The sequence below is a fragment of the Lacticaseibacillus daqingensis genome, assembly GCF_003946115.1.
Taxonomy (GTDB): Bacteria; Bacillota; Bacilli; order Lactobacillales; family Lactobacillaceae; genus Lacticaseibacillus; species Lacticaseibacillus daqingensis.
This window is the reverse complement of sequence record NZ_RHOH01000002.1, coordinates 397,458-455,128: the sequence shown is the minus strand read 5'-3', so window position 1 is coordinate 455,128 and position 57,671 is coordinate 397,458. Positions and strand designations below refer to the sequence as shown.

45 protein-coding genes, 1 other RNA gene, 1 pseudogene and 1 riboswitch (2 of these 48 cut by a window edge) are annotated in these 57,671 nt (G+C 60.3%); of the genes and pseudogenes, 38 read left to right on the top strand and 9 right to left on the bottom strand.

Annotated features, from left to right (window positions below):
- From EKM88_RS04285 to EKM88_RS04240, 10 genes are all read left to right on the top strand, one after another.
- Window positions 1-236, top strand: the 3' portion of a protein-coding gene (locus EKM88_RS04285; RefSeq protein WP_164511988.1) for a TetR/AcrR family transcriptional regulator. The gene continues 331 nt to the left of window position 1, outside the view; the window shows 236 of its 567 coding nt (coding positions 332-567); the start codon falls outside the window, past its left edge; its stop codon occupies window positions 234-236.
- Window positions 233-802: an LOG family protein gene (locus tag EKM88_RS04280; protein WP_125703468.1), complete on the top strand. Its 570-nt coding sequence runs from the start codon at window positions 233-235 to the stop codon at window positions 800-802. The genes EKM88_RS04285 and EKM88_RS04280 overlap by 4 nt, the downstream gene beginning before the upstream one ends.
- A 134-nt stretch (window positions 803-936) precedes the next feature.
- On the top strand, window positions 937-1,848 hold the full coding sequence (locus tag EKM88_RS04275; RefSeq protein ID WP_125703466.1) for a GNAT family N-acetyltransferase: 912 nt from the start codon (window positions 937-939) through the stop codon (window positions 1,846-1,848).
- Between the two features lie 93 nt (window positions 1,849-1,941).
- Complete coding sequence (locus tag EKM88_RS04270; protein ID WP_125703464.1) at window positions 1,942-2,610, top strand: Fic family protein; 669 nt, start codon at window positions 1,942-1,944, stop codon at window positions 2,608-2,610.
- 463 nt (window positions 2,611-3,073) lie between these two features.
- The gene (gene glyQ, locus EKM88_RS04265) at window positions 3,074-3,976 is read left to right on the top strand and encodes a glycine--tRNA ligase subunit alpha (protein WP_125703462.1); all 903 of its coding nucleotides are present in this window, start codon (window positions 3,074-3,076) and stop codon (window positions 3,974-3,976) included.
- Window positions 3,976-6,045, top strand: coding sequence for a glycine--tRNA ligase subunit beta (glyS, locus tag EKM88_RS04260; RefSeq protein WP_125703460.1), 2,070 nt, complete (start codon window positions 3,976-3,978; stop codon window positions 6,043-6,045). The genes glyQ and glyS overlap by 1 nt, the downstream gene beginning before the upstream one ends.
- A gap of 150 nt (window positions 6,046-6,195) precedes the next feature.
- Window positions 6,196-8,022 (top strand): DNA primase, encoded by a 1,827-nt coding sequence (gene dnaG / locus EKM88_RS04255; protein ID WP_125703657.1) that lies wholly within the window; start codon window positions 6,196-6,198, stop codon window positions 8,020-8,022.
- 42 nt (window positions 8,023-8,064) lie between these two features.
- Window positions 8,065-9,168 carry an RNA polymerase sigma factor RpoD gene (rpoD, locus tag EKM88_RS04250; RefSeq protein ID WP_125703458.1) on the top strand — a complete coding sequence of 368 codons (1,104 nt, stop codon included), beginning with the start codon at window positions 8,065-8,067 and terminating at the stop codon, window positions 9,166-9,168.
- Between the two features lie 147 nt (window positions 9,169-9,315).
- The gene (locus EKM88_RS04245; RefSeq protein ID WP_125703456.1) at window positions 9,316-10,017 is read left to right on the top strand and encodes a tRNA (adenine(22)-N(1))-methyltransferase; all 702 of its coding nucleotides are present in this window, start codon (window positions 9,316-9,318) and stop codon (window positions 10,015-10,017) included.
- 19 nt (window positions 10,018-10,036) lie between these two features.
- Entirely contained in the window at window positions 10,037-10,831 is a 795-nt protein-coding gene (locus tag EKM88_RS04240; protein WP_125703455.1) for a Nif3-like dinuclear metal center hexameric protein, read from the top strand.
- 55 nt (window positions 10,832-10,886) lie between these two features.
- Here the strand turns inward: EKM88_RS04240 and EKM88_RS04235 are convergent, their stop codons facing one another.
- Window positions 10,887-11,216: a DUF6176 family protein gene (locus EKM88_RS04235; RefSeq protein WP_125703453.1), complete on the bottom strand. Its 330-nt coding sequence runs from the start codon at window positions 11,214-11,216 to the stop codon at window positions 10,887-10,889.
- A gap of 11 nt (window positions 11,217-11,227) precedes the next feature.
- A complete protein-coding gene (locus EKM88_RS04230) occupies window positions 11,228-12,643 on the bottom strand; it encodes a C69 family dipeptidase (protein ID WP_125703451.1) in 1,416 nt (471 codons plus the stop codon).
- Between the two features lie 202 nt (window positions 12,644-12,845).
- On the opposite strand from EKM88_RS04230, the gene EKM88_RS04225 reads away from it, so the two are divergent.
- The 7 genes from EKM88_RS04225 to EKM88_RS04195 all read left to right on the top strand — a co-directional run bounded on the left by EKM88_RS04225 (window position 12,846) and on the right by EKM88_RS04195 (window position 18,007).
- Entirely contained in the window at window positions 12,846-13,757 is a 912-nt protein-coding gene (locus EKM88_RS04225; protein WP_125703449.1) for a YitT family protein, read from the top strand.
- Window positions 13,758-13,877: 120 nt separating this feature from the next.
- Window positions 13,878-14,108 carry a hypothetical protein gene (locus EKM88_RS04220; protein ID WP_125703447.1) on the top strand — a complete coding sequence of 77 codons (231 nt, stop codon included), beginning with the start codon at window positions 13,878-13,880 and terminating at the stop codon, window positions 14,106-14,108.
- A 192-nt stretch (window positions 14,109-14,300) separates the two neighbouring features.
- Complete coding sequence (locus tag EKM88_RS04215) at window positions 14,301-14,489, top strand: 2-hydroxymuconate tautomerase (RefSeq protein WP_125703445.1); 189 nt, start codon at window positions 14,301-14,303, stop codon at window positions 14,487-14,489.
- A 12-nt stretch (window positions 14,490-14,501) separates the two neighbouring features.
- Window positions 14,502-14,846: a metal-sulfur cluster assembly factor gene (locus EKM88_RS04210; RefSeq protein ID WP_125703443.1), complete on the top strand. Its 345-nt coding sequence runs from the start codon at window positions 14,502-14,504 to the stop codon at window positions 14,844-14,846.
- Window positions 14,847-14,961: 115 nt separating this feature from the next.
- Complete coding sequence (locus EKM88_RS04205; RefSeq protein WP_125703441.1) at window positions 14,962-15,693, top strand: SAM-dependent methyltransferase; 732 nt, start codon at window positions 14,962-14,964, stop codon at window positions 15,691-15,693.
- A 17-nt stretch (window positions 15,694-15,710) separates the two neighbouring features.
- Entirely contained in the window at window positions 15,711-16,670 is a 960-nt protein-coding gene (locus tag EKM88_RS04200) for a hypothetical protein (RefSeq protein WP_125703439.1), read from the top strand.
- Window positions 16,667-18,007, top strand: a complete 1,341-nt coding sequence (locus EKM88_RS04195) for an RsmB/NOP family class I SAM-dependent RNA methyltransferase (protein ID WP_125703437.1) — start codon at window positions 16,667-16,669, stop codon at window positions 18,005-18,007. The genes EKM88_RS04200 and EKM88_RS04195 overlap by 4 nt, the downstream gene beginning before the upstream one ends.
- 60 nt (window positions 18,008-18,067) lie before the next feature.
- On the opposite strand, the gene fni is transcribed toward EKM88_RS04195, so the two are convergent.
- The 3 genes from fni to mvk are packed head-to-tail and all read right to left on the bottom strand — an operon-like array spanning window position 18,068 to window position 21,002.
- Window positions 18,068-19,099 (bottom strand): type 2 isopentenyl-diphosphate Delta-isomerase, encoded by a 1,032-nt coding sequence (fni, locus tag EKM88_RS04190; protein WP_125703435.1) that lies wholly within the window; start codon window positions 19,097-19,099, stop codon window positions 18,068-18,070.
- A complete protein-coding gene (gene mvaD, locus EKM88_RS04185) occupies window positions 19,099-20,058 on the bottom strand; it encodes a diphosphomevalonate decarboxylase (protein WP_125703433.1) in 960 nt (319 codons plus the stop codon). Before mvaD ends, fni begins: the two co-directional genes overlap by 1 nt.
- A complete protein-coding gene (mvk, locus tag EKM88_RS04180; RefSeq protein WP_125703431.1) occupies window positions 20,055-21,002 on the bottom strand; it encodes a mevalonate kinase in 948 nt (315 codons plus the stop codon). Before mvk ends, mvaD begins: the two co-directional genes overlap by 4 nt.
- 114 nt (window positions 21,003-21,116) lie before the next feature.
- Between mvk and EKM88_RS04175 the strand changes: the two genes are divergently transcribed.
- From EKM88_RS04175 to EKM88_RS04135, 9 genes are all read left to right on the top strand, one after another.
- Entirely contained in the window at window positions 21,117-24,638 is a 3,522-nt protein-coding gene (locus tag EKM88_RS04175; protein ID WP_125703429.1) for a PD-(D/E)XK nuclease family protein, read from the top strand.
- On the top strand, window positions 24,622-28,269 hold the full coding sequence (addA, locus tag EKM88_RS04170; RefSeq protein ID WP_125703427.1) for a helicase-exonuclease AddAB subunit AddA: 3,648 nt from the start codon (window positions 24,622-24,624) through the stop codon (window positions 28,267-28,269). Before EKM88_RS04175 ends, addA begins: the two co-directional genes overlap by 17 nt.
- Window positions 28,270-28,307: 38 nt before the next feature.
- Window positions 28,308-31,103, top strand: coding sequence for a helicase C-terminal domain-containing protein (locus EKM88_RS04165; protein WP_125703425.1), 2,796 nt, complete (start codon window positions 28,308-28,310; stop codon window positions 31,101-31,103).
- Window positions 31,096-31,587: a cell wall elongation regulator TseB-like domain-containing protein gene (locus EKM88_RS04160; RefSeq protein WP_125703423.1), complete on the top strand. Its 492-nt coding sequence runs from the start codon at window positions 31,096-31,098 to the stop codon at window positions 31,585-31,587. Before EKM88_RS04165 ends, EKM88_RS04160 begins: the two co-directional genes overlap by 8 nt.
- 23 nt (window positions 31,588-31,610) lie before the next feature.
- Window positions 31,611-32,789 carry a pyridoxal phosphate-dependent aminotransferase gene (locus EKM88_RS04155; RefSeq protein WP_125703421.1) on the top strand — a complete coding sequence of 393 codons (1,179 nt, stop codon included), beginning with the start codon at window positions 31,611-31,613 and terminating at the stop codon, window positions 32,787-32,789.
- A gap of 48 nt (window positions 32,790-32,837) precedes the next feature.
- Window positions 32,838-34,136: an asparagine--tRNA ligase gene (gene asnS, locus EKM88_RS04150; protein WP_125703419.1), complete on the top strand. Its 1,299-nt coding sequence runs from the start codon at window positions 32,838-32,840 to the stop codon at window positions 34,134-34,136.
- 83 nt (window positions 34,137-34,219) lie between these two features.
- Window positions 34,220-34,828, top strand: a complete 609-nt coding sequence (locus EKM88_RS04145; protein ID WP_125703417.1) for a DnaD domain-containing protein — start codon at window positions 34,220-34,222, stop codon at window positions 34,826-34,828.
- Between the two features lie 15 nt (window positions 34,829-34,843).
- Window positions 34,844-35,515, top strand: coding sequence for an endonuclease III domain-containing protein (locus tag EKM88_RS04140; protein ID WP_125703415.1), 672 nt, complete (start codon window positions 34,844-34,846; stop codon window positions 35,513-35,515).
- Window positions 35,508-35,960, top strand: a complete 453-nt coding sequence (locus EKM88_RS04135; protein ID WP_125703413.1) for a deoxycytidylate deaminase — start codon at window positions 35,508-35,510, stop codon at window positions 35,958-35,960. The genes EKM88_RS04140 and EKM88_RS04135 overlap by 8 nt, the downstream gene beginning before the upstream one ends.
- A gap of 65 nt (window positions 35,961-36,025) precedes the next feature.
- On the opposite strand, the gene EKM88_RS04130 is transcribed toward EKM88_RS04135, so the two are convergent.
- Together EKM88_RS04130 and recU are read right to left on the bottom strand one after the other, a co-directional pair.
- Window positions 36,026-38,341 carry a transglycosylase domain-containing protein gene (locus EKM88_RS04130; protein ID WP_125703411.1) on the bottom strand — a complete coding sequence of 772 codons (2,316 nt, stop codon included), beginning with the start codon at window positions 38,339-38,341 and terminating at the stop codon, window positions 36,026-36,028.
- Window positions 38,341-38,952: a Holliday junction resolvase RecU gene (gene recU, locus EKM88_RS04125; protein WP_125703409.1), complete on the bottom strand. Its 612-nt coding sequence runs from the start codon at window positions 38,950-38,952 to the stop codon at window positions 38,341-38,343. The genes EKM88_RS04130 and recU overlap by 1 nt, the downstream gene beginning before the upstream one ends.
- Window positions 38,953-39,020: 68 nt before the next feature.
- Between recU and EKM88_RS04120 the strand changes: the two genes are divergently transcribed.
- From EKM88_RS04120 to EKM88_RS04075, 11 genes and pseudogenes are all read left to right on the top strand, one after another.
- The gene (locus EKM88_RS04120) at window positions 39,021-39,593 is read left to right on the top strand and encodes a DUF1273 domain-containing protein (RefSeq protein WP_125703407.1); all 573 of its coding nucleotides are present in this window, start codon (window positions 39,021-39,023) and stop codon (window positions 39,591-39,593) included.
- Between the two features lie 103 nt (window positions 39,594-39,696).
- Window positions 39,697-40,086, top strand: coding sequence for a cell division regulator GpsB (gene gpsB, locus EKM88_RS04115; RefSeq protein ID WP_125703405.1), 390 nt, complete (start codon window positions 39,697-39,699; stop codon window positions 40,084-40,086).
- 19 nt (window positions 40,087-40,105) lie between these two features.
- Window positions 40,106-40,469: RNase P RNA component class B (gene rnpB, locus EKM88_RS04110), an RNA gene on the top strand.
- A gap of 110 nt (window positions 40,470-40,579) precedes the next feature.
- Window positions 40,580-41,704 (top strand): THUMP domain-containing class I SAM-dependent RNA methyltransferase, encoded by a 1,125-nt coding sequence (locus tag EKM88_RS04105; protein WP_125703403.1) that lies wholly within the window; start codon window positions 40,580-40,582, stop codon window positions 41,702-41,704.
- A 387-nt stretch (window positions 41,705-42,091) separates the two neighbouring features.
- Window positions 42,092-42,250 (top strand): annotated as a pseudogene (locus EKM88_RS13665) (KxYKxGKxW signal peptide domain-containing protein); the annotation flags it as partial.
- 795 nt (window positions 42,251-43,045) lie between these two features.
- Window positions 43,046-48,754, top strand: a complete 5,709-nt coding sequence (locus EKM88_RS04100) for a mucin-binding protein (protein ID WP_225418433.1) — start codon at window positions 43,046-43,048, stop codon at window positions 48,752-48,754.
- A gap of 134 nt (window positions 48,755-48,888) precedes the next feature.
- Window positions 48,889-49,066: riboswitch (Lysine riboswitch) on the top strand.
- A 99-nt stretch (window positions 49,067-49,165) separates the two neighbouring features.
- The gene (lysA, locus tag EKM88_RS04095; protein WP_125703401.1) at window positions 49,166-50,461 is read left to right on the top strand and encodes a diaminopimelate decarboxylase; all 1,296 of its coding nucleotides are present in this window, start codon (window positions 49,166-49,168) and stop codon (window positions 50,459-50,461) included.
- Window positions 50,462-50,465: 4 nt separating this feature from the next.
- Window positions 50,466-51,746 (top strand): dicarboxylate/amino acid:cation symporter, encoded by a 1,281-nt coding sequence (locus EKM88_RS04090; RefSeq protein WP_125703399.1) that lies wholly within the window; start codon window positions 50,466-50,468, stop codon window positions 51,744-51,746.
- Window positions 51,747-51,926: 180 nt separating this feature from the next.
- Window positions 51,927-52,859, top strand: coding sequence for an NAD(P)-dependent oxidoreductase (locus EKM88_RS04085; RefSeq protein ID WP_125703396.1), 933 nt, complete (start codon window positions 51,927-51,929; stop codon window positions 52,857-52,859).
- Window positions 52,860-52,926: 67 nt separating this feature from the next.
- A complete protein-coding gene (locus EKM88_RS04080; RefSeq protein ID WP_125703394.1) occupies window positions 52,927-53,154 on the top strand; it encodes a hypothetical protein in 228 nt (75 codons plus the stop codon).
- A 188-nt stretch (window positions 53,155-53,342) separates the two neighbouring features.
- Window positions 53,343-55,247 (top strand): M13-type metalloendopeptidase, encoded by a 1,905-nt coding sequence (locus EKM88_RS04075; RefSeq protein ID WP_125703392.1) that lies wholly within the window; start codon window positions 53,343-53,345, stop codon window positions 55,245-55,247.
- Window positions 55,248-55,298: 51 nt separating this feature from the next.
- Here EKM88_RS04075 and nrdH read toward each other — a convergent pair whose 3' ends face one another.
- Both nrdH and cls read right to left on the bottom strand, forming a co-directional pair.
- Entirely contained in the window at window positions 55,299-55,529 is a 231-nt protein-coding gene (gene nrdH / locus EKM88_RS04070; protein WP_125703390.1) for a glutaredoxin-like protein NrdH, read from the bottom strand.
- 199 nt (window positions 55,530-55,728) lie between these two features.
- Window positions 55,729-57,192, bottom strand: a complete 1,464-nt coding sequence (cls, locus tag EKM88_RS04065; RefSeq protein WP_125703389.1) for a cardiolipin synthase — start codon at window positions 57,190-57,192, stop codon at window positions 55,729-55,731.
- A 99-nt stretch (window positions 57,193-57,291) separates the two neighbouring features.
- On the opposite strand from cls, the gene EKM88_RS04060 reads away from it, so the two are divergent.
- Window positions 57,292-57,671, top strand: the 5' portion of a protein-coding gene (locus tag EKM88_RS04060) for a nitroreductase family protein (RefSeq protein WP_125703387.1). 223 nt of this gene lie beyond the right edge of the window; 380 of the gene's 603 nt are visible here — the first part of the coding sequence; its start codon is at window positions 57,292-57,294; its stop codon lies off the right edge, out of view.

Here is a 57,671-nt window from a genome sequence, read left to right as displayed (position 1 = left end):
CGGATCAAGTCACCCAGCCGGTGGAAGCGGCGCTCGTGCGCCTGTTAATGCAATTGACCGGGCGCAACCCGCTCGACCATGCCGACAGGGTGGCCATCACCTTTGCCGCCGCGGGTTTGGTGGGCACTACCCGGGCTTGGCTTGCTGGCACGCTGGCCGTGCCGGAAGTCGCACTGGTGACCGAGTTGGATGCACAACTGCAGGCGTTGACGATCGTAACGGGAGGACAGGCATGAAAAATTTAGCCGTATTTTGTGGTGCCAGCAGTGGTGCGGACCCAGTTTACACGCAGGCTGCCATCACGCTGGGGCAGTGGCTGGTCACAAACGACTGGGCGTTGGTCTACGGCGGCAGTGGGGTCGGCCTGATGGGGGCGCTTGGGCGAACCGTTTTGCAAGCAGGCGGCACGGTCCACGGGATCATGCCCGAGAATCTGTCCGCGCGCGGCGCAACCTTGGCCGGCCTGGCCATCACCGTTGTGCCCGACATGGCCGTGCGCAAGCAACAGATGCTGACGCTGTCGGATGGGTGTTTGGCTCTGCCCGGCGGCCCTGGCACCCTGGAGGAGATCGCCACCGCGTTTTCGTGGGCGCGCATCGGCGACTACGCCAAGCCGTGCGTCTTTTACAACGTCAACGGGTACTGGGACCCACTGGCGGCCATGTTTGACCGGATGGTCGACGCAGGCTTTTTGACGGCTGAGCATCGTAGCAAGCTCCTGTTCAGCGACGATCTTGATGCCGTGTCCGCCTTCATGACCCGCTACACGCCGCCAACGGTTCGCACCTACACGACACATTAGTGTTGCAGGCAGAGGGACTCGCCACCGCTTTGGCTTTCTGCGCCGCCAAGCTAAGCGGTGTGGCGCGTTCAGATTCCAGCAACCACCCCAACAAATTGAAGTCACATCACGAAGACAGAAAGCGTGACAGACCGATGCAAATCGAAATGACAACGGTGCTCACCGACGCGCAAAAGCGCGCCGTCGCGGCGCTGAGTGCGCGGGTCCACGCGCACGATGGCACGTTTAAGCAGATCTACCTCAGTAACCAACTCAACGCGGTCCCAACTATGGGAACGTTCTTCATGACCTACGCCGATGCGGCGCTGGTGGGCTTTCTCATGAACTACGCGGATGGGCCGGCGGATGAAGCGGCGGAGTTAAGCGTGATCGTCGATCCCACTTACCGGCGGCAGGGGCTTGCCACTGCGCTGATCGCGGCCGCCCGCGCGGAGTTGGCCCGGTTCGGGTACCGGCAAGCGACATTCGTGACCGAGCGCGCGTTTTTGCAGGCGAATCCGACCTTTTTGACTCAAACGGGCCTGACAGCGGATCCGGACTCAGAGTTTCAGATGAGCTGTCCGCGCCCGCCTGCCACCGAGTACGTCTTGCCCGCGCCTTACGACTTGCGCCTGATGGTCGCCGCTGATTTGCCCACGCTCGTGCAACAGCAGGTCGCTGCGTTCCGTGATACGGACGTGGCGGCCACCACGCGGTACCTGCAAGCCGGTTTGGCGGACCCCAACATTCGGCAGTACGTCTTGGTCGATGCCGCCGGGGCGATCCTGGGCAGTAGCGCAGTTGACACCACGGATCAGTATTACTTCTTCGGCCTGTTCATCGTCGCAACGGCGCGGGGCCGCGGCTATGGCACCATGATGGTTCGGGCCATGATAGAAGCACTCCGCCAGTTGCAGCCGCGGCCCATGCAATTGGCCGTTGCCAGTGATAATCCGGTCGCCCACCACGTGTACCTGAAGGTCGGCTTTCGGGAAGAGACCGAAGTGATTTACCTTGATGCGCCTAAACCTGCTGGCCTGACGATCGAAACGCACGACTGCTGGTGACACGCTTGTTGTTCATGACGCCTAACGGTAAAATGTGGCATGAGTTGACGAATCAAATGATCGGAAAACCCAACCGCGAAAGGAGCCCCAGATTTGGAATACCCGGACAAGTACCATCTCTCGCAAGATCAGAATCGCCGCTTGACGCGAAGCAACTTCGATTTACTGGTTCATACTACGGCCAGGTTCGAAGGAATTAACACAACGCTCCCACAGACCAGAACGATTATGGAAGGGCTGGGCGTCAATGGCGTCTCCATCGACGACATGAATACGATCGTGCAGCTAAAGCGTGGTTGGGATTACATCACCAAAGAAGACCAGCCACTTTCTCTTCAAATTCAAAAAAACATCAATGCGATTGTCGCCAAATACGACGCACTGATTCCTGGTGCATTACGCACTGGCCAAGGGGGTGTCGACATTGGGGCAGCCGATGACTATATTCCACCGATGATCAGCGAGGTGACTGAGCAGGGCTTCCTCGCTACCATGATGGCCAGCCAGAGATCAACGACCGAAAAGGCGATGCGAATCATGTACCATGATATGCGGTCACAAATTTTCTGGGATGGCAACAAACGGTCCGCGACGCTGTCTGCAAACAAGGTGATGATTGACGGTGGCGCGGGCCTGATCAACGTCCCACTCCCGAAGTGGGGAGAATGGAACGAGTTGATTTCGGCCTACTATCAATCGGGTGATGTGGGCGACCTCTTGGCTTGGACGTACGCGAATGCGATTCAAGGGGTCTCGCTTTAACGCGATTGTGGCAACACCAATGAAGCCGACTGGCACTGCTGAGTCGGCGCAAAAGGCGATGTGCTGCTTGACCAATAGGCTGATTGCTTAATAGACGGAAGCAATGGCGCTCTTAGCGGAAAAGTTGTCATGAACTGACCCGCTGAACAAATGGACCTGCACCTACAAGCCGAATCGACCTGTCCATTCCCTGACATCGCTTGACGCGCCGCCTCGGGGTGCTATACTAATAGGTAATATCAATCGGTGATGAGAAAAAGAGCCGCGTTGAAGCGGGTGTTCAGCGAGCAAGGGCCAGTGCAAGCCTTGCCACCCCAACGCGACTGGCGTTTTCGAGCCAACCAACTAAGTGCAAGGCACGCGCCTTGAAGTAGGGTGGAACCGCGCCGCTGGCGTCCCTATGTCAGATTTTTTGGCATAGTGGCGCCTTTTTGTTGTCACTGAGATAAAAAGGAGAACATCAATGACGAAGAAAATGAGCGTCCAGAAGATGATCCAGACCCTCCAGAACTTCTGGGCGGAGAAGGGCTGCATGCTGATGCAGTCGTACGATACGGAAAAAGGGGCGGGCACGATGAGCCCCTACACCTTCCTGCGCGCCATCGGCCCAGAGCCGTGGGCGGCCGCTTACGTGGAACCATCCCGGCGGCCAGCCGACGGGCGTTACGGGGAAAACCCGAACCGCCTGTACCAACACCACCAGTTTCAGGTGGTGATGAAGCCCAGCCCCAAGGAGATTCAAACCTATTATTTGGATTCGCTGCGCGCACTGGGCATCGAACCGCTGGAACACGATATCCGCTTCGTGGAAGACAACTGGGAAAACCCATCGATGGGTTGCGCCGGGGTTGGTTGGGAAGTCTGGCTTGACGGCATGGAAGTCACCCAGTTCACGTACTTCCAAGTGGTCGGTGGCCTAGAAGTTTCACCGGTGACCAGCGAGATCACCTACGGGGTGGAACGACTGGCGTCTTATATCCAAGACGTCAACAACGTTTTTGATCTCGAATGGGGCGATGGCGTCCTGTACGGCGACATCTTCAAGGAACCGGAGTACGAGCACAGCAAGTACTCATTCGAGGAAAGCGATCAGGCCATGTTGTTACGTTTCTTTGACGACTATGAAAAGGAAGCCTGGCGCCTGATGGACCTTGGGCTGGTGCACCCCGCCTACGACTACATCCTCAAGTGCAGCCACACCTTCAACCTGCTGGATGCGCGTGGGGTCGTCTCTGTCACTGAACGGGCAGGATACATGAACCGCATTCGTAAAATGGCGCACAAAGTTGCCCGTGCGTTCGTTGATGAGCGAAAGAAACTTGGGTTCCCGCTGTTGAAGCACCAGCAATCGGAGGTGGAAGCATAATGGCACACAACTACTTACTTGAGATCGGCCTGGAAGACATGCCGGCCCACGTCGTCACACCGAGCCTGAATCAGTTTGCCCAAAAGGCGACCCGCTACCTGAACGAGAACCACCTCGCGTTTGGGGCGATCAGGACCTATGCGACACCACGGCGGCTGACGCTGTTGATCACCGAGCTTGCCGAGAAGCAGGCCGACGTCGAAGAGGACGTCAAGGGCCCCGCCAAGAAAATCGCGCAGGACGCTGAGGGGAACTGGAGCAAGGCCGCCATCGGGTTCACCCGCGGCCAGGGGATGACCGTTGACGACATCACCTTCAAGGAACTGAAGGGCGTTGAATACGTCTACCTGCACAAGGCGATCACCGGCAAGGCGGCAGCTGAGATCCTGCCCGGCCTGATTGATGTGATCAAGAGTCTGACCTTCCCGACCCGGATGCACTGGGGCGCCAACAGTTTTGAATACATTCGCCCGATTCACTGGCTGGTGTCCCTGCTGGACGACCAGGTGATCCCGATGCAACTGCTGGACGTGGTGGCTGGCCGGCGCACGGAAGGCCATCGTTTCTTGGGCCAGGCCGTTGACCTCGCCACTGCGACCGATTACGTTGACGCTCTGCGCACCCAAAAGGTGCTGGTGGACCCGGCCGAGCGTAAGGCGCTGATCGCTAGCCAGATCGATGCGATCGGGCAGGCAAACGACTGGACCATCGACCTCGATGCCGACCTGCTGGAAGAGGTCACCAACTTGGTTGAATGGCCAACTGCTTTTGCCGGCCACTTCGATGAGAAATACCTCGCGATTCCAGAAGCCGTGCTGATCACTTCCATGAAGGACAACCAGCGCTACTTCTACGCGCGCGATCGCACCGGCAAGATGGTCAACGCCTTTATCGGCGTGCGCAACGGGAACCGAGACTACCTCGACAATGTGATCGCGGGGAACGTCAAGGTGCTGAACGCACGGCTTGAGGACGCAGCGTTCTTCTACGCGGAAGACCAGAAGAAAACCATCGCGGATTATGTGGCGCGCCTGCAAACTGTCAGCTTCCACGACAAGATCGGCTCAATGGCGGCCAAGATGGCCCGGGTGCAGACGATCGCCGGGATTCTGGCGGATCAAGTCGGCCTCGATGGTGCGGCCAAGGCGCACCTGTTGCGCGCTGCCGCGATTTACAAGTTCGACCTTGTGACCGCCATGGTGGGTGAGTTCGCCGAGCTGCAAGGGGTGATGGGCCAGGTTTATGCGACGCTGGCCGGTGAGGATCCGGCGGTGGCACTGGCAATCAAGGAACATTACCAGCCGATCAGTGCCGATGGGGCGCTGCCGACCAGTGTGGTCGGGACGCTTCTGGCGATCGCTGACAAGCTGGACTCGCTGATGAGCTTCTTTGCCGTTGATCTGGTCCCAAGCGGCTCCAACGACCCGTACGCGCTGCGCCGGCAGGCTTTTGGCATCGTCCGGATGGTGGCCGCGAACCACTGGGCCTTTGACATGACCGCCGTGCAAAATGCCGTGATCGCCGGCCTGACCGCCAACGATCAGCTCAGCGGCCTGGACTACGCGCACAATCTGGCGGCAGTCGCCGACTTCATGCGTGACCGCGTGGCCCAGTACCTGTCGAGTGAAACCATTCGCCATGACATCCTGGATGCCGTCAGCGGTAGCCACACGGTGGACGTGACCGCCATGATCGATGCCGCCGCGGTGCTGAGCAAACACGTTGACGATGCGGACTTCAAGGTCGTGATGGAAGCCCTCGGGCGCGTGGTGCGCATTGCCGATAAGCAGCCGAGTCACGAAGCCGTTGTGGTCGACCGCTTTGAAAACAGTACCGAAAAGGCGTTGCACGACGCCGTCAGCGCCACCAAGGCCGGCTATGGTCCGCAGCCGAACGAGGCCAACTATCAGGCCTTGCGCGCCCTGACGCCGGTGATCACCGACTACTTCACCGAAACCATGATCATGGCAGAGGATCCCGCTGTCCGGACGAACCGCTTGGCCGAGCTGACCGGACTGGCAGCATTGATTCACCAGTTCGGGGATGTCACCGCGGTGATCGTGAAGTAAGCAAGCCCACGGTTTGACATCCGTCGTTCAGGGGGTATAATATAGCTTGTATTAGTCTGCGGTAAATTCAACACACCAGAAGTCGCATTTCGATCGTGGAGTGCGACTTTTTACCGCTATCACGACGAATTGGGGGTGGCGCACATGGCAATGATCCCGAATGAAACTATCGATACGGTGCGCAACACCGTCAACATCGCCGATTACATCGGTCAGTACGTCGCGCTTCACAAGCAAGGTCAAAACCTGTTTGGCATCTGTCCGTTCCACTCTGAGAATACCCCAAGTTTCTCTGTCAACGAGAGCAAGCAGATCTTTCAGTGCTTCTCGTGTGGGCGCGGGGGCAATGTCTTCAAATTCGTGATGGACTACGACAAGCTGACGTTTCCGGAAGCGGTCGCTAAAGTCGCCGAGTTCGCCAACGTGCCGCTAGGCGTGACCATCACCAGTGACCGCCCGCAGGAAAGCGCCGCAGTCACCCGGCAGAAGGAAATTTTGCGACTGGTCACGGACCTGTGTCACCACGTGCTGGTGAACACCGCAGGCGGGGAGGCGGCGTTAGCCTACCTGACCGGCCGCGGGCTGAGTGACGAAACTATCGCGCACTTTGAGATCGGCTACCTGCCCAAGGACCGCACGATCCTCAAAAAGTTTTTGGATAGCAAGGCCGTCGATTACGATGAGCAGCGCGCCACCGGCCTGTTCGTCGAAGACGATCAGGGCCATCTGTACGACCGTTTCGTCGATCGCGTGATGTTTCCGCTGAAGGACGCTTATGGCGCGGTCATCGGCTTTTCCGGGCGAGTGCTGAGCAAGGACGGCCAGCAGGCGAAGTACCTGAACAGCCCCGAAACCGAGCTGTTCAACAAACGTGACGTGCTGTTCAACCTGGATGAGGCGAAGGGCGAGTTCAAGGGGGGCGGTGGGGCCACGCTTTTCGAGGGGTTCATGGATGTGATTGCAGCCTATCAGGCCGGGGTCAAAACCGGGATTGCCTCGATGGGCACGAGCCTAACCCAGGATCAAGTGAGCCTCATCGCGCACCACACTAAGCGCCTGACCATCTGTTATGATGGCGATGCGCCTGGGCAGCACGCGGCCGACCGCGCCCTGTCTTTGGTGCAAAACCACCCGAAGTTGACCGTCGGTGTGGTCGTGTTGCCGGACGGGCAGGACCCCGACGAGTTCATTCAAGCCCGCGGGGCGGACGCCTTTGTCAAGCAGCTGACGCACACGCTAACGCCGATCGGCTTTCGGCTGAGCTACCTCGCCGCCGACCGCGACATGACTGCCGATCAGGAGAAGCTGGCTTACATTGATACGGCCCTCAAGGCCGTTGCCAGCGACCCCGATCCGGTGGCCCAGGCCGTGTACCTGAACCAGATCAGTGGGCTGACCGGCGTCCCAACCACCGCACTGAGCCAGTCGCTGCAAAACGTGCGGCCCACTGCGCCGATGCAGGCCGCGGCGGGTGACTTTGGCCCACCGCCACCGGAACCAGAACCTGAGGCGTACGGTGGCGACCCGACGGCCCCACCGGTTGAAGCGGTGCACTACAACCGCTACGAAAAGGCCCAGCGCCAGCTCCTACAGCTGGCCTGGCACGACCCCAACGTGGCACGCCGGCTACACACACAAGACTTTCACTTTCCAACGGCCCACTACCAAGCGCTGTACGATGCTTGGCTCGGCTACGCCAAGACGGCGCCGGCGCCCGATGTTGCGGGCTTCATGGACACCCTGGACGCGGCGCTCATGCCGCTGGTGGCAGGCATCGAATTTGCGCCGCTACCGGATGGCCCGGATGAGGCCGTCGACGACCTCATCGCGCGTGCGCAGGAGGAAAGCACAGTGACCTCACTGGACGCCATCAAGCAACAGCTGAGCCAGGCCCAGCAACTCGGGGATACCGAGGCCGTCAGAAAGTTGACGATGCAGTATTTTACCCTGATGCGTCAGATCAAGACCACCCAATAATGCTCAGGCGCCCATGTGGCGCAGACCCAAGGAGGAACTTTAATGGCTGAAGAGACCAACAAGAAGTATTCGGCAGCAGTTAACCAGATCATTAAGGACTACAAAGCGAAAAAGCAAATCACCAACGAGGCGCTGGTGAGCGCCATCGTCAAGCCATTTGAGTTGAAAAGCGCCGCCGTTGATGAGCTGATGCAAACCCTTGAGGACAACGGCATCTCCATCGTCGATGCCAACGGTGATCCTTCCGAACGCAGTCTGAAAAAAGAAAAGAAGATCTCCAAGAAGGAACTGTCCGACATGTCCGCGCCAAGCGGCATCAAGATCAATGATCCGGTACGGATGTACCTCAAGGAAATTGGCCGCGTCTCCCTGCTGACCGCCGACGAGGAAGTCGCCTTGGCGCTTAAGATCGAGCAAGGGGACCAAGAAGCCAAGCAGCGGCTGGCCGAAGCCAACTTGCGCCTGGTGGTGTCCATCGCCAAGCGCTATGTCGGGCGCGGCATGCAGTTCCTGGATCTGATCCAGGAAGGGAACATGGGGCTGATGAAGGCCGTCGAGAAGTTCGACTACCGCAAGGGTTTCAAGTTCTCCACCTACGCCACTTGGTGGATCCGGCAGGCCATCACCCGTGCGATCGCCGACCAGGCCCGCACCATTCGGATCCCGGTCCACATGGTCGAAACCATCAACAAGCTGATCCGCATTCAGCGGCAGCTGCTTCAGGACCTCGGGCGCGAACCAACGCCAGAGGAAATCGGGGCCGAGATGGACATGCCAACCGAGAAGGTCCGCGAGATCCTGAAGATCGCGCAAGAACCCGTGTCGCTTGAAACCCCGATCGGGGAAGAGGACGACTCCCATCTGGGCGACTTCATCGAAGACCAAGACGCCACGAGTCCAGAGGACCACGCGAGTTACGAACTGCTCAAGGAACAGCTCGAATCCGTGCTGGACACCCTGACGGACCGGGAGGAAAACGTGTTGCGCCTGCGCTTCGGCCTGGATGACGGCCGCACCCGCACCCTGGAAGAAGTCGGCAAGGTGTTCGGGGTCACCCGCGAACGGATCCGCCAGATCGAGGCCAAGGCCCTGCGGAAGCTGCGCCACCCAAGCCGCTCCAAGCAACTCAAGGACTTCCTCGAATAGCACCGACAGCCACCCCCAACCGGGTGGCTTTTTTGATCGCCGTGCCCGCACGTCGCTAATTCGGAAGTTTTCCCGGAATGGCTGTCCGTCATCAGGCCGAGTCGTGTATACTTGAATCAGCAAAACAGATGAGGAGTCCACACTTTCATGGAAAAATTTCACTTGTCCCAGCGCCTGCAACACATCGCCAACTTCTTGGGGGACGGCCGCCGCATCGCCGACATCGGCACTGACCACGCGTACATTCCCATTCAGCTCGCCAAAGATGGCCTGATCGACTTTGCGATCGCCAGCGATGTCGGCGCGGGGCCGGTGGCCATTGCGACCGCCAACGTGGCCGATAACGGCCTCAGTACGGTGATCGATGTCCGCCTGGCCGATGGCTTGGCCGGCATTCGGCCGGAAGATGGCATCGACACGATTTTCATCGCCGGAATGGGGGGCCTGTTGATCCAAGACATCCTCACCGCCGGGCTCAGTTACTTGGATGGCACAGAGACCCTGGTGCTGGCGCCCAACCGCGACGATGAAGCCGTGCGCACTTGGCTCGCCAAGCACGAGTTCGGGATCCTGGACGAGGATTTGGTCGAAGAGCAGGGTCACGTTTACCCGATCATCGTGGCGGGCCAGACCAAGCCGGAGGTGCCGTACACCGAGGCCGACCTGATTCTCGGCCCCGTGTTACGGCAGAAGCGTAGCCCCCTGTTTTTGACCGAGCTCGACAAGCGCATCGACAAAACGGCGGCGGTGCTCAAGGGCTTGGCCAACGCGCAAGCCGTGCCCGCAACCAAGGTGGCCGATGAACAGCGCCGCCTCGCGCTGTTTCAAACGGAGCGCACCGCAGAGTGACCCTTGAGGAGGAATTGCTATGCTGACAGGCCAAACGATCATCGACCGCTTTGAAACATTCGCCCCACCAAGTCTTGCCGTGCCGGGCGACCCTGTCGGCATCCAGCTTGGTTCGGCCAGCCAGCCCGTGCACACGGTGCTGGTGACGCTGGACGTGCGCCCCGAGGTGGTTGAAGAGGCGATCCGGCTGAACGCCGACATGATCTTCGCGCATCATCCCGCGGTGTTCCGGCCCGTGGCGAACCTTAACTACGCGGACCCGCAAAACCGGATGTATGGCCGCTTGGCGGCGGCTGGGATTCTCGTGTACGCCGCACACACCAACCTCGACCGGGCTAACGGGGGCATGAACGACTGGTTGGCCGCCGCCCTTGACCTGAGTGACGTGCAACCGTTCATCGCCAGTGGGGATGAGGCCAACATGGGCCGCATCGGGCGTTTGCCGGCGGCCATGCCGCTGGACCGCTTTGTGCAACAGGTCAAAAGCGCCTACCACGTTCGCGGCCTGCGGGTGATCAGTGCCGACCTGACTCGGCCTGTGCAGCGCGTCGCTATTCTCGGCGGCGACGGGGGCAAGTTTTACCGCGAGGCGCAGGCGGCTGGGGCGGATGTGTACGTGACCGGTGACGTCTACTACCACACCGGCCACGATATGCTGGCGCATGACATGCCCGTCATCGATCCCGGCCATCACATCGAAGCCATCATGAAAAACGGGGTGCGCAGCCTGCTGATCCAGTGGGCGACGGCGCTCGACTGGCCGGTCCAGGTCATCGCGTCCACGCTGAACACCGATCCGTTTACGTTTATGTAGCCCATCACGCAAAACCGCGCCTGCGTCCCTCCAAAAGGGGCACAGGCGCGGTTTTTCAGTCGATTGGGGGCGTGAAGTGATTCTCCAGCGTAAACTGCAGCGGCGGCACACTTTCATCGATGCAGGCCTGCCAGTAGGCGACGTGCTGCACATCGATGGGGTCGGTGCTGGCCGCCACGTTCTGCCCCGGGGCCGTCTGCTCCGAGTACCAGAACAGGTAGAAGCGCCCGCCGATGGTGGCGGAGAAAAGCGACTCCGACTGCAGGTGCTCGGGGCCGAGCGTGCGATCGACGGCGGCCTGATTGGTCCGCAAAAAGGCCATCCACTCGTGCGCTTTGGCGATTTGATCGGGGTAAACCGCGAACCCTTCCAGCTCAATTGTCATCTCAGCGTCTTTCATAGGTTCGGGTCCGTGGTGAAGTTGAGCGGGCTCAGGTCCGTCGACTGCGCCAGCAGCTGCATCGTGAACGCCTGCCAGGCGGTTTTGGCGATCGTCGCGTTCGCCGTGGTGGCACTGGTGGCGAGGGCGGCCAAGTCGGCAGCGACGGTGGTGCGACTGGTCGCATCGGTCGCCGCAATGTTGGCCAGCAGTTTGGCCTGCGTCGCGGTTTGCGTGGCGTTCAGCGCGCTTTGGAAAAAGCGGAAGTGCGCGTCCATCAAAACGCTGGCGAGCTTGTACTGCCAGTACGCCGAATCCAGACTCGGCGGCAGCGCCCCGCGCTGGTAGTCGACTGGGGTCGTGGTGGTCCCGGCAAAGAACGGCACGAACTGGCTTTGCGCCGCCACGCCCATCGCAGTCCAGTGCAGGTCTGCGATTTCATAAGGCAGCGCTTGGCGCAGTTGGAGGACGTGGGCCTCCTGCGTCCGTGCGAGGCTGATCGGCCGGAAGCGGTGATTCTGCGGCGCGGTTTTGTCTGCTGGGTCGTACTCGGTTTCCTCAAAGTGCGCGCTCAAGATCTCGAACGCGTCCTCCACGAACAGCGGCCGGTCCGCCTGCAGGCAAAACGGCAGATTGTCATCGGTCGGCGTACTCGGCCGCGACGGGGTGAGGCGGCGCTGGGCGTCCCACACGCGTGGGGTGTTGTACGTGTGATCGAAGGCCCCATGCGTGCCAAAAATGTTGCGGAAGTTGAAGGTCGTGCCGCGTTCCCACAAGTGGTGCTGCACCGCAAAGTCAAACAGGTCCGGGCAGTACATGAAGTCGGGGGAGTCGGGGAGCACGCGCTGAATGGCGAGCTGGTTGGCGACCACCGCGTAACAGTCGTCCGGGATGCGCTGGGCCACCCAGTGGTGCCCGGTCGCGATCTCCATGTACCAGGCCTCGTCGTGGTCGGCAAAGAGCACCCCGTTGGCTTCGCCGGTGCCTTGCGTTTCCACGATGCGGCCCAAGCGGCGCACGCCTTCTTGCGCCGAACGAATGTAGGGGAGCACCACGGTCACCATCGCCTCTTCGAGGATGCCGGTGTCTTCCAGAAACGGGTCAGCCCCTTGAACGCGGGCGTTGGCGTAGGCACTTTCGGTAGCGCTCATCGCCACGCCGGCCGAGTTGATCCCGGCCTCCTCAAATAACCCGTACTGGTCGGTCCATTCAGGCGTGGCCGTGTACTTCAGCGCGTGCGCAGGCAGCGGCAGGGTGAAGCGGTTGGCCTTGGACGTGAACGTCTCCGGCGTGTCACTGGTGCGCGCTGGCCGCACCACCACGTGCTTGGGCCACGCGGCCTTGCTGTCTTCGTTGCGGCCAATCATCACACTGCCATCGGCGCTGGCCGCCTTGCCGATCAGAATGCTGGTACAGGATGTACGCGTTACCACTGTCTTGTCCTCCTTGATACCTGTTCGTGGATCACGAACAAGGTTTTGGGTGCTGCTTCTAGTTTACCAAAAAGTGTCGCGGTGGGCTGGTTATTCCGCAAGGGCGCGTGTATTCTAGTGAAGGTTGTAGTTTGGTCGCCCGAAGCGCGGCCACCCGCAAAAAATATGTGTCTTTGAATCGTAGACAAAAGTGAGGACGCTCATGGCAAAATTAACCCAGTACGCACAACACGATACGCTGAGGCGCTTGGCCGTGGTCTTGGCCAGTGGCCTGATCACCGCCATCGCCTTGAATTTCTTTTTGACCCCCGCCAAGGTCTTTCAGTCCGGGGCCACCGGGATCGCGCAGCTGCTTTCGCTCTTCCTGCAGCGCGCCGGCATCGCATCGGGTGATCTCACCGGGTGGTTCAACTTGCTCTTGAACCTGCCGTTGGCCTACCTCGGTTGGCGCAAACTCGGCCGTGACTTTACCGTGTTCAGCTTCTTAAATACCGTGGTGATCTCCGTGCTGGCGATCCTGCTGCCGGTGCACGCCTTATCAACCAATCCGCTGATGAACGCGATTTTTGGCGGAGTCCTGACCGGTGCCGGAGTGGGCATCGCGCTGCGGTTCGGCTTCTCCACCGGGGGAATGGACATTCTGTCCATGTTCCTGGCCAAAACCACGCGGCGCCCGGTCGGCGCACTGATGTTCATCATCAACCTCGGGATCATCCTCATTGCTGGGCTAGGCGTGCAGTGGGAAAGCGCGCTTTACACGATCATTTCGATCTACTGCATGACGCGCGTAGTGGACGGCATTCACACCTCCAACCAGAAGATCACCGCAATGATCGTGACGGAACACGCCCCTGCCGTGATCCGGGCAGTGTCTGACCGGCTGATCCGTGGCATCACAGTGGTGCCAAGCAAGGGCGGCTACCTCGGGCGCCCGAACAGCACACTGATGATCGTGATCACGCGCTACGAGCTTTATGACCTGACCCAAGCCACGCTGGGGGCTGACCACGCGGCCTTCATCGACATCCTCAACACCGTCGGCGTGGTTGGCGAGTTCCTGACTTCTGATGAGCAGGAGGCCAAGCGCCAGACGCGCACCAAGCTGCCGGAGTGAAGGGGCAGTGCCCAGGATGGGCCGGGCCACTGAAAAAATCGGGCGCCAGACTGATTGCCGCAGCATCGCAGAAAGCGTTTAATCTGGGCTAAAGGACTGACATGACGGGGAGGATTAGGGATGGACAAGCGTGATCTGTGGATTCTGGGCGTGGCCGGGCTGTGGGGCCTGTTGGTCGGCGTGCAGGTGCTTCGGGGCCATTGGCTGCGGCTGGTGCGCGGCAACTTTTTCGGTGGCCAAACCGAGGCGTTGAAGCAAGGCGGCGCGCGATTCGCCGGCTGGTTTTACATCGGCCTAGGAATTCTGGCCGAGGGGTTGGTTTTAGGGGCGGTGTTTTTAGGCTGGCGCTAAGCCTCACTACCCACACCGCCAAAAATATGCGATAATAGAGCCACTTGATGCCACAATCAAGCGGCTTTTTATGTGGGCCGGCAACCGATCACCGCCTACCCGCCGCAAAGATGCCGTCATTTTTTAACCCAACTGTTGCGCCAGCGGCCAATTGTTGGCCAGCTGAAGCCAGTCATTAAAGGAGACTCGATAATGCCATTAGTTCATATTGACTTGATTGAAGGGCGCAGCCCAGAGGCGTTGCGCCAAATGTGTTTGGACGTGACCGAAGCGATCGCCAAGAACACGGGCGCCCCTAAGGAACACATCCACATCGTGCTGAACGAAATGGCGACGAATCACTACGCCGTCGCCGGTGTCCTCAAAGCGGACGAAAAGTAACGGAGGCAATCCATGAGTGACGCGCAAGAAACCCCAGAGGAAACCGAATACTTCCTCGACATGAAGCGTAAAATCGTGGCCGCACTTGAAACGGTCATCGACCCGGAGCTCGGCGTGGATATCGTCAACCTCGGGCTGATTTACGGCGTGGATTTAGACGAAACCGGCCACTGCGATGTTGAGATGACCCTGACTACAATGGGGTGTCCGCTGACGGACATTCTGGACGACAGCATTCACCACGCCTTGCTGGCGGTGCCGGGCATCAACTCGCTGGACATCCATTTGGTTTGGTACCCCGCTTGGGGGCCTGAACGGATGAGCCGCTACGCCAAGATGGCGCTGGGGATCCACTGACAAAGACCGCCGCGGGCGGCCTTTTTGGTGACCGGACCCGGCCACCCGACCGGCTGGCGGACCTGGCGGCCGATGATCTGACGACCGCTGGCACACGACCCGAAAGGAGCACCCTGTGGACTACTGGCAACGCCTCACCGAAACTGCGTCGCAGCTCACCCAACCGACCGTGCACGCACAATTCATCGCCATGCGCGACTGGCGCACCGCGGTGGCCGCAAATCGCTTGCCGGCGCAGCCGCTGCCACCGCTGGGTCTTGACCCGCTGACGGGATTGGGTGCGCCACCGGCTCTGGCGGTGGCACTGACGGTGTTTGACCACCTGGCGCGGCACTTTCGTCAGTACATCGCGTACCACTACGGGATGTGGGCGTTCGTGTCACAGTCGCTCTTTACGACTTGGCAGACGCTGTACGGGCCCCGCCGTTACCTGGAAGTGGCCGCCGGTAATGGTTATGTCTCCAAGGGTCTGGCCAGCATGGGGAACCCGGTGATCACCACCGACCCACTGGCTTGGGTGACGCATAATAAAACGGGGCAAACGCCGCTAGTGCCCGTCACACGCGCCGGCGCAACGGCTGCTTTATGGCGCTACGGGGCCCAGGTGGACGCGGTCGTGATGGCCTGGTCACCGGACAATGAGTGGAGCGACGCCGCTTTTTTGCGGTGCCTGCGCACGCATTTCCCACAGCTTGAGTTATTCGTCATTGGCGAGCGCAACGGGGCGACCAACAGCACACTGTTTTGGCAGCAGGCCGAGTTCGTCACTGACCGCCGCCTGTTACCGCTGAACCGCGCGATGCCACGGTTTGATGCCATCAATGACCGTATTTATCGCATTCGCTGACAAGGAGGGCCACGCAGATGAAACGTTTCGGCTTGATTGATTTGCTTTGGATCGGCCTGGTCCTGCTCGCCGGGTGGACCTGGTCGCTTCACGACCAGTCAGAATACGCCGGGCGCCTGGACCACAACGGGCTGTCCGAGGCGGCCTGGGTGCTGCACCCGACGCATGAGCTGACGGTTCAGGCTGCAGCGACGCAACTGGCCGCGGCCGATCTAAAAAACCTGCAAGTCCAATTCCACCGCGCCGGGGTCATCTATCTCTACGCCACCGGCAATACACAAAGCCTGCCCCTTGATTCAGGGCAGTGGTTCTCCGCCGCGGACTTGCGCGCCACGCTGCCAGTCGCGGTCGTCGGCAAGGCGCAAGTGCCCAAGCTTTACACCGGCGCCAACCAGCAGTACCTCAAGTGGGCGGCCGGCTATGTGCCAGTGCTGGGGGTCGTGGCCACGCGCGAGGCCAGCCCGCTGAACCAAGCCTGCTTCATCAATGCCAGCAGTACCGCAGCCGCCGCAGTGCGCGTTGCGACGACGAAGGTGTACGTTGACGGCACCACCCTTGCGGCGCAAAAGACCGCGCTGTTAAAGATTTTCGGTGGCACCGTCACGCATTACCAGTACGCGACAAACACAGCCAGCACGTGGTGGACGGATAACGGGCCAACGCTGGCACGGTGCCTCGGGTTAGTGCTAGCCGCCTTGGGACTGGCGTGGGGGACAGTGCGGCTGCTGCCGCCTCGCGTGCCGTTCGGCCTGGATGCAACGATGCAAGCCCAGTATTTGCGGGGCTTATGGCTGCGGACCTTAGCCCACGCAGCCGGGGCAGCAGTCCTCGGGCTGGTCGCTTCACTCTGGTGGTTTTACCTGACGGATAAGGCGCGGATGCTGGCCTTTGTGCTGGGGCTGTGGGTGATTTACGGCATCGGGGTGCAAGGCTTGTGGCGCCACCAAGGCGCGCGAAAGGAACGGGAGACACGATGACAGATTTTCCAACTGGTTTTGAGCAGAAGTACCGCACGCTCCTAGGGGCGGACGCGGACGCCTTTTTGGCCAGCTTCGAAGCACCACTTCACAGTGGCTACCGCGTGAACCCGCTGCGGCCCGAAGCGCCCCTGACCACCCAGGGGGACCCGATCCCTTGGAGTCAGTGGGGCCATTTTGGCAAAGTCGCAGGCAACGGCATCGATCACGTGACGGGCTACGTGTACAGTCAGGAGCCCAGCGCGCAGTTCGTCGGCACGGCGGCGGCACCGGTCCCGGGAGAAGTCGTTCTTGACCTGTGCGCCAGCCCCGGCGGCAAAACCACGCACATTGGCAGCTACATGGCGCAGCAAGGGGTCCTGGTCGCCAATGAGATCAACGCCGGCCGCGCCAAAGTGCTGTCAAGCAACGTGGAGCGATTCGGACTGCAAAACACGATCGTGACGAACAACGATCCCGCAACGCTCGCCGCGGCCTGGCCGGAGGCGTTCGATCGCATCCTAGTCGATGCCCCGTGTTCGGGGGAAGGCATGTTTCGCAAGGACCCGGCCGCGATGAGTTATTGGACACCGGATTACCCGGCCAGCTGCGCGGCGCGTCAGCGCGAAATTTTGCAGGCGGCTGTGGCGATGTTGCGGCCGGGTGGCACACTGATTTACTCGACCTGCACCTTCAGCCCGGAAGAAGACGAGCAGATCGCCGCCTGGGCGCAGGCCAACCTGGCGCTCACCTTAGTGCCGCTGGCCAAACCAGCCGGCGTTGCCTCAGGGCGGCCAGAATGGGCCGATGGCGACCCGCGTCTCGCCAACACGGCGCGACTGTGGCCGCATCAGCTGGCTGGCGAGGGGCATTTTGTGGCCAAGTTCGTCAAGGCGGGTGATGCGCCACGCCGGCAGGGGCACGCCCCAGTGGCGAGCCGGCTGACCAACGAGCAGCGCACGAGCTGGCAGACCTTCGCGCGCGAAAGCCTGACGGTGGCCTTCGCCGACCGCGTGCTCGTGACGCGGCGCGATCAGCTTTACGCGTTGCCGCTCGCAACGCCTGATCTGACTCGGGTAAAAGTGCTGCGCCCCGGGCTGCACCTCGGGACGTTCAAGAAGAACCGGTTTGAGGCCAGCCACAGCCTCGCCACGGCCCTGGCACCCAGCGCCTTCACGCAGGTCGTTCCGGTCACTGACGCGGAGTATCAGCGCTACCGTCACGGGGAAACGCTCGCGCGCCCGGCACTCAAGGGCAAGCAAACCGTGCTGCTGACGCTGGCGGACAAGGGCTTTGCGCTGGGCAAGCTGGTCAACGGCACCATCAAAAACGCGTACCCCAAGGGACTGCGGGTCTAGCCACACGAAAAGGCGATGCCAATTGCGGCATCGCCTTTTCGTGTGGGGTGGGTTTGAGCACTACGGGTGGGGGAGGCCGCGCTGGGTGCGGTAGTGGTCAAGCGTGGGTGCCAGCACCACCGGCACTGTCGTCAACTCGGGGAGCGTGGTGGCGCCCACCAGCGCCATCAACCCGGTTAGCTGCGTCTGCCACACCTTGAGGTGCGCGATCGTCTCCGCCTCGCCGTCTTGAAGCAGCCAGTGCAACACCAGCCCACTGAGGCCAACGGCGCTGGCGCCTAGGCGCAGGGCCTTGAGTGCGTCCAGCGGGGTGCGCAGGCCACCAGTGGCCAGGATCGTCAAGCCGCTGCCTTGCGCCTCGAGCAGCGATTCCACCGTGGTTTGCCCGAAGTCTTGCAGGTAGCTGGCATCATGCCGCGGTCGCCGGGCGTTCTCGATCTGACCGAAGTCCGTGCCGCCGCGACCGCCAATGTCCACGGTGGTCACACCGACCCGGCGGAGCTTGGCCAGCGCCTCACGGGTGAAGCCGTTGCCGACTTCTTTGACCACCACCGGTACCGTTACCGTCGCCACAATGGCCGCAATGGCATCAAGCCAGTGAAAGTTGCGATCACCTTCGGGCATCACCAGCTCCTGCACCGCGTTGAGGTGCAACTCGATCGCATCGGCGTCAAGCATCGCCACCGCCTGTGCGACCTGCGCCGGCGTTTTGGTGGCGCCCAGGTTCCCCAGGATGAACGCGTGCGGGGCGTTGTTGCGCAGCGTGGCAAAGGTCGGTGCCAGCGCCGGCTCAGCCAAGGCAACGGCCTGCGAGCCGCTGGCGATCGCGAGGTCACAGGCCGCCGCAATGCGGGCCAGCTGGCCGTTCAGCGTTGCGGTTTGGGCGGAGCCGCCGGTCATCGCGTTGATGTAAAGCGGCCAGCGCCAGCCAAACGGCAGGGCGTCAAAGCGCACGGCCGCCACCGCCGCTTCCGGTAGCGGATCGTGGAGCAGGCGCACATCGGCAAACCCCGCGCTGGCGGTTGCCTTAAAGTACTTTTCGGCCAAAAAAACGTGCTCGTCTTTGCGGTGTGACTGAATCGATGGGCGCATTATTGATCCTCCAGAATGTGAGCGGCAGGGCCAGGGGCAGTGGTCATCAGACGCCCGGCAAACCGCGGCAGCAGCGCCGCCTGCACGGCATCAACGTGGGGGGCGAGCGTCAGGATCTTGACGTTGGGGCCGGCGTCCATGGTCGCATACGCCGGCACACCTTGTGCACGCAGCGCCTGCACCGTTTGCCAGACGGTCAAGGTCTCGGGCTCAAAGTAGGTGAATGCCGGGTCGGCCGCCATGATGGCCGCGTGCATCTGCATCGCGCTTTGCTCGGTCAAGTGGCCGATGGCAGGAAAATCATTAGCGGCCAACGCCTGGATCATGGCCGCCGCTGCGGCCTCGTTGTGCGTCACCCAAGCGGGATAGTAGGGACTGGTCGCCACGGTGTTGGCCATCAGTGCCCGCGACGACACTGGCTTGGGGCCAGCGTTGACCAGCACCACCACCATCCGTAGGGGCAAGGTCGTTGCCGGCAACGCCTCGGCAAAGGAGGTCGCGTCGTCGTGGCCTCGGTGCCACACCGAAAGCCCCCCAAACAGGGAGCGGGTCGCGGAGCCGGAGCCGCGCCGCGCCAAGCGCGACAAAGCCTGCGCATCAAGCGTCAGCCCAGCGGCGCGACTGGCCGCCAGCGCCAGCGCGGCGTAGGCACTAGCCGAGCTGGCTAGGCCGGCGGCGGTGGGCACATGGTTGACGGAGCGCACGCGCGCCCGGGTGGTCAGCCCAGCTTGGGCCCGCACCAGATCGAGAAACGGGGTCACCTTGGTGGTCGGCCGCACTTGGTCGGCCAGCGTGAACGTGTCAGCCGGCAGCGCCGGATCAAACACCACGGTGGTGTCGGTGTAAAAATCGGCCAGCGTCAGCGAGACGCTGCTCGTGTACGGCAACATCAGCGCCGCATCGCGTTTGCCCCAGTACTTGATCAGGGCGATATTGGTGTGTGCGCGCGCAGTGGTCATGCGTGGCCCTCGCTTTCGTCAAAATCATGGCGCCACACGCTGGTGGCGCCGGCATCTGTCAGTGCGGCGATGAGTCGATCGGCATGCGCACCGTCTGCCGCTAGCGCGATCATGCAGCCGCCTTGACCGCTGCCCGTCAGCTTGGCACCAAGCGCGCCCGCCTGGCGCGCGGCAGTGATCAACCGCTCAAGCGCAGGACTGCTGACGCCAAGGGTGGCCAGCGCCTGCTGGCTGGCATTAAGGCTGGCCCCCAAAGCCACGAGGTCGGAAGTGGCCAAGGCGTGCGCCGCGCGCTTGACGGCGGCGCCGATGCCGGTGATCAACGGCGTCACACGCGCCGGATCGGCCTGCAGCGCAGCGGCGACCTGCGCCACGGCGGCTTTGGTTTGCCCGCGCACCCCGGTATCTGCGATCACCAGTGTGCCGCGCGTGGGAAACGCGATCGGCTCTGGCGCGTGGCCCTTGACGAACCACTGCGGCACAGTCGCACTCGTGGTCGCAGCGTCCAGCCCGCTGGGATTGCCGTGGATGGCGCGCTCAGACACGCCGGCCCATTCCAACAGCGCCGCCCGTGTGAGCGGGGCGTCAAAGGCCGCGTAAAGCGCGCGGATCACCGCGGTGGCCGTGGCAGCGCTGGACCCCATGCCGCGCTCAGGTGGCAAGGCACTGGTGATCGTCAGGTCAAACCCCTGCGTGGTGGCGTCAAAATGCGTCAGCATCTGGGCCACCAGCTGCGTGATGCCGGCAAAGGGCAGGGCGGCCGCCGCCAGTGCGCCGGTGTAGTAGCTGGAGCGAACGCGCTGGGCGTGGTCGGCGCGCGGCGTGACGGTCGCCGTCAGCTGAATGGTCGGCACGGGTAGCGCGATGGCCGGCTGGCCGTACACGACCGCGTGCTCACCGATCAGAATGATCTTAGCAAAACTGGTTCCGGTTGCGGTTTTCACAATCAATCTCTCCCTTAACTTCTCAATAAATGATACCCCAAAGGACCGGTGGCGACTACGCACGTATGGTAAAATTAACCCAATCATTCCATGCCAGACGCAGGAGGCAATCAAATGAGCTTACAATTCATTCTTGGGACCGCCCAAGCGGATCATCACCAGGCGGTGATCGACACCGCGCGCCAGTGTCTGCACCAAGACGCGCAGGCACAGGTGTTTTACCTGGTGCCCAACCACGTTAAGTTCGAGGCTGAAGTCAGCTTGCTGCAGGGTCTGCGTGAGGGGCCGGTCAGCGCCCAGACGCGCGTGCAGACGCTGTCTTTTTCGCGGCTGGCGTGGTACTTCGTCAAAAACGACCCGGTGTACCAGCAGCCCCGGCTGGACCGCGCCAGCAACACCATGCTGGTCGCGCGCCTGCTGCAGGCGCATCAAGCCGAACTGCGCGTCTACGCCGGTGAAACCAGCCGCCCTGGCTTCATCGCCCAGCTCGCCGACCAGCTCAGTGAGCTGACCACGGGGCGCGTCACCGCCGCAGCGTTGGCCGCTGTCGCCGCCACGCTCCCGGCCGGGGACCGGCACCGCCAAAAGCTGGCCGACCTCGTGGTAATGCTGACTGCCTATGAAGACGCGATCGGCCCTTACGTCACCGAGCCCAGCCTGCTGACGGCGCTGGGGGCCAAGCTGCAGACGCTGGATCTTTCGCACACCACCTTCATCCTCAACCACTTCAACGACCTGTCGGCTACCGAGCTCGCCTTGGTCACCGCGCTGATGACCCACGCCAAGCAGGTGGTGGTCGCTTTGACACTGGATCGACCCGCCGTTGATGGCGTGCCGACGCCCCCGGCGCTGTTTCTGCCGGCGGCGCGCGTGTATCACCGGCTGTACAAGGTGGCCAAGGACGCGAAGCTGGCGATCCTGCGCGACCGCTACGCCCAACCGCGCACGCTGAGTCCCGCAATGGCCGCTGTCGAGGCCTTTTGGCGCGCCGACACCGCGCTGAGTGACGAGACGCTTGCGCCGGTGGCCGCCGGCGTGACGCTCGCCAAGGCCAGCGATACGTATACCGAGCTACGTCACGTGGCCCAGGCCATCAACCAGGCGGTGCACCACGGCGCGCGCTACCGCGACTTCTTGATCGTGGCGCGCCACCTGGACCCGTATAAGGACCTGATCGCGCCTATTTTTGCCGCGCTGCAGGTGCCGGTGTTCGTGGACGTGGAGCACCCGATGGCTAACCACCCGCTGATGGCACTGCTCGACAGCCTGCTTGCCATTCAGGCCCACCACTACCAGTACCAGGACGTGATGCGCCTGCTCAAAACGGAGCTGCTGGTGCCGGAGACGATGACACTGGCCGAGTTCCGTGAAGCGCTAGACGTCACGGATAACCACCTGCTGCGCACCGGTTTGACCGGCAGTCAGTGGCTGAAGGGGACCCCCTGGCAGTACTTCCGCCGCCGCGCCGATGATGAGGCCAGCGACCGCGACCCGGCCAAGACGCGCCAGATCAACCAGATTCGCCAGTACGTCGCGGCGACCTTACCGCCGCTTTTTGATGCGCTGACCCACGCCGAGACCGGGCAGGCCGCAGCGACCGTGCTTTACCAATGGCTGACCCAAAACGGCGTGACCAAGCGGCTGGGGGCCTGGCGGCAGGCGGCGATCGACGTCGGCGACCTCGCGCAGGCCAGCGCCGGTGAACAGGCCTGGACGACCTTCGTGGGCCTGTTGGACGACTTTGTGGCCGTTTTGGGGGAGGCGCCGTTTGACCTCGCCCAGTTCACCGCGCTGTTAGCCGCCGGCATTGCCGGCGCCACGTACACGCAGATCCCTTCCACGCTGGACCAGGTCACCGTGTCCGAAACCGGGCTGAGCCGACTGGCCAAGTTCAAACACGTCTTCGTGATTGGTGCCACCAGCCTCGTCATGCCGGACACACCCAGCGACACGGCGGTGCTCACTGCAGCCGACCGCAAACTGATCGGGCCACAGCTGCCGGACGGCGCCTTTTTGGCCCAGGCCGGGGTCGACACGACGCTGGGGGAGCCGTTTTTGAACTACCTGGCGATGCTGGCTGCCGACACCAGCCTGACCATGAGCTACCCGGTGTACGCCGAGCGTGAGAACCAACCATCCGCCTACCTGACCCAGCTGGCGGTGCGGCTTCAGCGCCCGATCGAAGCGTGGCAAAGCGTGCAGCTGACCACGCCACTGGAAGCGGTGGCCGGCACGGCCCGCAGCTTGTTGACCGACTTTGTCGCCGTGGCGCGCCAGGCGCAAGACCAGCACGTCGCCTTGGGCCCCACCTGGCAGGGCGTGTTGCGCGTCCTGCAACAGGACCCCAAGCGCGGCCACTTGGCCACGCGGTTGGCCGGCAGTCTCGACTACCAAAACGCGGTGGGCCAGCTGAGCCCGGATCTGGCCCAAAAACTCTACGGTGCGCACCTGAACGTGTCCATTTCCAAGCTGGAAACTTACTACCGCAACCCGTTCGAGTACTTCCTGACCTACGGCTTGCGGCTACGCAAGCGCCCCGAGTTCGAGCTGACGCCGGCTGACACCGGTTCGCTGTACCACAGCGTGATGGATCAGTATCTGCGCGACTTGGCGGCGCAGGACCGCACGCTGGCAGAGGTGGCACCGGCCGAGATCGGCCCCGCCGTCACGTCCTTGATCGACGCGGCGGTGCAAAACCCGGGTTACGAGATCCTGACCGCCAACGCGCAGATGGCCACCGTGCGTCAGCGCGTGGTGCGCATGCTGACGGATGTCTTGGTCAACATTCACGGCCAGCAGGCGCGCAGTGCCTTTCGCCCGCGCGCCACGGAGCTGTTGTTCGGCCAGTTCAACCAGGAAAACGGCTTGGCCCCGCTGATTTTGCCCGTGGGCCGCGACCACTCGATCACAGTGCGGGGCAAGATCGATCGGCTCGACACCGTGGCGCTGAACGATGCCGAGTACTTCCTGATCGTTGACTACAAGTCGTCCGCGCACGATTTTGACCCGCTGGCCGCGTACTACGGCACCAGCCTGCAGCTTTTGACCTACATCGACGCGGTGCAAAACAACGCGCGCGCCAGCCAGCAGCAACTGCGCCCAGCCGGGGCCGTGTACTTCAAGTTCACCGAGCCCAAGCTCAAGTACGCACCGGGCCAAGACACGCAGGCCGAGGCCTTCAAGCAGTACCAAATGAAGGGGCTGCTGGTGATGCCAGAAGCCAGTGATGAGGCCTTGGCGCTGGCCGCCGCGCTGGACCGGACGCTGGCCACCGCCGGCAAGTCCGCCATTGTGCCACTGGCCGTCACCAAGGCCGGCGCGTTGGCCAAGACCAACAAGAACCGGCTCACCCCCGCCGAGCTGCACCTGTACCTGCTGCACAACCGCCGCCGCATCACGGCGGCCGCCGCCGCGATCCTGCAGGGCACCATCGACCTGGCGCCGATCCAGTTCAACCAAGAAAGCACGGTCATCACCAACAGTGACTACCAGGCCATCATGACCTTTGACCCGGCCACCGGTTACGACCGCTACCACCACGTGCCGCACCTGGACCGCGAGACGCTGCTGGATCATCTCAAAGCAGAGCAGGACGACTTAGACGAAGAGGAGACAGACGATGAACTTCACGACTGATCAACAACATGCCATCACCCACACCGGCCACGATGTCCTGGTGTCGGCCAGCGCCGGGTCGGGCAAAACGGCCGTCTTAGTCGAGCGCATCGTCAGCCAGGTGCTCGCCGGCCAAGACGTCACGCGGATGCTGATCGTGACCTTCACCAACGCCGCAACGGCCGAGATGAAGCTGAAGATCCAAAAGGCGCTCAAGGATCGGCTGACAGAAGCGCGGCACACGCTGAGTGAGGCCCAGCGCCGCCATCTGGCCAACCAGATCGCCGTGATGAACGCCGCGCCGATCATGACGCTGGACGCGTTTTCCCTGCAGGTGGTGCAGCACTACTACTATATCATCGACCTAGAGCCCGGTTTTCGCCTGCTGACCGACGACACCGAGCGCACGCTGCTTGAAACGCGGGTCTGGGAAAGCCTGCGCGAAACCGAGTACGCAGGCGCAAACGCCGCGGCCTTTGCTGCCCTGGCCGATAACTTCAGCGGCTTGGCGTCCGGCAATCCGACCCAAGACGGGCTACAACCGGTCGTGTTCCAGCTCCTGCAGTATGCCCAAACCACCACAGCCCCGGCGCAGTGGCTCCAAGCGTTGCCCGACGCGTACTCGCCGGCCGGGCTGGACGCGCTGTTTGCCCACCAACTGTGGCCACAACTGCGCCCCCAGCTGCTGCAGCTGGCCGCCGGCTTGGAGGCCGCCCGGGCCACGCTAGCGGATCCAGCCTTGGCCCCCTGGGAGGCGAATCTGCAAACCACACTGGATCAGGTGACCAATGCGCTGGCCCTGGATGCCCCGGATTACGCCGCGGCGCAGGCCGCGCTGAGCGCCATCGGGTTTGACCGCTGGCCCGGCAAGAAGGTGGATGACAGCCTCAAGCCGGCCAAGGACGCCGCCCACGCGCAACGCGAGGCGCTCAAGCCGACACTGGCCGCGGTGCAGGCCAGCGTCGCCATTGCGCCGGCCGATCTCACGGCCGCCTTGACTCAGGTGGGGCCGCTGATGACGACGCTGAGCCGCGTGTGCCAGGACTTTTTGGCCGCGCTGACGGCCGAAAAGGCGGCGCGCCACGTGCAGGGGTTCGCCGATATCGCCCAAAACGCGCTGCGCATCCTGACCGCGGTGGACCCGCAGACCCACCAAACCGTTGCGGCCAACTACCAGGCGGCCTTTGACACGGTGCTGGTGGACGAGTACCAAGACATCAACCAACTGCAAGAAGCGCTTTTGACCGCGGTGAGTCAAAGCACGCCAGGCAACCGCTTCATGGTGGGGGACGTCAAGCAAAGTATCTACGGCTTCCGCCTGGCCGACCCACAGCTGTTTTTGGCCAAGTACCAGGCCTTCGGGGCCGACTCGGCCGCCGGCGAGCGCATCGTGTTGGCTGAGAACTTCCGCTCCAGTTCAAACATCCTGGCGTTCACCAACCTTGTGTTCAGTCAGCTGATGGACACGCAGGTCGGCCAGCTCGACTACGACGAAGACGCCCAGCTCAAGCTCGGCGCCACCGACATCCCCGAAGAGTTCGCCCCGGCCACCGAGTTCCTCATTCACCTGACCGACCAGCCCGAAGACGATGCGCCCGCCGGCGACGACGAAACGGCGGCGGGGCTGGACAAGGACCAGGCCGAGGCGCAGATGGTGATCCGCCGTATTCAGGCAATGGTGCAGGACCCGGACTGCCAACTGTACGACCGCAAAGCCAAGGCGTACCGGCGGGTGACGTACCGCGATATCACGCTGCTGTCGCGCTCGCGCAGCCAAAACATCGTGCTGCAAAGCGAGTTCGCCCGGGCTGGGGTGCCGATCGTGATCGCCGACGCACAGAACTATTTCAAAACCACTGAGTTGATGGTGATGCTGTCGCTGCTGCGGGTCATCGATAACCCCAAGCAGGAAATTGCGCTGGTGGCCGTCCTGCGCTCGCCGCTGGTCGGTCTGTCCGCAGACGCCTTGGCGCTGATCCGCCTGGCGGACCGCTTCGCCAGCTTCGACGACGCGCTGGTCGCCTTTGCGACACAAAGCGGCGGCACCGCCTTTGCCCAGCAGACCCGCCAACAGGTGCAGGCGTTTCTGACGCAGCTGGCCGAGTTCCGGGATTTTGCCCGCGAACACGAGCTGGTCGACCTAATTTGGCACCTGTACGCGGAAACCGGCTACCTCGACTTTGTCGCCGGCCTGCCCGGTGGAGCGCAGCGCCAGGCGAACCTGCGCGCCTTGGCGAGTCGCGCGGCGGGCTATGAGAACGGCGGCTTCAAGGGCCTGTTCGCGTTCATCCGCTTCATCGAGCTGATGCAAAAGCAAAACAAGGACCTCGCCATGCCCGTCACCCTGGCCCCAGACGTCAATGCGGTGTCGTTGATGACCATTCACGGCAGCAAGGGCCTACAATTTCCCGTGGTGTTCCTGATGGCCGCCAGCAAGCAGCTGAACCTCAAGGACCTGAACCAGCCGTTGATCCTGACGCCAGAGCTGGTGGGCTGCCAGTGGCTGGATCCCGCCACGCGCGAAGTCTACGCCCTGCCGCAGTACCAGGCGGCCAAGGCGGCCAAAAAGGCGCAGTTGCTGGCCGAGGAGGAGCGCCTGCTGTACGTGGCGCTGACGCGCGCCGAGCAGCGGCTGGTCATCGTCGGCACCGGTGGCACCGAGGAACAGCTGCGCGCTAAGTGGGCCAAGGTGGCCGACGCGCCAGACCTACTACTGCCCGCCGGCGTGCGCGCCGGGGCCGGCAGCACCCTTGACTGGCTGGGGGCCGCGATCGCGCGCACTGAGGCGGTCACCGAAGGGACACCGCTGCCGGCGCTGCGCCGTTTTAACGCCCCCATCACGCTGACGTTCGTCCACCAGGTGGTGCCTGTGATCCAGGCCACCAAGGCCACCAGTGGCACCCAACCCGCGACCAGCCTTGACCTGCCGGCCTGGCTCGCCTTCACGTACCCGTATGCCGCCGCAACGGCGACCACCGGGTTCCAAAGCGTCTCGGAGATCAAGCGGGCCTTCGACGACCCTGACACCATTGAGCTGGTGACCAGCAACCGGCAACTCGGCGGCAACCGCTACGTCAACGACTTCGCGCAGCCCGCGTTTTTGGCCACCGGGACCCAGGTGCCGCGCACCGTGGTCGGCTCGGCGACCCACTTGGTGCTTCAGCTGCTTGACTTGGGCCAGCCGGTGACGGTCGCCACGATCGAGGCCACGGTCGCCGAGTTGGTGGCGGCCGGCACGCTGACTGAAGCCGTGGCGCAACAAATCGATGTTGCCACGCTAGTGCGCTTTTTTGCGACCCCACTGGGCCAGGCCCTGCAGGCCAACGCGGCCACCGTGCAGCGCGAAGTGGCGTTTTCGCTGCTGCTGCCGGCGGCGCAGCTGTTCGCGCCGATGCAGGGGGACGATGCCGATGTCCTCATTCACGGGATCATCGACGGCTTCTTCGAAACCGCCGCCGGGGTGACCCTGTTTGACTACAAGACGGACCACGTGGTGGGGGCCAGCGCACCGATCGTCGAACGCTATCGCGGTCAGCTCAACCTGTACGCGCGCGCCTTGGCGCACCTCACCGCTAAGCCTGTGTTGCACCGCTACTTGGTGCTGCTGGCGACCGGTGAGGTGATCGACCTAGCCCCGACTGCCAAAGCATAGTAGAATGGATTCAGACTGTTGAGAAAATTGGTGAGCAAATGACATCCGCAACTACTTATGCGGTGATCGACTTAGAAACAACCGGCACCAGCGTCGATGCTGGTGACCGGATCATCCAGTTCGGCTGCGCGCTGATGCGTGACGGCCAGATTTTGACGACCGTATCGCAACTGGTCAACCCAGACCAACCCGTGCCGCCGGCGATCCAAACGCTCACCGGCATTGCGTCGGGCGACCTAGTGGCGGCCCCGTACTTCGAGGACATCGGGTATATGGTCGAGGACCTGCTGGCGGACACGGTGGTCGTGGCGCACAACGTGAACTTCGACTACCCGTTCCTGAGTGCAGAGCTGACCCGCATCGGGTTGCGGCCACTGGTGAATCCGGCCATCGACACGGTGGAGCTTGCGCAGATCCTGCTGCCGACGCAGGCGAGTTTTCGCCTCAGTGACCTGACCGAAGCCCTGCACATCCCGCACGCCGACCCACACCACGCCGACTCCGATGCCTTGGCCACCGCCAAGCTCCTTTGGCAGCTTCAGGCCCGACTGCAGGCACTGCCCGCGCACACCCAGCAACAGCTGGCTGCGATGGGGTCGGCCCTGACGCGCCAAACGGGCGACTGGCTCCGCCAACACGCGGTGGTGACGCAACCGCTGGCGGAGGGCCTGCAGCAGGTGGGGGCCTTTTGCCTGCGCCGGCCGACACCGCTGACCACCACCCTGCACGGACCCGGGGCATACCCGCTCACGGACAAGGCCAAAAAACGCCTGCTGACGCCGACCTACAAGCTGCGCCGGGCGCAGGCCAAGATGATGGACGCCGTGTACGCGAATGCCACAGGGGCGCAACTGCCCCTGATGATCGAGGCCGGCACCGGGCTGGGCAAAACGTTCGGCTACCTGTTGCCGTACGCGTATGTCTGCGATGAGAATCAGAAGCTTGTGGTCGCCACGGCCACCACGGTGCTGCAGGAGCAGCTGGTCACCGGAGCGCTCCCGGCCCTTGAGGCACTGCTGGGCCGCCCCTTGCCGACCGTGCGCCTCAAAAGCGCGCGCCACTACCTTGACTTGGGCAAATTCGCCGCCGAGTTGCGCGATCCGGCCCCCAACCGCCTGACCCGCCTGCTGCAGCTGCGTCTGTTGGTGTGGCTGACGCAAACCACGACAGGGGACCTGGATGAGTTACACCTGACCAACTACAAGGCGCCGCTGTTTGCACGCGTGCGGCACACCCCGGGCCAGCCCGCAACCGGCCCGTACGCTGCCAGCGATTTTTACCAGCGACTGCTCACACAGGTCAAGGACGCCACGGTGGTGGTGACCAACCACGCGTACCTGGCGCGCCACTTCGCCGACCTGCAGCTCAGTCAGCCGCCGTTTCTGGTGGTTGATGAGGCGCAGCACTTTGCCGACAACGCGGCCCCGGCGTTTTCCCACCGCATCGACTTACGGGGCCTGCGCCTGGCGCTCAGCCACCTCAAGGAGTTGATCAACCGCACCAGCGCCCGTAGCCTGAGCCAGATCTATGCGGACAATGGGCTCGTCCAGTACCAGCTGAGCAGCACCACCACGACCCTTGACGCATTGATCACGCGCATCAGCGCGCTACAGGCGACCCTGTATGCGCACTTGTTTCACGGGGAACTCCCCACCGGCCACGTCGAGAAAATGTTGATGCCAGAGCAAGTGGACTGGCTCTTGACGGCTGTTGAGGCCCCATTGACGATGATGACCGCCCGGCTGGACGCCTTGGCCGCCGTGTTTGACACGCTGACCGCTGACTTTGCGGCCCACGCCGATCGGTTCTTGGTGGGGGACGCCGCCGTGTTTGACGCGGTAAGCAGCACCATGAGTGGCCTAAACGCGCGCCGCGCCGCTCTGGCGGCGCTTGATCCAACGGCGATGCGTCAAGGGGCCGGGGGCGTCACCTGCGCCACACTGACGCAAGGCCATGATGTGACCAGCCTGGCGATCACATGGGACCGCTTCGACGTTGCCCAGCCGCTGCAGGCCGCCCTGGCGCACTTCTTGGCCCCGCTGTTTGTCGGGGCCACGCTGACGGTGGACCGCTCGTTTGACTTTCTCGCGCGCCAACTCGGCTACGCGCCACTGCCAGAACCACAGACGCTGCGCCTGCGCAGTCCGTTTCATTACAAGCAGCAGGCGGCCGTATTCTTGGCCGAAGACGCGCCCAACGCTAACGACCTGACCGAAACCGAGTACGCGGATTACCTCGCCACAACGATCGCGGCGCTGGCGGATAATGACCACCAAACCATCGCACTGTTCACGTCACTGCGCACCATTCAAGCCGTGTACGCCCGGCTCGTCAACAGCCCACTGAGCCAGCGCAAGGAACTGCTGGCCCAAGGAGTGACAGGCTCTGCCGAGAAAATCGCCAAGCGGTTTGCCTTGGCGGACAATGCACTGCTGCTCGGCGCGGCCAGCTTTTTTGAAGGGATCGATTATCCCGCCAAACAGCTAGAGCAGGTGATCCTGACGCGCCTGCCGTTTGACGCACCGGACGAGCCGGTCACCAAGGCCCGCTACATCGCCTTGCGCCAGGCCGGCCAAGACGCGTTCAAAGTCGACGCGCTGCCACGGGCCACACTGCGGTTCCGTCAGAGCTTTGGCCGGCTGATCCGCACTGAGCACGACCGAGGTGTGTTCGTCTGCCTCGATCCGCGGTTGACGCGCACCCCGTTTGGCCGCAAAATGGCCAAGAGCCTGCCCAACCTCAAGCCTGTCACGTTGCCGCTGGCCGAACTGCAGCCACTCGCATTGGCCTGGCTTGAGGGCCACGACATCAGAAAAGAGGGAACACATGCGTAGAGCAACTCGTCAAAAATGGCAGCGCCGCGCCTGGCTCATCGCTGGGCTGGTGGTGCTCATGGCCGTCATCGGCGTGTGGGTCAAAAGCACCGCCCCAAGGCGGGCGGCCCGCGCCACTGCGGTGCGGATCGCAGCGACGCAAGCGAACGTGACCGACATCACCAATTTTTACTGGGACACCCAGCGCGAATCCTACTTTGCCGTCGCGGGGAAAAACGCCAAGCGCCAGCCAGTGTTCGTGGTCATTCGGGAGAAGACCAAGCAATTCCACGTTCTGCGCCGCGCGGCGGGCGTCAGCAAGGCGCAAGTCGAGGCCCGCGTGCAAGCGGACTATGCGCCGCGCCGCATCACCAGCATCGGCATCAGCCAACGCGGAAAGAAATTCGTCTGGGATGTTGGCTATCGGACAAATTCTGGTAAACTTGGATACGTAACGTACGATTTTGCCACCGGCAACCAGGTTGCGGCGATCCGCAATCTGTGACCGGACTCAAAGGAGTGGCCAAAGTGCATTTAGCAAAACGAATCATCAGTGTCGCACCCAGCGCAACGCTTGCGGTCAGCAATCTGGCCAAACAAATGAAGGCAAAAGGCGAAGACGTCATCGACCTATCCATCGGGCAACCCGACTTCACGACGCCGGCCTTCATTGCAGACGCCGCCAAAGCCGCCATCAACAGTGGGGCCGCCTCTTTTTACACCGCGGCGACCGGCATTCCGGCGCTCAAGGCGGCCATCGCCGGCCACGTGGAGCGCCAAACCGGCGTCCACTACACGACCAAGCAGATCGCTGTCACCACCGGGGCCAAGCTGGCGCTGTATGGCCTGTTTCAGGTTCTGCTAGACCCGGGCGAAGAGGTCCTCATCCCGCTACCGGGGTGGGTCTCTTACGTTGAGCAGGTACGCTTGGCCGGTGGGGTGCCGCGGCCGGTGCCAAGTCATGCGCACTTCAAGGTCACCGTTGATGACCTCGAGGCGCAGCGCACTGCCAAGACGCGGGCGTTGGTGATCAACTCGCCTGCCAACCCAACCGGCACGATCTACACCAAGCAGGAGCTGACCTTGATCGGCAACTGGGCCTTGCAGCACGACATCCTGGTGGTGGCCGATGATATTTATCGCGACTTGCTGTTCAACGGCGCGGCGTACACCAGCATGATCGAGATCGACCCGGAGATCACCAAGAATACGGTGCTGATCTCCGGTGTCTCCAAATCGTACGCGATGACTGGCTGGCGCATTGGGTTTGCCGCTGGTCCGGAAAAGCTGATCAGTGCCATGGCCACGCTGTTAGGCCACGCCACGGGGAATCCGACCACTGCGGCGCAGTACGCCGCCATCGCCGCGTTTGACAGCGACGGCCGCTCGGTGGAACAGATGCGCCTGGCCTTTGAGGACCGGCTGAACACCCTCTACCCGCTGGTGACGAAGGTGCCGGGCTTTGACTTGCCGGACAAGCCGCAAGGGGCCTTTTACCTGTTCCCGAACGTGAAGCGGGCGGCCCAGCTGACCAACTACAATTCGGTGGATGATTTTGTCAGCGCACTGCTGGCCGAAACCGGTGTCGCCATTGTCCCAGGGCGGGCGTTTGGCATGCCGGACCACGCGCGGCTGAGCTACGCGACCGCCAAACCCGACCTGATCGAGGCCGTTGCACGCATCAACGCCTTCGTCGGCGCGAACTAACCAATAACCAACGTGCGGCGTGGGTCGCATGAATCAAAGGAGTAAGACATGACAGAACAGATTCGCATCATTGAAGCCAAGGATCATGTGGGGGAAGTCGTCCGCATTGGGGCCTGGTTGACCGATAAGCGCTCCAGCGGCAAGATCGCCTTCCTGCAGCTGCGCGATGGTTCCGCCTTTTTCCAAGGCGTGGTCTTGAAAAACGAGGTCGCAGAAGCCGTGTTCCAAACCGCCAAGGACATGAAGCAGGAAACCTCCATGTGGCTGACTGGGGAGATCCACGAAGACAGCCGTAGCCACTTCGGCTACGAAATGGAAGTTCAAGACATCGAAGTGATCGGCAGCTCCGAGGACTATCCGATCACCCCGAAGGAGCATGGCATCGAGTTCCTGCTGGATCACCGTCACCTGTGGCTGCGCTCCAAGCGTCAGTTCGCCATTCAGCAGATCCGCAACGAAATGATCCGGGCGACCTACGAGTTCTTCAACAACGAGGGCTTCATCAAGATGGACCCGCCGATCCTGACCGGCTCCGCACCGGAAGGGACCACGGAACTGTTCGAAACCGAGTACTTCGACAAACCCGCCTTTTTGAGCCAGTCCGGCCAGCTGTACGCCGAAGCCGGGGCCATGGCTTATGGCAAGGTCTTCACCTTTGGCCCTGTGTTCCGCGCCGAAAAGAGTAAGACCCGCCGCCACCTGACCGAGTTCTGGATGATCGAACCCGAGATGGCCTTCATGCACCAGGCGCAAAGCCTGGAGATCCAGGAACGCTACATCGCCTTCCTCGTTCAAAGTGTCATCGACAACTGCGCCTATCAGCTCAAGCTGATCGACCGCGATATCGAGACGCTCAAGCAGTACACGAAGCTGCCGTTCCCGCGCATTCGCTACGATGAAGCCATCGAGATGTTGCAAAAGGCCGGCTTTGACGTGAAGTGGGGGGATGACTTCGGCTCACCGGAGGAAACTTACCTGTCCGACCAGTTCGAACAGCCGGTGTTCGTGCTCAACTACCCGAAGGCCATCAAGCCCTTTTACATGCTGCCAGAAGAAGGGCGCGATGACACGTATGTCTGTGCCGACCTGCTGGCGCCAGAAGGCTACGGTGAAATCATCGGGGGCTCCGAGCGTGAGGTCGACTATGACAAGCTTAAGGCCGCGATCGAAGCCAAGGGCCTGGATCTAGCGGAATACGAGTGGTACCTCGACCTACGCAAGTACGGCAGTGTGCCGCACGCCGGCTTTGGGCTCGGGTTCGAGCGCGCCATCACCTGGATCTGCCACCTCGACCACTTACGCGAGGCGATCCCATTCCCACGCATGATCAACCGGCTCAAGCCGTGATCCAAACAGGCTGAGCCGTCGCTCAGCCTGTTTTGCGATTCATCAGCGGGAGTGGTCCCGCTGAGTTAGAAAGGACCCTGCCAATGGATTTGACTGATTATTTGCAGGCTGGGACGACCAGCGTTTCAGACGCGCTGTTTGCCCATTTTGCCGAGACAGCGCTGACCCACCAAGAGTTCGTCGTCTACCTGTTTTTGACCCAGTGGACGCAACATCACCGTGAGACCCCGGATCTAGCGGTGCTGGCTAAGGCGACCAAACTGCGTCCGCAGGAAGTGTTCACCGTCATTCAGAACCTGATCACGAAGCAGGCGATTCAGCTGGTCAGCCAAAAAGACAGCAGTGGCCGCACTGTAGACCACTACGATGTGACGCCGCTTTTGGCGCAAGTGCTGACTCCGGTCAACCAAACGACGGTGACGGCAACCGAAACGGTCGGTCAGGCGGTTTTCAGCCAGATCGAAGTCGAGTTTGGCCGCCCTCTGTCTCCGATCGAGCAACAGACGATTCACGACTGGCTGACGGTGGACCACTACGCCCCAGAGATGATTCAACTGGCACTCCGCGAGGCCGTGCTCAACCGCGTGTACTCACTGCGCTACATGGACCGCATCCTGATCGACTGGGAAAAACGCCACCTGACCACGCCGGCCGCCGTTCAGGAAGAAAAGACCCGCCACCTCGGACTATAGGAAAGGAGACCCGCCATGGAAGACACCCGTGCCGTCGCCTTATTGCACCTGGTGATTCGCCTGTATCCTGGCGTTTTGCCAACGCTTAACGCGGCCGATCCGTTTCAGATCCTGATCGCCGTCCTGCTGTCCGCCCAAACCACCGATGTGGCGGTAAACGCGGTCACGCCCAAGCTGTTTGCGGCGTACCCAACGCCGGCGGCAATGGCGGCGGCCACACCGCAGGCCATTGAACCATACATTGACCGGCTCGGCCTGTATCGCAATAAGGCCAAGTACCTCCAGGCCCTCAGTCAGGCGCTGGTCGACCACTACGATGGGGCCGTCCCGCGCGACTTCAAAGCGCTGGTGAGCCTCCCCGGCGTGGGGCCGAAAACGGCGACCGTTGTGCGTACCGATGCATTCAACATCCCCGGTGTCGCGGTGGATACCCACGTTTCGCGCATCATCAAGGGCTTCGGGATTGCCCCCCAAAGCGCGACCCCGACCCAGATTCAGCACCGGCTCGAGGCGTTGATGCCAGAAACCACTTGGATCAACCTGCACCGTGCGCTGATTCGGCTAGGGCGCGAGTGGCTGACCGCCCGCGCGCCTCAGCTGCCGCCGGGCCCAGAGTGGGCGGCGTACGCCCGCGACTATGCCCCGCTGAACGACCAGAACACGCTTAAGGAGGCGCCTCATGACTGATCAGATTCTCCCATCGACCCGACATATCACTCGCGAGTCCTGGGACCACTACTTTATTAAGCTCGCAACGACCATTGCGGAACGCTCGACCTGTGAGCGCGCGACGGTGGGGGCGGTGCTGGTGATGGCCCATCGGATCATCGCCACCGGCTACAACGGCAGTATCGCAGGGGACCCACACTGCGATGAAGCGGGCCACTTGATGCGCGACGGGCATTGCATTCGCACGCTGCACGCCGAAATGAATGCCATTCTGCAGTGCGCGGAAAACGGCGTCTCAACGCGCAATGCGACCGTGTACGTCACCTTTTTCCCGTGCTTGAACTGTACCAAGGCCTTGATCCAGGCCGGGGTGACCAGCGTCTATTATGCGCACGATTACCACAACGATCCGTATGCGGTGGACTTGCTCGCCTCGCATGGCGTCACGGTCATCAAGCTCTAAGCAACCAAAAATCGCGCCCCTCATCATGAAGGGGCGCGATTTTTGGTGCTGCGGATTCAGCTTGCCTAGCGCTGACCGCCAGGGTCTGTCCCACCGGGCTCACCAGAGGAGCCGGTGGCCGCGGAAGAACTACTTTTGCTTGGCTCACTGGACGCGTCACTCGGCGTGCCACCACTGCTAGGCTGCTCACTACTGCTTTCGGTGCTGATCACACTGCTACTTTCGCTGCTGGTCGTGCTACTGGTGCTGGTCGAGGCGCTGGACGATGACGTGCTACTAGAAGCCGTCACGGCCTTTTGCGTTGTCGGGCCATACCCCCGCACGTAAAGCTCACGGGTCGTGCCGCTGGTATCACCCGACACCGCGGTGCCAGGGTCGCTGCCGGTGAGGATGTGCGCAACCACGACATTCGCCGGCTTGACCCAATCCTTGTTGGGTTGATTCTTCGTGGTATAGCGCATCAACGCGCGGTAGATGCGCTTTGGAATGGCCTCCTCGGCAGGGGAGATACCATTTTGCTGCGCCTTATCGTAACCGATCCAAACACTGGCCACGCGCGTTTGCGTGTAACCGGTGAACCAGGAATCCTTGACGCGGTTACGCAACCCGCTGTTGTTAGCGAACTCCTCATCGCTGTAGTTCGTCGTCCCGGTTTTGCCCGCCTGATACAGCCCGCTGATCTGCGCCAGCTGCCCGGTCCCGCGGCTGATGACCCCTTTGAGCATATCCGTGACCATGTAGGCCGTGCTCGACTTCATCGCCCGCGTGCCGGTGTTGTCAAAATTGATGGTTTTGCCATCAGCCATCACGACCTTTTTGACATAGCTTGGCTTGTAGTACGTCCCACCGTTGGCCAGCGCCCCATAGGCGGCCGCCTCTTGCTCGGTGGTGACCGATGCCCCGATCCCGCTGGCGTAAACTTGCTGGTCAGCCGGGAGGGTGATGCCCAATCCCTTGAGGAAGTTGAGGGAGCGGCTCAGGCCGACCTCGTCCAGCACCTTGATGGCCACAATGTTACGCGACAGCTCCAGCGCCTTGCGAATCGAAATGCGGCCGAGGTAGTCGCGGTCCACATCGTACAGTGGGGTATTCGTGCCCGGGTAGCTGTACGGGGTGTCGTCAAATTGCTGGTAGGTGGAATAATTCAGGTACTCGATGGCCGGGGCATAATCCATCAACGGTTTCATGGTGGACCCGTTGCTGCGGTCGTTGCGCGTTGCCCGGTTGTACGCGAGGCGAACATCCCCAGTTTTGCGGCCACCGATCTGGGCGATGATGGCCCCAGTCCGTGGGTCGCTGAGGGTGACTGCGGTTTGCATCTTATCATCGTTGAAGCCGATGGTGTCGGTGCTGTTCACGATGTCGTAGAGTTCCTTTTGGGTGTCATAATCCATATTGGTGTAGATCTTCATGTTGTCCGTGTATGGATCGTTGCCCGTTTTTGCCTTGACCTCCTTGATGACCGAGGTGAGGTAGGAGTCGATCACTTTATCGACCGCAGACTCGTTGGTCGTGGTCGTTTTCGGCTTTAAGCCGTCCGTGATCGGGGTGGCCTTGGCCTTAGCGGCATCGCTTTGGCTGATCTTATCATCGCGCAACATCGCGCCCAGCACGGCATCACGCCGCGCCTTGGCGCGGTCGGGATAAACGTAGGGGTCATAGCCTGCCGGTGACTGCGCCAGGCCTGCGATGAATGCGGTTTGGCCCAGCGTCAGCTCGCTCAACGACTTGCCGAAGTAATACTGCGCGCCAGTCGCCATGCCGACCTGGCCGTTGTTCATGTACACCTTGTTAATATAAAACTCGAGAATTTGCTCCTTGGAGTAGGCGCGCTCAACCTTCATGGCTAACCACGCCTCCTGCGCCTTACGCTTGATGGTCTGGTCAGAAGCCTTCGTGGAGAACACCGTCAGCTTGACCAGTTGCTGGGTGAGCGTGGAGCCCCCTTCGAGCCCGTTGAAGTTCCCGGTGAGCCTGGCTTTCACGTTGCTCAGCGCGGCACCGGCGATCCGAATTGGGTCGATCCCCAGCGTCTCGCTGTAGAAGCGGCGGTCCTCAATGGCGACCACCGCGTCTTTGAGCTGCTGGGGAATTTTATCCGCGGTTGCGTAAACGCGGTTTTCCGTTCCCAGATTCGTGATCGCTTTCCCGTTCGTGGCATAGAACACGGTACTCCCACCACGCATCAGATCAGCTTTGGTCACGGCCGGTGCGTCCTTCGCGTACCAGGCGAACAGCCCCAGTCCGGCCACGAGCACCGCCACAAAGGCGAGGACAAGCACCTTGAACACTTTCATCACGCGCCCACTTTTTTTCTTTGGCGTGGGGCGGTCTTTGCGGGTGCGTCGAGACGCGACCCGCGACGGCGTTGTCTTTGCCATTAGTCAGTTCCTCTTTTCGTTTGGATCAACCACTTGACACCTTCAAGGTAGGGAATCAAGGGTTGCAGTTGCGCGTGGAGTTCAAAGCCGTGCGCCTCGATTTCGCTCAGCGGGATCGACTTGCGGCCGTCTGCCTTGGCCGCCTGCCAGAATCCATTCAGGCAACTCGCCGGGTAGACGAACAGCCGGTGTAAGGTGACAAACCGAATCACGACAAAACAGATCCCGCCTTGCGCTAAGCAAGCATTAAAATGCGCCACCTGATGGGGGTGGAAGTTTTTGAGCGGGAAACTCTGCTTATTCTTGGTTTCCTTGGCATCAAAATCGAGGTAGTGGCCCTGGTAAACGCCGTTATAGTCCGTCGTGGAAGGTGTCTTGAAATAGGCCTCGCGCACCACGGCCTGCGCCCGCGACGGGTAGTCCACCTTAACGATCTGCAAGGGGGTGGGTTTCTTATACACCACGGCCTGCTGTGTCTCGCGGTAGTACTGGTTGCTTTGGTTCAGTTCCTCTTCTAGCGTCATACCGCGCCCGCCGTACTCGACAGGCTGGGCCGCCGGTATTTGCGCCGCGGCAGAATAGGGCTTACCATTGGGATAATGAATCGGCATTTGGATCACACTCCTAGTGCTATTATACCAAGGACGGCCGCTTTGGCCTAATCAATTGAGGTGAAACGATGGGCACACGCTTATGGTTAACAGGCTATCGAAGTTGGGAGCTGAACGCCTACGGGCAGGAGGACCCCAAAATCACGGTGATTAAGTATGCGTTAAAAAATCGGCTGGTGCCCCTGCTGGAGGATGGCGTCGACTGGGTGATCACCGGGGGCGAACAGGGCGTTGAGCAGTGGGGCGCGGCCCTTGCGATGACCCTTAAGCCGGATTTTCCCATGTTGCAGGTCGCGATGATGCTGCCGTTCACCGATTTTGGTCACCAGTGGAACGAAGCGAACCAAGCTACGCTCACGGCGCTGACGGCGCAGGTCGACTTTACCGGGCACACCTCGAGTCACCCGTATGAATCCCCGCAGCAATTAGCCGGCTACACGCGCTTCATGGCCACTCACACCGACCAGGCGCTAATGGTGTACGACCCGGACTTTGACGGCAAGCCAAAGTTCGCCTATCAGGCGGCAGTGGCGGAGGGCAAACGGCGTGATTATCCGGTTTCGCTCATCAGCATGCCCGACCTGAAAGAAGCCGCCCGCGCGTATGGGGAAGCTCAGGCTGCCCTGCACGACGACTTTTAGGCACGCAAATGCCGGTGTGACGCATTTTTTCATTTTCAAAGCAAGGGGAGTATGGTATGCTTAAAGCATCCTGTGCTTAGGGAAAATGACGAGGTGTTCGGTGATGGAAAACAACAACGAAGCAGCATTCAATCTGCAGCTTGACGCTAAGACCATCTTGGAGAAGAGCTTCAAGACCAAGGTTCGTGGCTACGACGCTGATGAGGTCGATGAATTTCTCGATCTGGTGATCAAGGACTACGAGGCCTACAACGCAGAGTTGGACCGGCTCAATGAGGAAAACGCACGCCTGCGCAGCCGCGTGGACGAGCTGACCAAACAGCTGAGCGTCTCCAAGAGCGTCGCTGCCGCCACGCCATCGCAACCGAGTGCCAGCGCGACCAACTACGACATCCTCAAGCGGCTGTCAAACTTGGAGCGTCACGTTTTCGGGAGCAAACTGGCCGATGGTGGCCAGAAACCGACCGATTCCACGGGGATCGACCGGTATTAACTGTCGCGATCAGCTTGCAGATCACGAGTAATCGCGCCTGACATCTGTCAGGTGAGGAAAGTCCATGCCCGCACAAGCTGCGATGCTTGTAGTGTTCGTGCCAGGCCCAATAAGCCTGGGTACCGGGTGACCGGTAACGGCGGTGGCGCCTGCTAAAGCTTCGGCCATGCAGACGCGCCTGAAAGTGCCACAGAGACGATGCCACTGGGAAACCAGCGGACTGGAACGGGTAAACCCCGCGAGCGAGTAACCCAAACTTTGGTAGGGGCGCAAGACCTAGGGAATTGAACCGATGGTCCCAACAGTGTAACAGCTGAGATAGATGATTACTGAAGGTCGGGGTTTGCCTGAAGCCCGACCCGAACAAAACATGGCTTATAGGGGTCTGCAAGCAGGCACAGTCCGAGTTCGCTCGGGCTGTTTTTTTGAATTCAACTTAGGGTCAAAACCCGGTACAATGAAGCTAATCACATCGACTAAAAAGGAGCACACGATGCAACATCAACTCATGGCAACTATGGCGGCCGGGCTTGAAGCCCTCACCGCCCGTGAACTGCAACACCTCGGCTTCGACACGACCACCGAAAACGGGAAGGTCTACTTCCAGGGTGACGATACCGCCATTGCCACCGCCAACGTCTGGCTGCGCACCGCCGACCGCATCAAGATCGTTATCGGTCAGTTCAAGGCGACCACCTTCGACGAGCTGTTCGAAGGCGTGAAGGCCTTGCCGTGGGACCAATACCTGCCACTGGACGCCGCCTTTCCGGTTGCTGGTCGAAGCGTCCGCTCGACCCTGCACGCAGAGCCTGACGTGCAGGCCATCACGAAGAAGGCCATCGTCAACAAGCTGGCTGAGGTTTACCACCGCCGCGGTCGCCTGCCCGAAACCGGCCATACCTATCCGCTTGAAGTCTCCATTCTCAAGGACGTGGCGACGCTGACTATCGACACCACCGGCCCGTCTCTGTTCAAGCGTGGCTACCGGATCGCCAAAGGGGAAGCGCCGCTAAAGGAAAACTTCGCCGCCGCGCTGGTCATGCTGACCAACTGGCGCCCAGAACTGCCGTTTCTCGATCCGACCTGCGGCTCCGGCACCATTCCCATTGAGGCCGCACTGATCGGCCTGAACATCGCACCGGGCCTTCAGCGTCACTTCGCGTTTGAGGACTTTGCCTTTATCGATCAGGCAGTGCTTCAGCAGGTCAAAGACGCCGCGATGGACGCCGCTGACTTTGACCGCGAGCTGGACATCACCGGTTGTGATATCAATCAGGAGATGATCGAGGTGGCGCGCCTGAACGCCAAGCAGGCAGGACTTCTTCACAGCATTACCTTCAAGCAGGTGGCCGTCAAAGACAATCGGCCAACCGCACCGCGTGGTGTGATCGTGGCCAACCCGCCTTACGGCAAGCGCATGGGCGAGCTCGATGCGGCCCGTAAGCTGTACCGGGAAATGGGCCAGGTCTACAGCCAGCTTCCTGGTTGGAGCAAGTACATCCTGACCGCCGACCTCGGCTTCGAAAAATCATACGGCACCAAGGCCACGAAGCGCCGCAAGCTCTACAACGGGAATCTGCAAACCGACTTGTTCCAGTATTGGGGGAAGCGGGGGTAAGATTAAAATTCAATTAAAAAGGTTTGAGCCGGCGACTTTTCTAGTCGTTTTCACTTCGTTGTGAAAGCCGGTGACAAGCCTTTTTTACTTGCTTCGGCGTCACTTCGCGGTTCGCTAGGAATTATATTTCTCGCTTTCCAATCCGACTGGCTAGCGTCTCTACACACCAACAATTCTCGAAGTAGCTTACAATAACGTGGGCTCCATCAATCACAACAGTAATATTTTATATGCCACACCTGATAACGAGTCATCCTGTTAACCAAAAATTGACGATTGGCGTTATTTCGATTACTTTTACGTGAGATATCGATATCTTAGACCCGTCACGCATCACTAACTGTTTGTTTTAGCCACGATTCAAGTCAAGTTAGGAGTGGTCGAATTATGCGTAATCGCAGTCAACAACACGTGCGGAGCCTCGCCACGGATACCAGCGAAGTGGCTGAGCGAAGAAAGATGTATAAGCGTAAAAAGCAGTGGTTGGTGGCAGGCATTAGCGCCATTAGCTTCGCCTATGGGTTGTCAATACAATCTGCCGCTGTTCAGGCGGCGGAAGAGAGCGCGCCTGTGACCATCACAACGGATAACTCCAAGACAAGCCTCGACACAGGAGACACAGGGGCTGAGGAATCGGCTACTACTCTCGCGCCAATCGACAATTCGGATACTTTAGCCGATATTAGCAACGAGACAGTAAAACAACCATCAACGGCTCCCTCGGAAGTGGTCACCGTTGATGACACAACCTATAGCAACGAAAACAGCACTCCGATGGTTGATCCTGAAGGAGTTCATCAACCTAGCTCTGATGCGGTCGAGACACTGGATGATACACCGATAGATACCCTAGTGATACCGCAAAGCGCAACTGAGACCGATACCACCGCAGCGGTTATTGGTCCAATAACCGATAAATCTGACGAAGAAATCAAAGCCTTTGCTCGTGAGTATGCACATACTGCGCAACCAACACTCTCAATGAGTACTGATGACCAGTGGACACTCCAACCTATCGCTTGGGGGCCGGGTTCGACTACGCCAGTCGCAGCACGTGCCATTGCTGAGCAAGCGTATAAGGATTTCCCGATAGTACCCGACTATACGCTAACTGTTACAAATGTGCGCCTCGTAAACGGGGTATGGGAAACAACCACGAAATCGTCCGTAACGGTATATGTGCCTGCTGGTATTGTATCTAACAAAACTGGTTACACGCCTTTAAATGCTGTGAATGGCCTGCAGATTCAGCCCTTAGGTCGTTCAGCCACCGAGGGCAATAAGATAGTTAACTGGGTCGCTACAAATATCACCAGTGATTCGTTCAATCTTACGACACCCATGACAATAACTTATGCCCCCGAAGATTTTGGACCAACCGGACTAAGAATCACTTTTCAAACATCATTCGTTGACTCGACCGCGGTTAATGTCTGGTTTCCCTATACAATTTTAGGTGCAATACCTGCTTCGAAAACTTACCAACTTTCACCGATCGTTTCGAACATCGCCGATATTTCTGGGACCGGGACCGCAGCAGGTGACACGATCACTATCCAAACAACAGACGGCACCGTTTTAGGCACCACCGAAGTTGCTGATGATGGCACTTGGTCATTCGATCCCGCAGCTTTAGGAATTTCTGCCGCCACCAACTACACCATCATCGAATCCAACGACCTCGGCGACATTGCAGGGGGGTACAACGTTGAGCACAAAACGATCTCACGAACCATCAATTACGTGAATGCCACTGATCAGCCATCCCTCGGGCAACCGGTGATTCAAGAGATCGCACTCACCCGCACAGGATCGTTTAGTGTTGATGATCCAAGCGCGATCACTTGGAACGAGTGGTCAGCAGACGGCAATGAGACCGAATTTGAGGCACTTGCAAATCCCACTCAAGTAAACCTCATGACGATGGTCCCAACCGTCCCCAGCGCGAGCTTCGACCAAACCGCACCAGACGATCTGCCAGATGTCACCGTCTTTTACTATCCCACGACCTATACGATTCAACCGGATGCGCCGGTCAGTGAGGACGATCCTATTGACGCCTCACAACCTGAGGGGCCCAAAGCGCCCGCTGGCTTGAATCACGACGACCTGAATAAAGAGGTCACGTTGGACTACCGCTTTATCGATGCTGAAACTAACAATCCGGTCGTCAACGACGTCACCATGACGCCTGTCGAAGGGATCACCCGTACGTTGGCGTTCACGCGAACCGCACAGGTGACCTATGTTGATGGCACGCCCACGACGACATACAGTCCATGGACAGCCGTGACGACAGCCACCTTTGACGCTTTGACACCACCGGCGGTCAATGGTTACTTCCCTCACGTCACAGAAACCCCGACTAGAGCCGTTGCGCTTGAAGGTCAGACACTGACCAGCCCTGAGTCGGTTGTCATTAAATACTACCGTGATCAAATCACGGTTCTCCCGCTTGACCCTAAAAACGCAGGCGATGCTGTCGTCAGAGGCGATGTCGATAGCCCTCAGTATCCGACCGGGGTAGCAGCAGGCGATTTGAATCAATCGGTGACCCGCACCATCTTGTATGTGGATGCGACAGACAAAAACAAAGCAGTGGCGTCGCCAGAAACACTGACGCTGAACTTTAGCCGGAGCGCGACCATTACCTTCGATCCAATCACCAAACGCGGCACGCCATCGTATAACCCCTGGATGGCTGAAACGACCGACACGTTTGCCGCGGTGACGAACCCGGCGGTGGCTGGTATGTTTACGCTCGACACTGATGTCTCGGAAGCGACCGTGACCGCCGAGGACGAAGACTTGCCGCCAATCATCATCCGCTATTACAGCACCACGTACACGGTGACCCCAGACCAACCGTTGACTGAAGGGGAGCCGGTCATTCCGGGGGATGAAAACGGTCCTCAGGCGCCCGCTGGCTTAACGGCAAGCGATCTGAACCAAACAGTGAGTCGCACAATCACGTACGTAGACGGCACAGACCCAAGCAAATCAGTGGCATCGCCGCAGACCCAGACACTGGCCTTCAGCCGTAGCGCAACCATCACTTACGATCCCGTCACCAAGATCGGGACTGTGGTGTATGGGGAGTGGACCGCGGCCACAACCGATACGTTTGCCGCCGTAACAAACCCAGCGGTGACTGGGATGTTCACGCTTGACAACGATGTTCCCGAAGCGACGGTCGCCGCCGAGGATGAAGACCTGCCGCCAATCACCATCCGTTACTACAGCACCACGTTCACGGTGACGCCAGACCAGCCCTTGACCGAAAATGACCCGGTCATCTCGGGTGATGTCAACGGCCCGAAAGCCCCCGCCGGCTTAACGGCAGGTGACTTGAACCAAACAGTGAGTCGCACAATCGCTTATGTCGACGGGACAGACGCGAACAAAATCGTGGCGCCACCTAAGACCCAGACACTGGCCTTCACCCGTAGCGCAACCATCGTCTATGATCCAATCACCAAGGTCGGCACTGTGGTGTACGGGGATTGGACCGCGACCACAACCGATACGTTTGATGTGATTGCGAACCCGGCGGTGGCTGGCATGTTCACACTCGCCGAGGATGTCCCGGAAGCGACGGTGGCCGCGGAGGACGAAGACCTACCGCCAATCACCATCCGTTACTACAGCACCACGTACACGGTGACGCCAGACCAGCCGCTGACTGAAGGGGAGCCGGTCATTCCGGGGGATGAAAACGGCCCTCAGGCGCCCGCCGGCTTAACGGCAAGTGATTTGAACCAAACGGTGAGTCGCACAATTGCGTATGTCGACGGCACAGACCCAAGCAAATCAGTGGCATCACCGCAGACTCAGACGCTAGCCTTCACCCGCAGTGCAACCATCACCTATGATCCGGTCACCAAGATTGGGACCGTGGTACACGGGGATTGGACCGCGACCACGACCGACACGTTCACCGCCGTGACAAACCCGACGGTGGCGGATATGTTTACGCGCGACAATGATGTCCCGGAAGCGACGGTTGCCGCCGAGGACGAAGACCTACCACCAATCACTATTCGATACTACAGCACCACGTACACGGTGACCCCAGACCAACCGCTGACGGAAGGGGATCCGGTCATCCCGGGTGATGAAAACAGCCCTCAGGCGCCCGCCGGCTTAACGGCAAGCGACTTGAACCAAACGGTGAGTCGCACAATTGCGTATGTCGACGGCACAGACCCAAGCAAATCAGTGGCATCGCCGCAGACCCAGACGCTAGCTTTCACCCGCAGTGCAACCATCACCTACGATCCGGTCACCAAGGCCGGAACGGTCGTGTATGGGAATTGGACCGCGACCACAACCGATACGTTTGCCACCGTGACAAACCCGAAGGTGGCTGATATGTTCACGCGCGACAACGATGTTCCCGAAGCGACGGTAGCCGCCGAGGATGAAGACCTGCCACCAATCACCGTCCACTACTACAGCACCACGTACACGGTGACGCCAGACCAGCCATTAACCGAAAATGACCCGGTCATCCCGGGTGATGTCAACGGCCCGAAAGCCCCAGCCGGCTTAACGGCCGATGACCTGAATCAAACCGTCACGCGCACCATCAATTATGTGGATGCCGCAGACCCAGCAATCACGGTTGCCACAGCGCACACTGAGACGCTAACCTTCACCCGTCAAGCAATCATTACCTATGACGCAGCGGGTAACGGCACCGTTCAGTACGCCGAATGGCAACCCACCACAAGTGATACATTTACCGCGGTTGCGAATCCGCCGATTGAGAACAAGTTCGCGCTTAACTCTGAAGTTGTGGCAGTGTCAGTCACCGCGACAGCTGCGGATCTTGACGAAGTCGTGAAGTATTACGCGACCACCTACGAAATCACGCCAGAGGCCCCGGTCGCCCCAGGCACCTCGGTGATCGACGGTGACGAAGACGGTCCTAAGGCACCTGCTGGCTTGTTGGCGGATGACTTGAATCAAACCGTGACGCGCACAATTGCCTATGTGGCCGCGGCCGATGCCACCCAAGCTGTCGCTGCAGCCAAAAGCGAGGCGTTACACTTCAGCCGCAAGGCAACACTCACCTATGATCCAGTCACCAAGGCTGGCACCGTGGTGTATGGGGATTGGGTGGCAGAAACAACCGACACGTTTGCAACCGTGGTGAACCCCGTTGTCCCTGACATGTTCACCCTTGCCCCCGATGTTCCGGCGACAAGCGTGAGCGCTGAGGCAAGCGATATCCCATCGATCATTCACTATTACAGCACCACGTACACGGTGACACCGGATCAGCCGCTGACAGAGGGCGATTCGATCATACCAGGCGACGAGGACGGGCCCAAAGCGCCCGCCGGCTTATTGGCAGATGACTTGAACCAAACGGTGACCCGAACGATCAGTTACGTTGACGCGACTGATCCAACTAAAGCCGTCGCAGCAACGCAAACACAGACACTGCGGTTCAGCCGCAGCGCGACAATTTCTTACGATGCCGCTGGGGTGGGGACGGTTCGCTATAGCGACTGGGCACCTGAGACGACCGCGATCTTCGCGGCTATCCCACATCCGGCAGTTTCCGCGATGTTCACGCTTGATCCACCCGTGAACGCGGTCACTGTGGCCGAAGATACCGCCGATCTGACGGTCATCGTGCACTACTACGGCACCACGTACACCATCACGCCAGACAAGCCCGTTGAAGGCGGCACACCAATCCTCACAGGCGACACGAACAGCCCCAAAGCACCAGATGGGCTGACGGCAACAGATTTGAACCAAACCGTGACGCGCACCATCACTTACGTTGATGCCGCGGACTCAACAGTGACCGTCGCGCCGCCGCACACGGAGACGTTGACTTTCACCCGCGCCGCAACGGTCACTTACGACGCAACCGGAACAGGGCGCGTTCAGTACGGCGACTGGCAGCCGCAAACCACTGCAACCTTTGCGACGGTGACGACGCCGATTATTGCGGACAAGTTTGCCCTTGAAGCCGCCACAGCCGAAGCGACAGTCACGGCCACAGACGAAGATCTCACCACGATCGTGAAGTACTACGCCACCACCTATGCGGTCACCCCGGATCAACCATTCACTCCGGGTCAACCGCTGATTCCAGATGACCCAGAAGGCCCTAAGGCGCCCTCAGGGGTGACCACCGTAGATTTGAATCAAAGCGTCACCCGCACGATTCAATACGTTGACGCCGACAACCCCAGCCAGGCCGTCGCGGCGCCGGTCGTCGAAACACGGCGATTCACGCGTCAGGCCACGATCGCGTTCAACGCCGCCGGCCAAGCCGTTGTGACGTATGGCGACTGGGTTGCCAGCACCACCAACACTTTTGATGCGGTTACCCACCCAACCGTACCCGCGCGGTTCACACTCGCACCGGCAGTTGCAGCAACAACGATTGAAGCCGAGTCGCCAGATCTGACGATTGTGGTTCACTACTACCCAAGCCGTATCACGGTGAGTCCCGATGCCCCTCAGGACGCTGGCACCAGCGTGAATCCGGCCGATCCAGACAGCCCACGCTACCCGGCAGGCGTGGATACCGCTACACTGATTCGCGTCATCACGCGAACGATTGCCTATCTGGAGGCCGCGACCGGTCGCGCGCTACGGCCAACCACGACCCAAACCATTACGTTCACCCGGAGCGCCACCATCGACTATCCAGCCAGCGGTGAACCAGTCGTCACGTATAGTCCGTGGGCGGCCGTCACGCCAACGTTTGACGCTGTGCCGGCACCTGCAATTGATGGGTTTATCGCGACAAGCCCAGGCATTCCGAGTCAAACCATCGACGCCGAAGCCGCGGATCAGGTGGCGACGCTGACTTACGCAGCCACACCAGCAGGTGACCCCGAGGTCAAGCAACCGACCTCACCGGCCAACGACCAGTCAACCTCAGACAAACCGACCACTCAGCGGGCTTTGCCGCAAACCGGCGAGCGTAGCACCGTCGGGATCGTTGGCCTGGGCTGGCTCCTTCTCCTCAGTTCACTCAGCCTATTCGGCCTCGTGGGGCGGCGGCGAAAGAAACAGTAGTCTCACACGCTCACCCCACAATGGCAGCACGAAGCCGGTGTCAAGGCGCACCGGCTTTTACTGTGCTCAATAATCGTTTCAGGTGACGGCGATGAGAAAACGATTGACAATAATTAATAAATCAATTAGAGTAAATCTTTGATAGAGGTTGCGACCAACAAGAGTAACGATGTCGAGTAGCTCACACTACCATGACGCATTGCGAACGGGGCGGTCGCCGAAATTCTCCACCACAGGTGTTGCGCGAGGGGAGTTGGGCCAGGCGTGAATAGCGACTGGACTGTCGTCAATAGACGGGGCGCTATTCAAGCATTGATCCGATTGGGACCATTTTGTTTGGCTGTCGTCAAACAAAATGGCCCCATTTTTTTATCAATCGAATCACCCCCACCATTTAGGAGGAGATTTTTCATGACCATTACCACGAACACCCAAGGGCACTTGACCATTGGCGGCGCCGACGCCTTGGCGCTTGCCCAGGAATTCCAAACACCGCTTTACGTGTACGACGTTGGCCAGATCCGCACACAGATCCGCCGTTTCAAGCAAGTTTTCGAGGCTGAACACGTCGCCTATGCCGTGAGCTACGCCAGCAAGGCTTTTGCCACGGTCGCCATGTACCAAGTGGCAGCTCAAGAAGGTGCCCATATCGACGTGGTGTCTGGCGGCGAACTTTACACGGCCGTTCAGGCCCACTTTCCGATGGCAGACGTCGCGTTTCACGGCAACAACAAATCGCAAGCGGAACTCGAAATGGCGCTGACGCATCACGTTGGGACCATTATCGTGGACAATTTTGACGAAATCAGCTTGTTGCAATCCCTGCTGGCCGCCACCCCGACCCAGCGTCAAGATGTGATTCTGCGGGTCGCGCCAGGCATCAGCGCGCACACCCACGCCTACGATCAAACCGGGCAGGTCGACAGCAAGTTCGGCTTCGACCTCGCGTCCGGGCAGGCGATGGCGGCAGCCAAAGCCATCTTGGCCGCGCCGCAGTTAAACCTGTTGGGGATTCACGCGCACATCGGGAGCCAGATCTTTGAAGTGGCTGGGTTCGTGGGTGCGACCCAAAAACTCCTGGAAACCCTGTGCGATTGGCACGAGACCCTTGGCTTCACGCCACAGGTGCTCAATGTCGGCGGTGGTTTTGGGATTCGTTACACCGACGCCGATGATCCCCTGCCAGCCGCAGAATTCGTCCGGGCCATCATTCAAACGGCCAAAGCCGCAGAGCTACCATTCGCGTTGCCGGCGATCTGGATCGAGCCCGGCCGCTCGATCGTCGGTGAGGCCGGCCATCAGCTGTATGCCGTGGGGAGCCGTAAAGCGGTGCCCGGTCTGCGCCCTTACGTGGCTGTTGATGGCGGGATGGGGGACAACATCCGCCCGGCGCTGTATCAAGCGCCGTATGAGGCGGTCAAGGCCGCCACACCCCTGGCCCCGGCGACCGAAACCGTGCACCTCGTGGGGAAGTACTGTGAATCCGGCGACATCCTCATCGATGCGGCCCCGTTACCGGCGACTGCGCCAGGGGATGTGATTGCCGTGCTTGCCACGGGCGCGTACGGCTACACGATGGCCTCCAACTACAACCGGAACCCGCGGCCGGCGGTTGTCTTTGTCGAAAATGGGCAGGCGAAACTCGTGGTGCGCCGCGAATCCTACGCTGATTTGACGCAAAACGACTTGCGTTACAGTGAGGACTAGGCCCATGAAAAATCTTTGGCAACATTACCAAGAAACGTTTCTGCTCCTCGGTGGGGTGGTGATCGGTGGCATTATCGGCGCAGTGGTGGGCCCCAAAGCCACCATTTTGCAACCGTTCGGCGAGTTGTTCCTGAACCTGATGTACATGATTTTGATTCCGCTGATCTTCTTTTCCATCACCAGCGCGGTTGGCGCAATGGGGAACAAGGCCCGGCTCGGTAAAATTCTGAGCGCCACCGTCTTGGTGTTCCTAGGCACCGCCGCGATCGCGACACTGATCGGCTACTGCGGCGTGCGCCTGTTTCCGCTCATTCAGCCCGGTGATGTGGCCGCCCTCAAGGCGACTATGGGCCACGTTCAGGCCGAACAATCCAACATCCCCATACTCCAGCGCTTAGTGGAGCTGTTCACTGTTGACGACTTCACCAAACTCCTGTCGAAGTCCAACATGATGGCCATGATCGTCTTTTCGCTTTTCGTTGGCATTGCCACCTCTGCCAGTGGGGCGCGCGGTGAAGCATTCCGCCAGTTCCTGCAATCCGGGAACGCGGTGGTGCTTAAGGTGGTTCATTACATCATGAAGTATGCGCCGATCGGGTTAGCCTGCTACTTCGCCAGCGTTGTTGGCAGCCTTGGAAGTCAAATCGTTGGCGGCTACTTGCGCGCCTTTGTGCTTTACCTCGCCCTAGCTGCGATTTACTTCTTCATCGTTCTGACCGCCTATGCCGCGATCGCGGGTGGTCGCGGTGGGGTACGCAACTACTGGCGGCATGTCAGCGTCCCGGCGATCACGGCGATCGCCACCAGCTCTTCGGCCGCGTCAATTCCTGCTAACCTGACTGCCGCCAAGGCAATGGGGCTCCCGGATGACATCGTGGACACGGTCATTCCGCTAGGGGCGAATATTCACAAAGACGGGTCGGCCATTGGCGGGGTCTTCAAGGTGGCCTTTTTATTCCTCTTATTTGGCCGCGACATCACCAGCCCCATGAACATGCTGCTGATCATCGCAGGCGGCTTCTTCGTTGGTGCCGTGATGGGGGCCGTGCCAGTGGGTGGCATGATCGCCGAAACTTTGATCGTGACCATGTTTGGTTTCCCCACCAACGCAATTCCGCTAATTTTGGTCATCTCGACGATTATCGATGTCCCTGCCACGCTGCTCAACTCAACGGGGAACCTCGCAAGTTCGATGGTTGTCGCCCGCCTCGTTGAAGGCCGGCAGGCCCAACAAGGGCCGAGCGGTCAGGGGAATGCCACCCCCGACAACCCCTCTGCCCATTAATCAATACCAACCTTAGTCATTCGCATTGGTGTCGCCAGTCACAAGTCGTGATTGGCGACTTTTTTGCTGGTGTGCATCTCCCGACAGGTTGTCGCGCCAACCACTAGTCGTGGCTGACCCAGACGCAAGGGTTGGGTTCGCACCCTGCTTTGGCCTACAATAGAAAGTGGAGGTGATTTCTTGAATATCTTGACGCGCTTTGGCCTACCTGACGGCATCGATGCCCAGCTGGCCGAACACCCGCAACTGCACTTCATCACGAAGTCTGACTATACCGCCAGCATGGCGCCGACGATCGACGTCATTCTCGGCTGGGATGACACCGCCGCCGCAATCCTTGCCGGGCCCAACCGAGTGCGCTTCATCCAAACCGTCTCAGCCGGCGTCGATTACTTACCGCTCGCCCAGTTGGCGGCACAAGGGACGATCCTCGCCAACACCAGCGGCATTCACGCTGTGCCCATCGCACAATCGACACTTGCGGCCACGCTGGCCTTTGCCCGCGGCCTGTTCCCGATCGCCAAGACCTGGGACAATGCCGACCGGCGCGCCCGTCAATTCACGCTGACAGGGGAAACAGCAATCGTTTACGGGACGGGCCACGTTGGCCAGGCCATCGCCCAGGCTTTGGCGACACAAGGCATGCGCGTGGTTGGCGTCAGCCGCCGCGGGGTCGCGGTCGCACCGTTCGCTGCAGTGTACACGACGCCGCAAGCGGGCGGGGAAGTGGCGCAGGCCCGGGTGCTGGTCAACATTATGCCCCTGACGGCGCAGACCACCCATTACTTCGACCACGACTTCTTTTCACAGCCCATGGCCCAACCGCTATTCATCAACGTGGGCCGGGGGCCGTCCGTGGCAACGGATGAGCTACTGGCCGCACTAGCTGACGGGCGCGTGAGCGGGGCCGCATTGGATGTCTTTGAACAGGAACCACTGCCTGATGATTCCGCCTTGTGGCAACAGCCCAACGTCCTGATCACCCCGCACATTTCCGGCACCGTGCCCCATTTGCGGCAGGCCGTCTTTGAAATTTTTTGGCCTAACCTGCTCAGCCTTGAAGCGACAGGGACAATTCTTAAGAATCAGGTGGACCTAGCGGCAGGCTACTGATTTTTGACGCCGCGTCCGTTATACTGAGGGTGTAATCGGTTTCAGCAAACAAAAGGAGGTACTGCTCATGGCGCAACGCACCACTGAGATCATTGGCTTACTGGAGGATGCTTTACTCACGAAACGCGAGGTGCTGATCCACACGATTGACCGCAAACGGTTGCATGGCACGGTCGATGCGATCGTCCCCGGGACGGTCAAACCGTATCAGGAACGTAGCACGGTCATGATTAACACGAAGAAGGGGCCAAAGCGCATCCAAGAGTACGCGATTGCCAAGATTGCCTGGGCCTGACTCCCAACTAACACCGCACACCGAACCGGGCCAAGGCCCGGTTTTTTTGGGCGCTAGCGCGCCGCCACTTGTCGCATCTGGGCACGCATGCGATACTTGCAGAACTGGGGGTGCAAACCGTCAGAGGTTGCGCTACAATGATAGTCATATTAAAGTCCGGTGAGAGTCGCCGGCGAAAGGGGAAACACATGGCAGAAACAACACCACGTTATCAAGATGATCTATACGACGCCGTTAACGGCGAATGGGAAAAAACCGCGGTGATCGCGCCAGACAAGTCCCGCACTGGGGGATTCTCCGACCTTGCCGATGATGTTGAAGACAAGCTGATGGCCGACTTTGCCGCCGTTGCGGCGGGGACAAAGCCCGCACCGGACGCGTATTTCGAAGAAGCCACCAAGCTGTACAAGCGCGCAGCTGACTTCACCGCTCGCGATGCGGCTGGCATCCAGCCGGCGCTGGAGCGGTTAGCACCGCTGGCCGCAGTCAGCGACCTGGTAGCGTTCAATGCGCAGGCCGCGGATTTGGCCACCGCCTTGTTCCCGTTCCCGTTCCGGGGGAGCGTTGATCCCGACATGAAGGATACTAGCGTGAACAAGTACTCGCTGACCGGCCCAAGCACCATTTTGCCCGACACGACCTACTACGCAGCAGACAACGAGCAGGGCCAGCACCTGCTTGCGATCTGGACAGACATGGCAAAGCAGGTCCTGGCCCAAACCGACCTCAGCGCCGCCGACCAGGCCGCGTACTTAGCTGATACGTTAGCGTTTGATGCCGAGATCGCCAAGCATGTCAAAAGTTCCGAAGAGTGGGCCGACTATCCGAAAGCGTATAACCCGCAATCGTTCGATGAAGTGGCGGCTCAGCTGGGGGACTTCGACTTCGCTGGCTTCACGGCAGCCACGCTACCCGCCAAGCCGGAGACGGTCATCGTGGGTGACCCACGCTTCTTGAAGGAATTCACGACGCTGTTCAACGCTGAGACTTTCCCTGCATACAAGCACTGGGCCTACGTTCTGGAGCTCCTGGATTCAACGAGTTACCTCAGCGAATCCCTGCGGCAACTTGGGGGCACGTACAGCCGCGCGCTGTCCGGCAGCCCTGAAGCGCCAAGCCAGCCCAAGCACGCCTATCGGTTGGCCAACAGCTTCTACGCGGAGCCGGTCGGGATCTACTACGGCAAGACCTACTTCGGTGAAACCGCCAAAGCCGATGTGACCGCCTTGGTGGAAAAAATGATCGCCACCTACAAGCGCCGACTGGCCAACTCGGACTGGCTGTCGCAGCCAACCAAGGACAAGGCCATCATCAAGTTGGACAAGATGGTGCTGAAGATGGGCTACCCAGACCAGGCGCATGCTATCTTCGCGCAACTGAAGGTGCCTGCTGAGGCGGACCTGTTGACCACCGTCATCACACTGGCCCAGATTCGCCACGCCGACAACCTCGTCAAGCTGACCAAACCGGTCGACCGCACGGAATGGGCGATGCCAGGCCACCTGGTCAACGCGTGCTACGACCCATCGCGTAACGACATCACCTTCCCAGCGGCCATCCTGCAGGCGCCATTTTACGCGCTGGATCAAACCGCAAGTCAGAACCTTGGTGGGATCGGCGCGGTCATCGCGCACGAAATTTCGCACGGGTTTGACAACAATGGGGCGCAGTTCGATGAGTTCGGCAACATGAACAACTGGTGGCAAGATGCCGACTACGCACACTTCAAGGAATTGACTCAGGCCATGATCGATCAGTTCGATGGGCGTGAAACCGAAGCCGGGAAGGCCAACGGCAAGCTGATCGTATCCGAAAACATCGCGGATGCCGGCGGCCTGGCCGCGGCGCTGGAAACCGCCAAGGCACTGCCGGATTACGATGGTCACGAGTTCTTCATCAACTGGAGCCGCATCTGGCGGCAAAAGGCGCGCCTTGAGCTCCAGAAGATGTTCCTCGCTGTTGACGTTCACGCGCCCGCAAAACTTCGGGCCAACGTCCAGCCACAAAACCTGGCGGACTGGTACACGACGTTTGATGTTCAACCAGGCGATGGGATGTACCTGGCCCCGGATCAGCGCATTACGATCTGGTAACACAAAAAAATGCCGCAACGACGAATGTTGTCGTTGCGGCATTTTTTTGGTTTAGCCGGCCAACTGCTTCAAGACCTCCGGGCGGAATCCGGAAAAAGCGGGTAGGCCATTCGCTTCAAGCACTGGCACGGCTTGGAAGCCTTGATCCTTCAAGTAGCTGATATATTCAGGTTCTTCATTGATGTTGTGTTCGGTGAACGCAATGTTGTGTGTCTTCAGGTAGTTCTTGGTCATCCGGCACTGTGGGCAACCATTCTTGGTGAAAAGCGTTACGTTGGACATGGTCATCACTCCCGTTATCTAGTAAGGCCATAATACTATTGGTTGTGGTTGCCGTCAACTTAAAAATACTACATCTTGCGGGTGGCTGAGCTCACCCCCAGATGTGGGGGGCGTGTCACCACCTGCGTCTTACCACTAGTATAGCCGGTTCACCTGACAAACACAACTCGCCCAGCGCGGCTGGCTGGCGCGGTCGTACCTACAAGATCGGCGACAGCAAGCGCGAGCCGTACTGCTTGAAGTGTAGCCACCAGCCTTGCTGGGCGACCTCGGTGGGCGTCAGCAGGCGACTGTGGGTCAGATCCGCTTCAAAGATAGCGGTCAATTCACGGGCAACCGTGCGGTCATAGATAAAGGCGTTGACTTCAAAGTTCAGCTTAAAGCTGCGGATGTCCAGATTGGCGCTCCCAACGCTTGCGATTTTTTGGTCCACCACCATGGTCTTGGCGTGCAGGAACCCGTTTTCGTAGTGGTAAATCTTCACCCCGTAGCGCATGAGCAGGGCCGCATAGTACTGCGTCGCCCGAAAAATAAAGGGGTGGTCGGGCATGTCCGGGATCATCACGCGCACATCAATGCCTGCCAAGGCGGCCGTGATCAACGCGTCAATCATCGTGTCATCGGGAATCAGGTAAGGGGTCTGTAGCCAAACCGATCGTGTGGCGCCGGTGATCATCTTGACGTATCCGTACTTGATCTGCTGCGCGCCGGTTTCGGGTCCGCTGGCAACGATCTGGATGGGGGTGGCCCCCGGGTGTGCCGACTTAATGCGGCTCAATGGGACGTTGGACAGGCTGTAAGGTTCCTCGCGAGCAGTCGGGACGGTGGCGTTCCAGTCCATCAAAAACTGCACCTTGAGGGCTAACACCGTGTTGCCGATGATGCGGAGGTGCGTGTCTCGCCAGTACCCAAACTTCGGCTTGCGCGAGACGTACTGATCGCCCACGTTGAAGCCACCGATGTAGCCGATTTGGTCATCGATCACCACGATTTTGCGGTGCAAGCGGTAGTTGAGGCGAAAATCTAAGAACAGGTAACGCGAGGAAAAATAGGTCTCAACTTCGCCGCCCGCAGCGACGAGCGGGGCCCACCACTTGGCCGTCGCACCTTGGCTCCCCCAGGCGTCGTAAAGCACCTTGACAGTGACGCCTTGCTTGGCTTTTTGGATCAGGCGTGCTTGCAGCGCGTTGCCCAGGGCATCATTGTAAATCGTGTAATACTCCACATAGATGTGGTCCGTTGCGGCGTCAATGTCCGCAAACAGCGCGGCAAATTTTTCATCGCCGTCGGTCAGAATGTGCACCTCGTTATCGCCGAGCACGGGTGCGCCATCCGTGTTCAAAAACAGGTTGATGAGCTCCTTGGCGGCCGGCGATAGGACCCGCTTAGGGAGCAGCTGATTCTTGGCCAATTCACGCTTTTGCAGCTGCACGAAGGCATCGATCCCTTTGCGGTACTCTGCCTGGATCGTTTGCATCTTGCGCGCGGACAGCCCGCGACCGGCAAACAAGTAAATGCCGAACCCGAGAACAGGGAGAAACAGCAGAACCAGCAACCACGCCCAGGTGGTTGAAATGTCCCGGACGTCACGCAACACGGTGAAGATGGCACCCAGTGTGTTGAGCACCAGTACGGCGATAATGAGCCAGGCAATGAGGGTCATGCGGCGCCTCCTTTGTGAAGTGAAATTTTAGATTAGGGGTTTACTTACAAATAGTTAGCTGATACACTGTTACCATTCTGATAAAAGGTGGTCATTGACTTGAACAACGAATTACTGAACTTATTGCAGCAACGCCGCTCGATCTATGCGCTGGGGAAGAACTTGAGCCAGACGAATGATCAAATCGTCACACTGGCTGAGGACCTGATCCAAGCAACCCCGACTGCGTTCAACTCGCAGACCGTTCGAGCCGTGTTCCTGTTCGGCGCCAAGCACGATGAGCTCTGGGACATCGTGGTGCGTCGTCTGAAGTCGGAAGTACCGACTGAGGCCGCCTACGAAAACACGAAAAAGAAGATCGAAAGCTTCAAGGCCGCTGCCGGAACGATCCTGTTTTTCACGGATACCGCAGTGGTGCACCAGCTTGAAAAAGACTTCACCCTGTACGCTGACAATTTTGCCACATGGGCAGAACAGGC

Excerpts from the sequence above, each read along its gene's own strand:
- fni (WP_125703435.1), bottom strand. The coding sequence starts at position 19,099 with ATGCGCCCATCGATTCAGTCACACCGCAAAGACGAGCACGTTTTTTTG.
- asnS (WP_125703419.1), top strand. The coding sequence starts at position 32,838 with ATGACAGAACAGATTCGCATCATTGAAGCCAAGGATCATGTGGGGGAA.
- EKM88_RS04080 (WP_125703394.1), top strand. The coding sequence starts at position 52,927 with ATGGCGCAACGCACCACTGAGATCATTGGCTTACTGGAGGATGCTTTA.
- EKM88_RS04275 (WP_125703466.1), top strand. The coding sequence starts at position 937 with ATGCAAATCGAAATGACAACGGTGCTCACCGACGCGCAAAAGCGCGCC.
- EKM88_RS04210 (WP_125703443.1), top strand. The coding sequence starts at position 14,502 with ATGAGTGACGCGCAAGAAACCCCAGAGGAAACCGAATACTTCCTCGAC.
- recU (WP_125703409.1), bottom strand. The coding sequence starts at position 38,952 with ATGCCGATTCATTATCCCAATGGTAAGCCCTATTCTGCCGCGGCGCAA.
- EKM88_RS04240 (WP_125703455.1), top strand. The coding sequence starts at position 10,037 with ATGCTGACAGGCCAAACGATCATCGACCGCTTTGAAACATTCGCCCCA.
- EKM88_RS04075 (WP_125703392.1), top strand. The coding sequence starts at position 53,343 with ATGGCAGAAACAACACCACGTTATCAAGATGATCTATACGACGCCGTT.
- EKM88_RS04135 (WP_125703413.1), top strand. The coding sequence starts at position 35,508 with ATGACTGATCAGATTCTCCCATCGACCCGACATATCACTCGCGAGTCC.
- dnaG (WP_125703657.1), top strand. The coding sequence starts at position 6,196 with ATGATCCCGAATGAAACTATCGATACGGTGCGCAACACCGTCAACATC.
- mvaD (WP_125703433.1), bottom strand. The coding sequence starts at position 20,058 with ATGACCACTGCGCGCGCACACACCAATATCGCCCTGATCAAGTACTGG.
- cls (WP_125703389.1), bottom strand. The coding sequence starts at position 57,192 with ATGACCCTCATTGCCTGGCTCATTATCGCCGTACTGGTGCTCAACACA.
- EKM88_RS04235 (WP_125703453.1), bottom strand. The coding sequence starts at position 11,216 with ATGACAATTGAGCTGGAAGGGTTCGCGGTTTACCCCGATCAAATCGCC.
- EKM88_RS04140 (WP_125703415.1), top strand. The coding sequence starts at position 34,844 with ATGGAAGACACCCGTGCCGTCGCCTTATTGCACCTGGTGATTCGCCTG.
- EKM88_RS04090 (WP_125703399.1), top strand. The coding sequence starts at position 50,466 with ATGAAAAATCTTTGGCAACATTACCAAGAAACGTTTCTGCTCCTCGGT.
- EKM88_RS04195 (WP_125703437.1), top strand. The coding sequence starts at position 16,667 with ATGACAGATTTTCCAACTGGTTTTGAGCAGAAGTACCGCACGCTCCTA.
- EKM88_RS04120 (WP_125703407.1), top strand. The coding sequence starts at position 39,021 with ATGGGCACACGCTTATGGTTAACAGGCTATCGAAGTTGGGAGCTGAAC.
- EKM88_RS04215 (WP_125703445.1), top strand. The coding sequence starts at position 14,301 with ATGCCATTAGTTCATATTGACTTGATTGAAGGGCGCAGCCCAGAGGCG.
- EKM88_RS04220 (WP_125703447.1), top strand. The coding sequence starts at position 13,878 with ATGGACAAGCGTGATCTGTGGATTCTGGGCGTGGCCGGGCTGTGGGGC.
- lysA (WP_125703401.1), top strand. The coding sequence starts at position 49,166 with ATGACCATTACCACGAACACCCAAGGGCACTTGACCATTGGCGGCGCC.
- glyS (WP_125703460.1), top strand. The coding sequence starts at position 3,976 with ATGGCACACAACTACTTACTTGAGATCGGCCTGGAAGACATGCCGGCC.
- rpoD (WP_125703458.1), top strand. The coding sequence starts at position 8,065 with ATGGCTGAAGAGACCAACAAGAAGTATTCGGCAGCAGTTAACCAGATC.
- EKM88_RS04100 (WP_225418433.1), top strand. The coding sequence starts at position 43,046 with ATGACAATAACTTATGCCCCCGAAGATTTTGGACCAACCGGACTAAGA.
- addA (WP_125703427.1), top strand. The coding sequence starts at position 24,622 with ATGAACTTCACGACTGATCAACAACATGCCATCACCCACACCGGCCAC.
- EKM88_RS04175 (WP_125703429.1), top strand. The coding sequence starts at position 21,117 with ATGAGCTTACAATTCATTCTTGGGACCGCCCAAGCGGATCATCACCAG.
- EKM88_RS04200 (WP_125703439.1), top strand. The coding sequence starts at position 15,711 with ATGAAACGTTTCGGCTTGATTGATTTGCTTTGGATCGGCCTGGTCCTG.
- EKM88_RS04105 (WP_125703403.1), top strand. The coding sequence starts at position 40,580 with ATGCAACATCAACTCATGGCAACTATGGCGGCCGGGCTTGAAGCCCTC.
- EKM88_RS04225 (WP_125703449.1), top strand. The coding sequence starts at position 12,846 with ATGGCAAAATTAACCCAGTACGCACAACACGATACGCTGAGGCGCTTG.
- nrdH (WP_125703390.1), bottom strand. The coding sequence starts at position 55,529 with ATGTCCAACGTAACGCTTTTCACCAAGAATGGTTGCCCACAGTGCCGG.
- EKM88_RS04165 (WP_125703425.1), top strand. The coding sequence starts at position 28,308 with ATGACATCCGCAACTACTTATGCGGTGATCGACTTAGAAACAACCGGC.
- EKM88_RS04160 (WP_125703423.1), top strand. The coding sequence starts at position 31,096 with ATGCGTAGAGCAACTCGTCAAAAATGGCAGCGCCGCGCCTGGCTCATC.
- EKM88_RS04130 (WP_125703411.1), bottom strand. The coding sequence starts at position 38,341 with ATGGCAAAGACAACGCCGTCGCGGGTCGCGTCTCGACGCACCCGCAAA.
- gpsB (WP_125703405.1), top strand. The coding sequence starts at position 39,697 with ATGGAAAACAACAACGAAGCAGCATTCAATCTGCAGCTTGACGCTAAG.
- EKM88_RS04145 (WP_125703417.1), top strand. The coding sequence starts at position 34,220 with ATGGATTTGACTGATTATTTGCAGGCTGGGACGACCAGCGTTTCAGAC.
- glyQ (WP_125703462.1), top strand. The coding sequence starts at position 3,074 with ATGACGAAGAAAATGAGCGTCCAGAAGATGATCCAGACCCTCCAGAAC.
- EKM88_RS04245 (WP_125703456.1), top strand. The coding sequence starts at position 9,316 with ATGGAAAAATTTCACTTGTCCCAGCGCCTGCAACACATCGCCAACTTC.
- EKM88_RS04280 (WP_125703468.1), top strand. The coding sequence starts at position 233 with ATGAAAAATTTAGCCGTATTTTGTGGTGCCAGCAGTGGTGCGGACCCA.